Below are 57671 nucleotides of genomic sequence, written 5' to 3'. Positions count from 1 at the left end.
CGCGATCGAGCAATTCGGCAAGTACGAGATTCGTGGCGAAGCCGCGATCATGGGGCCGATGGATGCGCTCTTGGCGTCGTTCGTCGAACAAAGCCGCATGAAGTTGCCGGGCAAGGCTTATACACCTTGCTACACCATCGTGCAGTAACCATAAAAAAAGGCCACCCGAAGATGGCCTTTTTCATGCGGGCGTCAACGCCCTGACACTCAGTCTTCCTTGCGCAGGTGCGGGAACAGCAGCACGTCGCGGATGTTCGGCGAATCGGTAATCAGCATCATCAGGCGGTCAATGCCGATGCCGCAACCACCTGCCGGCGGCATGCCGTATTCGAGCGCGCGGATGTAGTCGGCGTCGTAGAACATCGCCTCTTCATCGCCCGCATCCTTGGCTTCGACCTGCGCCAGGAAGCGCGCTGCCTGGTCTTCAGGGTCGTTCAGCTCCGAGAAGCCGTTGGCGATCTCGCGGCCGACCATGAACAATTCAAAACGCTCGGTCACGCCGGCACGGGTGTCCGATGCGCGCGCCAGTGGCGAGACTTCGGCCGGGTAGTCGACGATGAAGGTCGGTTCCCACAGCTGCGCTTCGGCGGTTTCTTCGAACAGTGCCAGTTGCAGCGCGCCCAGGCCGGCGGTAGCGAATGGCTTGACGCCGAACTTCTTCAGTTCGGTCTTGATGAACTCGGCGTCGTTCAGCTGCTCCGGCGTGTAGCCCGGCGCGTATTTGTCGATCGCTTCGATGATCGTCAGGCGCTGGAACGGCTTGGACAGGTCCAGCTCACGGCCACCGTACGACAGCACGGCGCTGCCATGGGCATCGACCGCCGCCTGACGAATCACCTGTTCGGTGAAGTTCATGATCCACTTGTAGTCGGTGTACGCCGCATAGAATTCCATCATCGTGAATTCAGGGTTGTGACGGACCGAGACGCCTTCGTTGCGGAAGTTGCGGTTCACTTCGAACACGCGGTCGAACCCGCCGACCACCAGGCGCTTGAGGTACAGCTCCGGTGCGATACGCAGGTACATTTCCATGTCCAGCGCGTTGTGGTGCGTGACGAACGGCTTGGCCGCGGCGCCGCCCGGGATCGGATGCAGCATCGGCGTTTCGACTTCCATGAAGCCGTTGTCTTCCATGAAGCGGCGCATCGACGACATGGCGGCGGTGCGCGCCTTGAACGTGCGGCGCGTGTCCTCGTTCATGATCAGGTCGACGTAACGCTGGCGGTACTTGGTTTCCTGGTCGGCCAGGCCGTGGAACTTGTCCGGCAGCGGGCGGATCGCCTTGGTGATCAGGCGCAGCCGGCTGACCTTCACCGTCAGTTCGTCGACCTTGGTCTTGAACAGCGTGCCTTCGACGCCCAGGATATCGCCCAGGTCATAGCTGCGCAATTCGTCCATTGCGGCTTCGCCGGCGCTGTCGAGCGTGATGTAGATCTGGATGCGGCCGCTGGCCGACGGGCCCGAGCTGTCCTGCAGCGTCGCGAACGCCGCTTTCTTGCCCGCTTCGCGGCGCAGCATCATGCGGCCTGCCAGCACCACCGGAACCGGCTCGGCTTCGAGTTCTTCGCGCGTTTTTTCGCCGTACGCCTGGACCAGGTCGGCCGCCTTGTGCTGCGGGACGAAGTCGTTCGGGAACGCGACGCCTTTTTCGCGGATCGCCGCCAGCTTGACGCGGCGCTCGGCCATGATCTTGTTTTCGTCGGCGCCTTGCAACGGTGCCTGTTCTTGGTTCTCGGTGGTCATAGTGGTTGTTGTTGATATTGGTTGAACGTGCCTGCGATGCATTCAGCAGTAGTTAGGACAGCGAGAGCAGCGCTTCAAAGTCCAGCTGCGTGAAGTCGTTGACGATCGCGATGACGTTGTCGAATTCGGCAAAGGCCTCGGCTGGCAGCGTGGTGGTGAGCACCACGGCGCGCATGCCGGCGCGGCGCGCCGCTTCCACGCCCAGCGGCGCGTCTTCGAACACGATGCAGTGCGCCGGCAGTACGCTGCAGCGGTCGGCGGCCTTGAGGAACACGTCGGGATGCGGTTTGCCGCGCGGTACGTCCACGGTGCCGACGACGACCGCGTCGAACTTGCGGTGCAGGTCCATCTCGTCGAGGATGAAACTTGCGCTGCCTGGCGAGGCCGACGTGGCCACTGCCAGGGCCCAGCCATATTCGCGTGCGCGGTCGATGAAGGCGTCGAAGCCGTCGATCGTGCGCCGGTGCGGGCCATACAGCTCGCGGTACAGCACTTCCTTTTCGTGGTTCAGCGTGGCCAGTGCGTCGTCGTCCAGGTCTGCGCCCAGATAGTGACGAAGGATTTCCTTGCCCTGACGGCCGGCCGTGTCGCGAAAGAACGCATCGGGTTCGATGGTCTGACCCCGCCGCGCGAAGAACGTGATCCATGCACGGGTGTGGAAGTCCATATTGTCGACGATGGTGCCATCCATGTCGAAGATCAGTGCGCGGGCGGGTGTCGTCATGAGGGGTAGGCCTTTATACGTTTTGCTTCAGGGACGCCGAAATGAAATCATCGAGGTCACCGTCCAGGACATTCTTGGTGTTGCCGGTCTCGAAGCCGGTACGCAAATCCTTGATGCGCGACTGGTCCAGCACGTACGAGCGGATCTGATGGCCCCAGCCGACGTCGGTCTTGGAGTCTTCGAGCTTCTGCTGCTCGCTCATCCGGTTGCGCAGTTCGAGCTCGTACAGCTTGGCGCGCAGCATGTCCCATGCTTCGGCCTTGTTGCGGTGCTGCGAGCGGTCGTTCTGGCACTGGACCACGATGCCCGACGGGCCGTGCGTCAGGCGCACTGCGGAGTCGGTCTTGTTGATGTGCTGACCGCCAGCGCCGGACGCGCGGTAGGTATCGATGCGCACGTCGGCCGGATTAATCTCGATCTCGATCGAATCGTCGACTTCCGGATACACGAACAGCGACGTGAACGACGTGTGGCGGCCGTTGGCCGAGTCGAACGGCGACTTGCGCACGAGGCGGTGCACGCCGGTTTCGGTGCGCAGGTGGCCGTACGCGTACTCGCCGTCGACCTTGATCGTGGCGGTCTTGATGCCCGCGACTTCACCGTCGGACTGCTCGAGAATTTCGGCCTTGAAGCCTTTGCGTTCGCAGTAGCGCAGGTATTGACGCAGCAGCATCGAGGCCCAGTCCTGCGCCTCGGTGCCGCCGGCGCCGGCCTGGATGTCGATGAAGCAGCTCGCGTGGTCCATCGGATTGGAGAACATCCGGCGGAATTCCATCGCCTCGATGATCTTCTGGATCGCCTCGACGTCGCCCGCGACGGCTTCCATCGTGTCTTCGTCGCCTTCCTCGCGCGCCATCTGGAACAGGTCCAGGGCGTCGGCGAGATCGGCCTTGGCTTTCTCGAGCGTCAGCACGACGCCCTCGAGCGCCTTCTTCTCTTTGCCCATTTCCTGGGCGCGCTTCTGGTCGTTCCAGATGGCCGGGTCTTCCAGCTCCTGGTTGACCTGTTCTAGTTTCTCTGACTTCTTATCGAAGTCAAAGATACCTCCGAAGTTCGGCCTCACGACCCGTCAGGTCGTTCAGCAGGGCGGAAATGGCGTTGATGCGTTCGGCTTCCATGATATCGGCAGTCTCAATGTGGGTTGAATCGAACCGGGGATTATACCCGACGCGTAGCCCAATGTAGCGCTATGGCTTGCCCGGCGGCAGGGCAAGGGGTACCATCGCGCGGTCTCGTTACCCGGATTCCCCATGAACCGCTCCCTGCGTCATCAGATCAGCACCGCGCTCGTCACTACCTTCGCCCCATTGGTCCTTATTGTTCCCGCCCACGCTGCTACCAAGGCGCCGGCCGGCGCCACCGCCGTGCTGGCCGTGCTGGAAACCTCCGACCTGCACGCCAACGTCGTCGGCTACGACTACTACAAGCTGGCCGCCGAGCCGTCGATCGGCGTCGACCGCACCGCCACGCTGATCAAGGCCGCGCGCAAGGAATTCGCCAACACGCTGTTGCTCGACAACGGCGACACGATCCAGGGCACGGCGTTCGCCGACTACCAGGCGCTGGTCAAGCCGCCCGCCTGCAACGAGGTGCTGGGCATTTACAAGATCATGAATGCGCTGGGCTACGAAGGCGGCACGGTCGGCAACCACGAATTCAACTACGGCCTGCCATTCCTGAACCGTGTCACCGGCAGCCAGTTCCAGGTCAAGGGCGTCGACAAGGGCACGCGCTGCGCCGGACCGGCGTTCCCGATCGTGCTGGCCAACGTGAACAGCCTGCAAACAAAAGCGCCGCTGTTCGCGCCGTACCAGATCATCGACAAGAAGATCACGGCGCGCGGCCCCGATGGCAAGCCGGTCGAGACGCTGGTGAAGGTCGGCATCATCGGCTTCACGCCGCCGGACATCATGGCGTGGGACAAGCGCTGGCTGGAAGGCCGCGTGGTCACTGCGGGCGTACGCGAGACGGCCGAAAAATACATCCCGGAGATGCGCAAAAAAGGCGCGCAGCTGATCGTGGCGCTGGCGCACGGTGGCCTGGATGACGCGCCGTATTCTCCGGCCATGGAAAACGCCAACTGGCACCTGGCCAAGGTGCCGGGCATCGACGTCATGCTGATGGGGCACGCGCACCAGCTGTTCCCGAACGCCGACAGCACGGTCTCGCAATTCAACCTGCCGGGCGTGGACAAGGCGCGCGGACTGGTGCACGGCGTGCCGACCGTGATGCCGAGCCAGTGGGGCAAGCATCTGGGCGTCGTCCAGCTGCACCTGGCCTACAACGGCAAGACCTGGTCGGTCGACAAGGACAAGACCGTCGTGGAGGCACGCGCCACGCAGACGGGACCCAAGACCTTCGTCGAACCGGACGCCGAGGTAGTCGCCCTGGTGCGCGCCGAGCACGAAGCGACAATCGCGTACGTGAAAACGCCCGTGGGCCGCTCGGCGTTTCGCATGACGAGTTATTTCGCGGACGTGGGCGATCCGTCGGCGCTCGAAGTCGTCAACCGCGCGCAGGCCGAGTACGTGAGCAACTACGTCAAGACCAACCTGCCGCAGTACGCCGGCGTGCCGGTGCTGTCGGTGTCGGCGCCGTTCAAGGCGGGCTTTCCGAGCGTAGCGGATTACACCGACGTGCCGGCCGGCGACCTGGCGCTGAATAACGCGGCCGACCTGTACCTGTTCCCGAATTCGCTGTATGCGGTGAAAGTCGATGGTGCAGGTCTGAAGGCGTGGCTGGAGACGGCGGCGCAGCGCTTCAACACGATTGACCCGGCGGTAGCCGCGCCGCAGGAGCTGGTCAACACGCGCTTTCCGAGCTTTAACTTCGACACGATCACGTCGAAGGATGTCAGCTACGAGATCGACGTGACCAAAAAGCCGGGCGAGCGCATCGTGAACCTGACGTATCTGGGCAAACCGGTGGCGCCGGCGCAGGCATTCCTGGTGGCGACCAACAACTACCGCGCCAGTGGCGGTGGCGGCTTCCCGGGGCTGGATGGCAGCAATGTCGTCATCGCGTCGCCCGACAACAACCGCGACATCCTGATCGCGCACATCCGCGCGGCCAAAGAGCTGACGCGCGCGTCGCACGGCGCGGCGCGCAGTTGGCGTTTTGCGCGGGTCGAGACGAAGGGACAGGTGGTGTTTCACTCGGCGCCAGGCCTGGAAGGGCTGGCGCGCGAGGCGGGGCTGAACAATGTCAGCCAGGTGAAGGCCGATGATGGCAGCGGCAAGGGGACGGCGCTGTACGCGGTCGATCTGTCGAAGTAAGCCGTTTGACGGCGGTGGATGCCGGCCCGGGGGCCGGCATTTTTTATTGGCTGTCCCGTGCGGCGTTACTGGCTCAACTGGGTCAACTTGCTCACCATGTCAGCCAGGTCGTGCAGCTTGAACGGCTTGGGCAGGATTTGCAGGTCGGGCGCGGAATCAGGCCGTTCCAGCGCGTTTTCGGAGTAACCGGTCGCGGCCAGTGTGGCAACGCCGGGGTAGGTGCGCCGGACAATGTCGATCAGTTGCAGGCCGTTCATCCCGCCCGGCATGATGACGTCTGAAAATACCAGGTCGACCGTGGTCGATTCGAGCATGACCAGTGCCGCTTCACCGCTTTCCGCCTCCATTGTTTCGTAGCCGAGCGAAGAGAGGAACGCCGCCGACATTTCGCGCACATCCGGATTATCGTCGACGACCAGTACGCGCTTGGGTGCAACGCCTGGTGTCTGATCATCAGGCGCAGGCGCAGGGTCGTTTCCGTCTTGCAGATCGTCTTGCACATGGCTGACCACCGGAAAGATCATGCGTACCTGGGTGCCCTTGCCGACTTCGCTGTCGAGCTCCAGCCGGCCATGGGATTGCTCCGCGAAGCCATGCACCATGGCAAGACCCAGACCGGTACCCGGGCCTTTCGTGGTGAAGAACGGCTCGGTGGCGCGCGCCATGACGTCACGCGACATGCCTTCGCCAGTGTCGGAAACACAGATAACGACATACTCATCGCCCAGCAGGCGATGTGCTTCGATTTTTTGCTTGTCACGCAGCACCGACGTACCGATGGTGATGGTGCCGCCCTTTGGCATCGCGTCGCGCGCGTTGATCAAGGTGTTGAGCAGGGCCACTTCGAACTGGTGCGGGTCGATGCAGCACTCCGGCAGCGCAGGGCGCAGATCCAGGCGCAGCTCGATCTGTTCGCCCAGCGTGCCGACCAGTATTTCACTGAATGCAATGACGTGGCTGTTCAGGTTGACCAGACGCGGCTCGAGGCGCTGCTTGCGCGCAAACGCCAGCAACTGCTGCGTGAGCTTGGTCGCCTTTTGCAGCGCCGCCTGGCTTTTCGCCAGCATCTTGCCGGTCAGGTCTGGATTGGACAGACTCTTGAGTGCAATTTCCTGGTTTCCGATCGCCACTTGCAGCAGGTTATTGAAGTCATGTGCCAGCCCGGCAGTGAGCTGGCCGATGGCTTCCATCTTCTGCGCCTGCGTGTAGGACATCTCGGTAATGCGGCGCGAGGTAATGTCGAGCTGTGACGCAAAAAAGTAGAGCAGTTCGCCGTCCTTGTCGAAGACCGGACCGATAAACAGCCCGTTCCAGAACGGGGTGCCATCCTTTTTGTAATTCAGGATATCGACTGCCACCGCCTTGTGCTCTGCCAGCGCGGTGCGCAGTTCGTCGATCACAGCGCGGTCGGTATCGCGCCCTTGCAGAAAACGGCAATTGTTTCCCAGAATCTCGTCAGGCGTGTAGCCAGTCAGGTCGAGAAATGCCCCGTTGACGAACACGATCGGGTTGTCCTTCTGGCGCGGGTCGGTCACGACCATCGGCATGCGCGTCATTTCGACCGCCGCGAAGAAAATATTGTCCTGGTTGGCGAACCCCGACTGGGAAATTGAACTGGACTTCCAGTGCTCCACGCCCGGGTTGCCCATCGGATTGTAGGCACTACCTTCCACGTCGCCGCCAGCCTTGACACCCACGCTGCCGTTTGCCTTCACCAACTCGTCACCGTCGTCGCGAGAAAATGCGCTAACCATGCGAAATCCTATCAAAATAATAACTTAACATAGGCGCCGGATTATTGTAGCCATGCAGTCACGGGTGCCTCCGGCGCTTCAATGCACCGGCTTCTTCTCATCCTGCACCAGCACGAACGGGCTCACCACCGATGCCCACAGCGTCGCATCCGTCGCCAGCCAGGCCTGGGCCTGCGCGTCGCTGACCTTGGCCACCTGGCCGTCGCCCATCCAGCGCGTGATGCTGTCACGGTCATCGTGCGCGATGCGCAGCGCGACATCGATCAGGTCCAGTGCGCCTGACACCCACACCACGCTGCCGCTGGCAAAGTGGCGTTGCAGCTCGCTCCATGCGACGCGGCCGGTTTCTCGGTTGATCTTGTCGTGCAATTCGGTGTCGTTCTCGGGTTTGGTCTTCATGTGCATGTTAAATCTGGTCAAAGAATCTCGACCGCAGGTTGCGGCGAACCCGCCCATGTTAACCGATAGGTGTGCGCCTTGCGCACGTTGCCCACCAGCGCCGGCCGGAAGCACGCCAGGCACGTGCCGCCGGCATGCCGCACGCTGGGGAAGATCACGCCAAGCGAGCCGGCGCCAAGCAACTCGTTGGCCAGCGCCTGTGACGCGACGTAGCTGGCCGGGTCGAGGCAGGCCTCGAAGGCAGCGATGCCGCGCAGGTCATGAAAGGTCGCACTGAAGTCGGCCAGCAGGCACTGGTAGCTGACGCTGTCATCGAAACGGTTGATCTCGGCGTATTCGACGGTCTTGTGGAAAATGACTTCGGCCAGCGACGTGGCCGCGTCGAACCCGCAGTACCAGGCGCCACGCTCGCCGTCGTTGAAACGGCTGCCTTCCGGGCGCGCATAGGTGAACGCGGCATTGATGATCCGAAAGTTCGGCACGCCGAACACCAGTTCGTCCATGCCGATGCCAGGCGCCTGGCCGGATTCGGCGCGCAGGCGTTCATTGGTGGCGTTATCGAGGTCGAACAGGTCGCGCAGCGCATCGTCGCTGTCGGCCAGGGGGGCGAGCACCGAGTCTTCGACATCGGCGAAGCGCGACGGGATCAGGCGGCAGGTGTCGAGCTGGCGCAGCAGCGTCAGCCTTGGCGTGACGTGCGAACTCACAGGCCGCCGCGCCGTGCGTCGAGCAGCTTGCGCACGGTCTGCATCGCCAGCAGGCCGCCGGCCTGCATGAAGGCGAGCGGCGTGCGGCCGGCAAAAATCGGGTTGGTGTTGGGCAGGCGCACCCATTCGTCGGCGAGTTTGTCGCCATACAGGATGTGCAGGCTTTTGTAGATGCCGAGCAGGTACGAGATGCGCGTGATGCGGTCGACTTCGAGTACCCGGTCGGGGTTTTTCTTCCAGTCGTAGAACGACGACGAGGACAGGCCGCCGAGCAGCTCGCGTGCATCGTCGTCGCGCAGGCCCCAGGCGGTGGCGAGCCGGAAAAAGCCGGTCAGGGCCGAGCGCGACAAACGCTCGCGTTCGGCCTTTGAGGTCAGGTCGACCAGCGTCGCCGGCTCGAAGCGGCTCTTGGGGTAGGCATAGGCAAGGCTCATGATTTCTCCGGTTTTGGAGTATTTATACTCCAATTCTGGGTCAATCGCAAGCCATGCATCGGAAATGCGCACCGGGCCGCCCGGGCGCGAGGCGTGAATCAGTCGGCGCCCACGGCGGTGACGATTGCGCCAGCGCCGGCACTGAGCATCCAGCCCGTCATGAGCAGGTAGAACATCAGGAGCGTAAACAGCACTGACACGCGGCGTGCATCGAGGCCGGCAAACAGCGGCTTCTTGTCGTAGGCGACGCCGACGAAGTAGGCGCCGAACACGGTGGCCAGGTAGTGCACGGCGCCGAACGTCTCGCCCAATTCACCCTTGCGCGGATGGTCGATCAGCAGGTGTGACAGGATCACCAGCACCAGGTATGGAATCGAGGCGGCCAGCGGCGGCAGGTACAGGCCGAAGCGCTCGACGAAGGTGCGCACCGCCGGCCGCTTGCGCGCCAGCAGGGGCAGGAACAGGTTGTGGATCAGGCCCGAAATCAGGATGATCTTGAGCAGCACGGCCTTGTGCAGGCTTTCCTCGCCAAAGCCCAGGTTGTGCAGATTGGTTTCAGCCTGGCGGTTGTTCTGCACGAAGAACTCGGGCGACTGGATTTGCAGGATGCGCTGGAACCAGCTGATTTCTTCCAGCGCAGCCACGGCGACCAGGCCAGTCAGACCAAGCAGCACCAGCACTTCGAGCCGCATGCCGCCGTTCTTCCAGCGGTCCACGGCCACGTAGCCGAGCAGGCCCGACGTGAGCGAGAACGCCAGGAACTGCATCCATTCGACGATGCCATCCTCGACCAGCAGGCGCGAGAGTTCGTGCGGATTGCCCGACCATGCCAGCGCCAGCAGCAGCACGAATGCATTGATGATGGTGGCCGACATGATGACCGGATGTTTGTACCAGGGATGATTGACTGCTAACTTATTGACCACCAACTTGCTCCTTCAGAGACGTAAAATGTTCAGCCGCGATTGGCTGCAGCACGGGACCCGGTGCGGGATCGGGATCGCCATGACTTGATGGGCTGCGCTCAGCGGCGCGGCGCCCCGTACGGCGCAGCGCGCCGGCCAGCAGCGCGGCAATGGCCCAGCCAAACAGCAGCGGGTCGAGCAGGGCGTCCCACAGGTTGCCGCTTGGCAGGCGCAGCACCGAGAACAGGACGACGGCGCCCAGCACCGCTGACGCAATCCCGCGCCCATGATTGCGTACGATCGCCAGGGCACAGGCGCAGGCGATGATGACCGCGACGACCGGCGCCAGGACGCCGCCGAAACCGGCGTAATAGTAACCGCTCGTGAGAAAGCCGACTGCGTCGAGGTACAGCAGTGTCCCGGCGACGGCCAGCACGCCCGCCAGCGATGGTGGCATGGCCGCGCTGCGGCGGGCGCCGTTCCAGCGCTCCGTCAGACGCACCAGGCAGCAGCCCACCAGCAAGCCGCTGGGATACTGGAACGCCAGACCCAGGTACCAGGCGGGCGACAGGTTGCCGGGCAGCGCCATCAGGGCCAGTGCGCCAGCCAGGATGGCAGCCACCCCGGTGCGCGCGAGCGGCGCGGCACCGCGCCACAGCGCGCAGGCCACGGCGGCCGTGACAATCGCCCAGCCAATGCGGCTGTACACGATCTGGCTTGCGAGATCCGGCAGTGTCATCTAGGTGGAACCTTCCGGTTGAATACGGTAGCGATGGTGCGCAATCGCCTGGCGCTGCCATGTGTAGGTAATGTGCAGCTCGTTGCCGACCTGCTGCATCGACGGGTACGAAAATTCGTCACCGGCCGGCCCCTTGGCGATATCGGCGATCGTGCGCCAGGTGCGCATGTCGTCCGAGATCGACAGGCGCAGGATGCTGCGCGCCGATGCGCCGCCTTCGACGTGATTATGCAGCATCAGAAACTGACCGCTGGAAAGACGTATCGCGGCGACCGACGTGCTGTAATTGGGCAGGTCGAGTGCAGGCAGATCGCGCCAGGTGGCGCCGCCATCGAGACTCGCTGCATGCTGGACCAGCTGCTGTTCGCTGTCGTCGCGCATCAAGGCGCGCACCTCGTTCTTCGAGATGGCGACGAGGGCCGGCTGCAGTGTCGTGGTGCTGTTGCCGATGCGCGCCAGCGTGGTCGGGTTGCCATCGGCGTCGAACGCCATCAGCATCGGGTACTTGTTGCCGATCTCGAAATACACAGGGAGCCACCAGCCGCCATCGCTCAGCATCAGCGGCGCGGTGCGCACCAGCGCGCTCGTGTTGAACAGGGGCGAGGTCGGCAGGATGCGGCGCACGTGGAAGGTGGCGCCCTGGTCGTTCGACACCAGGTGCGCGATGCGCGCCGCGGCCCAGCCGCCCAGGCCCGTGGCCACTACGTACAGGTGGATCTTGCCGGTGCGGTCGGTCCAGGCGACGGGGTTGCCGATGCGGCGCACGCCGAAACCCAGTTCGGCGCCCAGCGTATCGCGGCTGGCGACCATCCTTGGCGCGCTCCACGCACCATGGCCCCAGGTCGAGGCAAAGACTTTGACATCCGGGCCGCTCTCACGGCTGCCGGCCCACCAGAACGCGAGCATGCGATTGCCTGGCAGGGCGGCGAGCGTGCTGGCGTGGGCCGATGGCATGCCGCGCGGCGCGGGGATGTGGGCGTGCGAGAGTTCGGTGAGCGTCACGCGGCCAGGGCTGGTCGTGTTCAGGGTGGGCACAGTCGGCACGGCAGCTGCCATGGCGGCTGCGCCAGACGTGGCGCGCCAGCGCAGCGCCTCCGCCGCGATCACGAGCACCAGCACGGCAAGCAGCAGGCCGCCGAGAAGGATCGCATGATGTCTAGGCGGCCGGGGGATCGCGGACTTCTCCATTCGCTTCCAGTCGAGGAACCCGGCAAGTGCGTTGCGCACGGGGTTCGGGCAATGAATTTTTCACCGGTAAGGTCATGCCAATGTCGCGGGCGCCAGCGTACGATCGTGACCGGGAAAAGGCGCTATCCTACCGTAAAGCAGCGAGAAAGAACATTGGGCGTTCATAAAAGACGCGTCGTTACGCGCCGAAACGACGCGGCGATTCGCACCCCACGCGCGGTTGGCAACGCGGCCTGAACACCGCCTATACTGGCTTTTTTGACGCCTCTAGCATTGCCGCATGCACACCATACTGACTCCCTTGCTGTCTGCTTCCGTCCTTGCGTGCGCGCTGTTTGCGAGCGGCTGTGCGCACCGCAATCCGTATTACGACGCCGCCAAAACCCATCATCGGGTCGAGGGTTTTGTGAACAACTATCCCTCCAACCCGGCGTATCAACGGCCGCCGCGCGGCTTCTTCGAGGGCTGGGCGGCGCGGATCGCCAACTGGACCGAGGACGCCGCCGTGCGGGCGCCGCTGGCGCCGATTGCGCCGGTGGCGCCCGATCTGGCCTTCATTCATGCCAACCGCAGCGAGCCGGCGCTGACCTGGATCGGCCATGCGACATTCCTGTTCCAGAGCGGGACGGGCGTGAACATCCTGACCGACCCCGTGTTCGACGAGCGTGCCTCGCCGCTGCCGTTCGCGGGACCCAAACGCCATCAGGCGCCGGGTGTGGCACTGGCCGACTTGCCGCGCATCGACGTCGTCCTGCTCAGTCACTCACACTATGACCACCTGTCGAAGGCATCGCTGCGCGCGCTGTACCGCCAGCCGGGCGGGCCGCCGCTGCTGGTGGCGCCGCTGGGCGTGGACGTCTGGCTCGAGAAGAACGTGACGGGTGGCGACCGCTCGCGCACCGTCAAGCTCGACTGGTGGGAAAAGACGGTGTACCGGGGACTGGAACTGCACCTGCTGCCGGTGCATCACTGGTCGGCCCGCTCGCTATGGGACCGCAATGCGACGCTGTGGGGCGGCTTTGCCGTTACGCGTCCGGGGTTTGCATTCTTCTTCTCGGGTGACCTGGGCTATTCGAAGGACATCGGCGACATCGACGCGCGCTTCGGTGGCTTCGACCTGGCGGCCATCGGTATCGGCGCCTACCAGCCGCTGTGGTACCGCAATTCGCATGTGAGTCCCGACGAGGCGGTGCGCATCCACCGCGAGCTGCGCATCAAGCGCAGCGTGGGCATGCATTGGGGGACGTATCCGATGGGACAGGAGCACCTTGACCAGGCGCCGCGCGACCTGGCGCTGGCTCGCGCGGCGCAGGGCGTGGCGGATGATGCGTTCTTCGTGATGCGGCACGGGCAAACGTACAAGCCACCCATCGCGCCGTGAGTGGCGGCGGGGTGGTCGTACGCCCAGGTCAGGGCTGGGCGCGCAGGGTCAGCTTGACGATCTCGCCCGGTTGCCAGAGCCGCATGCGCGGCCCCCAGCCACCGGCGCCGCGGCTGACCACCAGCTGCATGTGGCCGATGCGATACCAGCCCACCAGGTAGGGAAACTCGCGCTGGGCCAGATAGGTGAATGGCCAGACCTGGCCGCCGTGGGTGTGCCCCGAGAGCATCAGGTCGATTTCCTTTTGCGCGGCGCGCTCGATCAGGCCGGGATCCGGGATGTGCGAGAGCAGAATGGTCGCGCCGTCCAGTGGCTTGGGGAGCGTGCGTTCGAGACCGGCATTGACGTCGCGCCCACCGCGTCGGGCACGCCCGATATCGTCCAGGCCCGCCAGGTGCAGGCCCGGTGCGATCTCGACGTGCTGGTCGCGCAGCCATTTGACGCCGCCGGCTGCGAACTCGTGAATCGTGCCGCCGGCGTCGCCATAGTACTCATGGTTGCCGGTAATGGCCCAGACACCCATGGCGGGCCGCAGGCGTTTGAGGACAGGTGCGAGCCGGGCGTCGTTGATCGGCTCGTCTTCGACCTGATCGCCCAGCATCACGACGGCATCCGGATCGACGGCATTGATCTGATCAACCCGCGCGCCAAGCCACTCTGCGCGGCGCTGGGCCCCGAGGTGCGTATCGCTGATCGCCACCAGCACGGTGCCATCGAGCGCCTTGGGCAGGCCGGGCAGGGTGACTTCCTGCTCGACGATCGCTGGTGCACGCATCGCCTGGAAGATCGCGAAACCGCTGACCGAGACGCCCGCGATCGCGCCGAGGGCCAGAATGCGCGGGGCCCAGGTACGCAGCCAGAAGCCGAAGCCCGTGATGATGTCGGCCAGCAGCAGATACTGCGTCATGCAAAACAGCACGCCCAGCCACGTCATCGAAAACTGCCCCGGCCACCAGCGCCAGTCAAGCGCCGCATCGCCGAGCTGCACGCCCCACAAATAAAACGCCCACAGCACCACGGCGCCCACCCACCAGACGCGCGCCGGCACGCGCGCGCGAACCGGCCCCAGCGCGTACAGGCGATGCGCCACATAAAAATGCATCAGCGAGCCAACGAAATTGATAATGATCGAAAACATGCATGCTCCCGCCAGCAGCCAGCCAGCGCACAGGGAATGAAGGGGGAATGGCCAAACCGGCAAACCGGCTCATCATAGCGAACACGCCAGGATCATGTCGCCTGTAAGTATCCCGCCCGCAAATAGTTGTCAAACAATTTGACTCTGACCCTAATTGTTACGTTTGCTGCAGAGCCCGCCTGATAATTAGGGTCAGAGTCGAACTATTGGGCAATTGCCCCAATTCGAGCGACCTGCAATTAGGGTCAGAGTCGAATTGTTTTGCAATTGCTCAGGGGCTTGGCCTGTACTGTCAGGCGGATTCGGCGTGCTCGACCAGGAGCTGGACTTTGGTGACGCCGTTGTACTCGTTGGCGTCGAGGCGGAAGGCGACGCGGGCGCGGTCGCTCAGGCTGTCGGTGTGGCCGAACCAGATGGCGTCGTAGCGGCGGCCGTTCTTTTCCAGTTGCAGCTTCAGGTGGCGTTCTTTCAGGATGCGCTGGCTGACGACGCGGAATTCGTCGCAGAAAACCGGTGGCGCGAAGCCCTGGCCCCAGACCTGGCCGTCCATCAGTTCGATGAACTGGGTCGAGTAGAACTCGTCCTCGAGCGGCCCGTCGGTTTCGATGATGCGTTCGAGCTGCGCTTCGCTGAGCCAGGCCTGGCCAACCGCTTCGAACGCCTGGCAGAAGGTGTCGAAATTGTCGTGGCGCAGCGAGAGTCCGGCGGCCATCGCGTGGCCGCCGAACTTGTCGATCAGCCCCGGCACGCGCTTGGACACCAGGTCCAGCGCGTCGCGCAAGTGGAAGCCCGGAATCGAGCGGCCCGAGCCCTTGATCATGCCGTCGCCCGCTGGTGCGAAGGTGAACGTCGGGCGATAAAATTTTTCTTTGAGGCGCGAGGCGACGATACCGATCACGCCCTGGTGCCAGCCTTCGTCGAACACGGTGATCGTGCTGGCGCCGGTCGGCTCGAACGTGTCCAGGTGCAGTAGCGCGGTGTCCTGCATCTCGGCTTCGATTTCGCGGCGCTTGAGGTTGATCTCGTTGAGTTGCTGTGCGATGGCCCAGGCGCGGCCTTCGTCGTCGGTGGTCAGGCATTCGATACCGAGCGCCATGTCCTGCAGGCGGCCGGCCGCGTTCAGGCGCGGGCCGACGGCAAAGCCCAGGTCGAACGGCGTGGCGCAGCGCGCTTCACGGCCGGCGACCCGGAACAGCGCCGCCACGCCGGCATGCATGCGGCCCGCGCGCATGCGCTTCAAGCCCTGCGCGACGAGGATGCGGTTATTGGCGTCGAGTTTGACGACGTCGGCCACCGTGCCCAGCGCAACCAGGTCGAGCAGGCTGTCGAGCTTGGGCTGCGTCTGCGCGTCGAACACGCCGCGCCGGCGCAGTTCGGCGCGCAGGGCCAGCAGCACGTAGAACACGACGCCCACGCCGGCCAGGTTCTTGCTCGGAAAACCGCACTCGGGCTGGTTCGGATTGACGATCACGCGCGCCGCCGGCAGCACATCGCCCGGCAGGTGGTGGTCGGTGACGACGACGTCGATGCCCAACTGATTTGCCGCGAGCACGCCATCGACGCTGGCGATGCCGTTGTCGACCGTGACGATGATGTCGGGCGCATTTTCGCGCGCGGTGAGCGCCACGATTTCGGGCGTCAGGCCATAGCCGTATTCAAAGCGGTTCGGGACGATGTAGTCGACCTGCGCCCCCATCGCGCGCAAGCCGCGCAGCGCGACGGCGCAGGCGGTGGCGCCGTCGCAATCGTAGTCGGCGACGATCGTCATGCGCTTGCCGGCGCCGATGGCGTCAGCCAGGAACGCGGCGGCGGCGTCGATGTGCTTCAGGCCGGACGGCGGCGACAGGGCCGCCAGTTCGCTCGAAAGCTCACGCGCATCGAGCAGGCCGCGCGATGCGTAGATGCGCGCCAGTACGGGGTGCACGCCATCCTGGCGCAGCAGTTCGGAGGTGCGGAACGGGCAGGGACGGGTGGAAAGTCGGGTCTTCAGTGTCAATGTCTGTCTCGGTCGAGTTGTATCAGTGCGCTTACTTGAGTGCGTCGAGCGTCGGGTTGCGCCAGAATTTGCGCTGCGCCAGCGCGCCCGTCGTCGTCTCGAGCAGGCCTTCGCGGCTGCTCAGCACCAGCGTCAGCTTGCTCACGCGGCCCGCCTTCACGGCAGCCAGCAGCGGCGCGAACAGCGTTTCTTCCAGTTGCCCCATCACCTGCAGCCAGACGCCCCAGTCGGCCGCCTGCGCCGCTTCGGCCAGCGGACCGACGACCAGCGTGCGGTCGGTCGACAGCAGATCGGCCAGCCGGTCGAGCGTGTCGAGCCGTTGCTCGCCGAGCGCGCCCAGCCAGCCCGGCACCGCGACACTGGCCAGCGGCTGCTTGAGTGCCGGCGCCGTCCGGCCCGCGCCCCAAACCCAGAACGCGTTCACGATCGGCAGCCGCCGCGTTTCGCGCGCGGCGTTCACCGGATGCGCATGCCACGCCATCTGCACTTCGTTCTGCAGGCGCCGGTAGGCCAGCGCCTGCTGGCCTTTCGGCATGAAATCCGTCAGGTCCATGTTGACGACCGTGTCGGGCGTGGCGGTCTCGAAACCGGTCCAGTCGTCGGCGCGCAAAAACCACGTCTGCGCATCGCCATAGCGCAGCGCATGGCCAATGCTTTCGCAGAGTTCGGCCGCCGTGGCGAACAGCGCGCGGCTGTCGTCATCGGCCAGCGGAACCTGGCGCGTATCGGCCATCGTCAGGTGCGTGCGGGCGATCTGGATGTGACCGGGGGACACGATGTACCAGTTGCCGCCCTCGGGTTCCAGCCCGAACCCGCGCATGGCGGCAACGGCCACGTCGACCCGGCCCGCGGCGCCCAGGCCGAGCGCGCGCGCCAGCCAGGTTTCGTGGGGCAGGGCGTGGGTATGTTCGGCTGTGCGGGCGCGGGTGGCACTCGACGTACGCGAGAGCAGCAGCGCCAGCGCCGGCGTGTTCATCGCGCGGATCAGGTCGGGAGCAAATTCAGGAAGCGGCAGAGCGAACGGCAGGACGAGCGTAATATGAGCCATCCCGCTATTCTAGGGCAAATCGTCGCCGCCAGCGGATCGCCAGCCTGATTCTCCACCCGCATGCCCGCTGGAATGCCCTAGTGAGTTTTTGATAATTGCGCCACAATCCCGGTTTGTCTGGCAAACTGCCGGGCTGATGCAGCCCGGCGCTGCGCCACAATACAAAAATACAGCGGAATACAGCGGATCGGTCGACACGGACAGCATGAGCATCACCCACAAACTCCCCTACGAATGGCAGATCGGCCTGCGCTACACGCGCGCCGGCAAGCGCAGCGGCCGCAACAGCTTCATCTCCTTCATTTCGATGGCCTCGGTGGCCGGCATCGCGCTCGGCGTGGCCGCACTGATCGTCGTGCTGTCCGTGATGAACGGCTTCCAGAAGGAAGTCACCAACCGCATGCTGTCGATGCTGGCGCACGTCGAGATTTTCGACAGCCGCGGCGCGCTGCCCGACTGGCGCGCCACCAGCCTGCAGGCGCTGCGCAACCCGGAGGTCAAGGCCGCCGCGCCGTTCATCGACGCGCAATCGATGCTGCTGGTCGATGGTGTCATGAAGCCCGCGCTGCTGCGCGGCGTGGCGCCCGTCGAAGAAGCGCAGGTATCGGACATCACGCGCCAGATGAAGGCCGGTAATTTCGCATCGCTGCGCGTCGGCTCATTCAATGTGGTGCTGGGCCGCGCGCTGGCCAAGTCACTTGGCGTCGATGTGGGCGACCGCGTCACGCTGCTCGTGGCCAGCAGCGGTATCCTGGGCGGCGCCAGCACGCCAGGCGAGAACCCGCTGCCGCGCACGCGCGCGCTGACCGTGTCCGGCATTTTCGAGGCCGGCCATTTCGAGTTCGATTCCACGCTTGCCCTGATCAATATCGACGACGCCCAGGTGGCCACGGGCGCCACGGCGCCGGCCGGCATTCGCCTGCGCCTGCAAGACCTGCACCAGGCGCCACGCGTGGCGTACGAACTGCAAACGTCAATGCCGGGCGAATTGATCATGCGCGACTGGACCAAGGTCAATACCGTCTGGTTCGCCGCCGTGCAATCGCAAAAGAACATGATGTTCATTATCCTGACGATGATCGTGGCGGTGGCCGCGTTCAACCTGGTCTCGACGCTCGTCATGACCGTCAAGGACAAGCAGTCCGACATCGCCATCCTGCGCACGCTGGGCGCCTCGCCGCGAGCGATCATGAAAATTTTCATGGTGCAGGGCACGTTGGTCGGCCTGCTGGGCGGCCTGCTCGGCGTTGGCTTGGGCGTGCTGGTGGCGCTCAATGTCGACGTCATCGTGCCGGCCATCGAGCGCATCTCGGGCGTGCATTTTCTGTCGCAAGAGGTCTACCTGATCAGCGAGATGCCGTCCGAACTGCTGTGGGCCGACGTCGGCTGGATCGGCGGCGTGGCCGTGCTGCTGTCGTTCCTGGCCACGATCTACCCAAGCTGGGCCGCCTCGCGCGTGAAACCGGCAGAGGCACTGCGCTATGAGTAACCGCGCCTTTGTCGTTTGCCCCGATTCCAATCTGACGCACGAGAATTCATGAGCATCATCCACAAACTGCCGTACGAGTGGCAGGTCGGCCTGCGCTACACGCGCGCCGGCAAAAGCAGCGGTCGTAGCAGCTTCATTTCGTTCATCTCGCTCATTTCCGTGGCCGGCATCGCGCTGGGCGTGGCCGCCCTGATCATCGTGCTGTCGGTGATGAACGGCTTCCAGAAACAGGTCACCGACCGCATGCTGTCGGTGCTGGCCCACATCGAGGTGTTCGATGCATCGGGCAGCATGCCGGATTGGCAGGCCAAGGCAAAGGAAGCGGCGCAGAATCCGGCCGTGCTGGGTTCGGCGCCATTCGTCGAGACCCAGGGCCTCTTGGTGCGCGACGGGATCATGCGCCCGTCGATCGTGCGCGGCGTTCTGCCGGGCGTCGAAGACAATGTATCGACGGTGGCAAAGCAGATCCGCGCCGGCAGCTTCGATGCCTTGAAGCCCGGCAGCTTCAACATCGTGCTCGGTTATGCGCTGGCGCGCGCGCTGGGCGTGGGCATGGGCGACAAGGTCACCATGGTGCTGGCCCAGGGCCAGGTGACGCCAGCCGGCATGGTGCCGCGCACGCGCAGCTTCACGGTGGCCGGCATCTTCGAGGCCGGGCACTTCGATTTCGATGCGGCGCTGTCGTTCGTGCACATCGAAGATGCGCAGCGCCTTGAACGGCAGGGGGCGCCATCGGGTTTGCGCCTGCGCATCGCCAACATGCGCGAAGCGCCGCAAGTTGCGGCCGAGTTGAAGGCCTCGATGAAGGGCGACCTGGTCATGCGCGACTGGCCCAAGCTCAATGCCAACTGGTACGCTGCGGTGCAGACCGAAAAAAAGATGATGTTCATCATTCTGACTTTGATCATCGCGGTGGCCGCCTTCAACCTGGTCTCGAGCCTGGTGATGACGGTAACCGAGAAGCAGGCCGACATCGCGATTCTGCGCACGCTGGGCGCCTCGCCCGGCTCGATCATGAAAATCTTCATGGTGCAGGGCGCGGTCGTCGGTGTGCTCGGGACGCTCGCGGGCGTGGCCATGGGTGTGGGCGTGAGCAAGAACATCGGTGTCATCGTCCCGTTCATCGAGCGCTTGCTGGGCGTGGAGTTCTTGTCGAAGGATATCTATTTGATCAGTACCGTGCCGTCCGAGCTGTACACGCCGGACGTCGTCACCATCGGCATCGTGTCGGTGGTGCTGGCCTTTGCGGCCACGATCTACCCAAGCTGGGCCGCCTCGCGCGTGAAACCGGCGGAGGCGCTGCGCTATGAATAATGTGAAGAACAATGCGATGAACGACGTGAACAAAACGGACGACGTACCCGTGCTGGCCTGCCGTGGCCTGGGCAAGACCTTCAACCAGGGCGATGCCATCGTGCGCGTCATCGACGGCATCGACTTTGCCGTGTACCGCGGCGAGCGTGTGGCGATTGTGGGCGCGTCCGGTTCGGGCAAGTCGACGCTGCTGCATCTGCTGGGCGGCCTGGATACGCCGAGCAGCGGCACGGTGAGCCTGCGCGGCGAGGATTTTGCGAGCCTGTCCGAATCCCGGCGCGGCGAACTGCGCAATACGGCGCTCGGCTTCGTGTACCAGTTCCACCACCTGCTGCCCGAATTCACGGCGCTCGACAACGTCATGATGCCGCTCCTGATTCGCCGCATGCCGCGCGCCGAAGCGCTGACGCTGGCGCAGGCGATCCTCGAGCGCGTGGGGCTCGGCAAACGCGTCATGCACCGCCCGGGTGAATTGTCCGGCGGCGAGCGCCAGCGGGTCGCGCTGGCGCGCGCACTGGTCACGCAACCGGCCTGCGTGCTGGCCGATGAACCGACCGGCAACCTCGATCACACGACCGCGCAGATCATCTTCGACCTGATGCTCGAACTCTCGCGCACCCTCGGCACCGCGTTCGTGATCGTCACGCACGACATGGAACTGGCGCGCCGCTGCGACCGTGTGTTGCGCATGACCGAGCACGGGCTGCAGGCAGCGGAGGGCTGACGCCATGTGGATCGATACGCACGTTCATCTCGACGCCCGCGAATACGGTGGCGATGGCGCTGGCGTCGCGCGCCGGGCCGAAGCTGCCGGTGTCTCGATGATCGTCATGATGGCGGTCGAGCGGGGCAATTTCGATACGGTCGCGGCCCTGGCTGCAGGCAGCCCGAACGCCTGCTACGCGCTGGGCATTCACCCGATGTGCGTGCCGCAGGCAAGCGACGACGACCTGGCGTACCTGCGCACGCGCGTCGAAGCGGCCATGGGCGATCGGCGTTTTGTGGGCATCGGTGAAATCGGCCTGGATTTCTTCATCCCCGAACTCACCACGCCCGAGATGCGCGAGAAGCAGGCGCGGTTCTTCCGCGAACAGCTGCGCATCGCGCGCGACTTTGGCTTGCCAGTGATGACGCATGTGCGCCGCTCGCAGGACCAGGTGCTCAAGCACTTGCGCCAGATTCGCCCGCCGAGCGGCATCGCGCATGCGTTCAATGGCAGCTTCCAGCAGGCGCAGAATTTCATCGACCTCGGGCTGCACCTGGGCTTCGGCGGTAACCTGACTTTTACGCGCGCGCTGCAGATCCGGCGCCTGGCCACCGAGTTGCCGCTCGACTGGATCGTGCTGGAAACCGACTCACCCGACATCGCCCCCAGCTGGATTCATCCGGGCCGCAACAGCCCCGAGAACCTGCCAGGCATTGGCGCGGCGTTGGCCGAATTGCGCGGCGTGGACACGGATGTCGTGCGCATCGCTGCCCATCGCGCCTCGCTGGCCGCCATTCCGCGCCTGGCCGGCTTGTGCGCCGCCGTCTAGCCAGGCGGCCCGGCGAAGTTCCCGAAACGGCGTCTGGCATTTCTGACACCTGACAAAACGCCATCAGTACGGCGTGCCAAGATGTGCTTCCCCGAGAAGCGCATTGCATGGACAGGAGATTCACGTGGACAGCGCCAGCGAATTCCTGCGCATGCTGCAGAACGACCGTTCGCTATCGGGGACGCACCGACCCATCCGGCTGCGTCTTGGCCATGCTGATCATCCACTTGCTGCTGTGCTGTTGCCGCAGCGTGTTACGGGCAGCGAAGCCATTTGCGGCGGCCTCGAGTACACCGTCACCTGCGTCGCGTCCACACCACGCCTGCCGCTCAAGGAACTGATCGCGCTGCCGGCCGAGGTCGGGCTCGTCACCGATCGTGGCGGCTTGCGCAGTGTGTGCGGCATCGTGGCCGAAGCACGCGCGGGCGATTTCGACGGCGGTTTGGGCGTGTACCAGCTGGTGATCCGCGACGCGCTGGCGATCATGGAAAAGCGCATCAACAGCCGCGTGTTTCGCTATCAGAACGAACTCGAGATCGTGCAGGTGCTGTTCGATGAATGGCGCCTGTCGAACAGCGTGCTGGCCAGCGCCTTCGACTACGAACTCGATCCGCTGTTCGACCCGCGCCAGTTTCCGCCGCGCGAGCAGACCATGCAATACAACGAGTCCGACGCCGCGTTCGTGCGCCGCCTGCTGCGCCGGCGTGGCGTGGCCTGGACCTTCCGCCCCGGCCACGCGCGTAGCAGGGCGCCGGGCAGCGAACGTGACGCGTCGCCCGCCCACACGCTGGTGCTGTTCAACGATCCCAGCACGCTGCCCCGCAACAGCGCCGGCGCCGTGCGCTACCACCAGGGCGGCGCCAGCGAAGAGCGCGACACGATCGTCTCGTGGTGCGCCGCGCGCCGCCTGCAGGCCGGCAGCACGACGCGGCACAGCTGGGATTATCGCAATCCACTGGGCACCAGCTTCATGACGGCCACTGCGCGCGGCATGGCCGACCAGGGACCCAGCGGCAACGGGCTGGCGGCCAGTCTGGACGACTATCAGGTCGAGATGCCCCATGCCGGCAACGACGTCGAAGACCACTGGCGCCTGGGGCAGCTGCGCATGAACCGGCACGAGCTCGACACCAAGTGCTTTCATGGCGCGGGCACCGTGCGCGACCTGCGCGCCGGCGAGTGGTTCACGCTCAGCGGCCATCCCGAGATCGACACGCATCCGGCCGCCGAACGCGACTTCGTCATCACCGCGCTGCACGTTGAGGCCGAGAACAACCTGCCGGCTGACGTTGCGCAGCGCGTGCGGCGGCTGATGGGAACGGCGCTGTCTGGCGCCGACAGCGGGTTTGCGGCGTCGGCGCTTGGGCCCGCGCCGGCGCACGCGCCCGCATCTTCGCTTGCATCCGGCGCCATGCGGGTGCGGGTCACCTTCGACGCGGTGCGGCGCGGCATCCCGCTCGCCCCGGGTTTCGATCCGCGCACCGATCTGCCGCATCCGCAATTGCAAAGCGCCATCGTGACCGGTCCGCCCGGCGAAGAAGTCCATTGCGATGCACTGGGCCGGGTCAAGATCCGCTTCCCTGGCATGCGTACCGACGACCACCGGCATGCGCATGGTGCAGGGGCGTCGGGTACGCCGGCCGACTCGGCCTGGGTGCGCGTTGCGTCCAACTGGGCCGGGGCTGGCGCCGGCAGCCAGCAGCAATCGGGCACGCTCGGGATGCCGCGCGTGGGCACCGAAGTCCTGGTGGCGTTCATGGGGGGCGATCCTGATCGGCCCGTGATCCTGTCGCAGTTGTACAACGAGCGTTCACAGCCGCCGGCGCTGAGCCGCGCGGGTGGTTTGCCGGGCAACCGCTACCTGGCCGGCATGCGCAGCCGTGAAATTGGCGGTGCGCGTGGCGGGCAGTTACTGTTCGACGACACGCCCGGTCAGATCGGCGTGCAGCTGGCCAGCGACCACGCTGCTGCCGAACTCAATCTGGGCTGGCTGTCCGACCCGCGCTCGAATGGCACGGCCGGTGCACGCGGTGAGGGCGCCGAACTGCGCAGCAGCAAGGCCGTTGCCGTGCGCGGCGGTGAAGGCATCCTGCTCAGTGCCGGGGGCAGCGACGCCGATGGTGGCGCCCAGCTCGAGCGCGGCGCGCTGGTCGGCATCGCTGAGGTGATGCACGGCGTACTCGACGAACTGGGGCGGCTGGCGGGCGCGCATGGCGAAGAGCATGCGGCCAGCCCCCGCCTGGCCGAGCTCACCGAGCGTTTGCGTCACTGGCACGACGGTTCGAATGTGGCCCCAGGCCTGGCGCAGGGCGGCGCGCCGATGGTGGCGGTGAGCGCGCCGGCCGGGGTGGTGCTGGCCAGCGACGACGCCATCGCGCTGGGCGCGCGGACCAAGATCGACATCGTCTCGACCGGCGATACGGAACTGGCGGCCGGGCGCAGCTTGTTTTTGCGGGCGTCGCGCGCGCTCAGCCTGTTCGCGTATGACCTCGGCATGAAGCTGATCACGGCGCGCGGCGACATCGTCGTCGAAACGCACAAGGGCGATATCGAGATCAAGTCGTCCAACCGGATTCGCCTGATCGCCGCCACTGGCATCGAGCTCGAAGCGCCGTCGGTCAAGGTGGTGTCGCAGGGTACGCAAACCGACTGGCACGGCGGCGCGATCACGCACCAGAGCAGCGGCAACCACGTCATCAAAGCCGCCAGCGTCGACTACCTGACGGGCGGCGGTGGCATGCCGGCTGGCCTGCAGCTGCCGGCCACCATCCTCGAAACCGATGAGCGTGTGGTGGTCATCGATCGCCAGACCAATCTGCCGGCCAGGGGACAGCGCTATATCGCACAGCACGAGGACGGCACCAGCATCGAAGGCATCACCGACGATGAAGGCCGCACGGGCATCCTGCACAGCTACGCGATGGGCGACATCGAAATCCGCCTGCTGGCTGATGACCAGTCCAGCAATCCGACGCCCGCCGGCACGGACAGAGCATGAGCGAACCAACCCGGCCCATCCACCAGCCCACCGTCGAGCGCGACGGCAGCCTGGTAGCCCACACAGTCGCCACGCCGGTTGCATTCAAGGTGCGCGCCCGCGTGACGATCGGATCGCGCAAGGTCATTCCCGTCATTTTCGTTCCCGGCAGCATGGGCTCGAACCTGCGGGCGCGTGCCAATTTGAACAAGCGTGACGACGACGCGCTGCGCGCGGGCGAGCCGGCATGGCGGCCACCCAATCACCTCGCCGGCAAATACCGCGAGGCCGACGTATGGGAAACGCGCGCGCCTGCACTGCGCCAGCGCATCCTCGATCCCGCCATCCTCGAGGTGGACCCTGACGGCGAACTCGACTTCCCGCTCTGCGGCCTGGAGCCCGACGTCATGCGGGAGCGGGGCTGGGGGGAAATCCACGCCGACTCGTACGGCGCGCTGCTGGTCGACCTGCAACGCAACCTGGACAAGACGTTCCAGCTCTCGCCCCAGGGTGCACGCCTGGTGCGCCTGCACTGGAAGCGGGTCATGCAATGCGACCCCGAACGCTGGGGCGTGCGGCAGATCGAGCATGTCACCGAAGCCGAACTTGAAAAATACGCCGGCTACCAGTATCCCGTCTATGCCTTCGGCTACAACTGGCTGGCATCGTGCGACGTGGCGGCAAAAAGCCTGCGCGCACGGATTGACGGGATACGGGCCTTCTGGACCGACCGCAAGCATGCATGCCGCCACGTGATCCTGGTGACGCACTCGATGGGCGGGCTGGTCGCGCGTGCCTGCGCGCGCCTGAGCGAGGGCGCAGGCGGCGCCTCGGACATCGCCGGCATCGTGCACGCCGTGATGCCGGCGCTGGGCGCGCCCGTGGCATACCGGCGCATGGCCTGCGGTACCGAGGCAGGCAATTTCAGCAACGGGCCACTGGTGAATTTTGCGGCGTCCGGATTCGCCGACATCGCGGGCGACACGAGCGCCAAGACGATGCCGGTGATGGCGGTATCGCCCGGCCTGCTGCAACTGCTGCCGAATCATCTTTATCCGGCGCCGTGGCTGGTGATCAAAACGTTGCGCGGCGTGAGCGCGCACGAGGATATGCGCGACATGGTGTCGCTACCGGATGGCAATCCCTATGATATGTATCGGGACATGACGTCGTGGCACCGGATGATCGACCCGGCGTTGGCGGACCCGGCGCAGCGCTACGCCAAGCTACATGGCGGGCCTGTCAAGAAAATTCTCGACGCAATCAACGAGGCGGAACGCTTTCATCGCAAGGTTCTGGGCGTCGAAGGCAAGGGCGGCAAGAGCACGCCGTACTATCACCGCCACTCCTACGCCTTTTACGGCGCGGACAAAACGCTGAAAGCCTACGGCAAGATTCGCTGGGTGGCGCGCATGCCCTCGACGTCGCCGGCAGTGCTCACGACCGCAAACGTGCGGGCGGCAAAGCTGGTCGCCGATGGTGGAAAAGGCAGTGCTGACACGCGCGAGGTAGAAACCGCGAACGGTGTCCGGCTGCGCTTTGTCTTGTGGCCGCAGGACGAACAAGGCGATGAAACCGTGCCGCTGCAATCTGGCGCAGGGGCGGCATCGCACGTGCGCGGCGCGTTCGCACCAACGGGTTTCCGGCACCAGGACAGTTTCCAGCACGAAGACATGCTGCTGCTGACGCGCCATCTCATCGTCAAGATCGTTCAGGAAGTCCGATGAAGCGGCTGAAGAGCCGCCGTGTGCGTTGGGTCGGTATAGCGATGGCGTCAGCCCTGACGCTGGTGTCCTTTCTCGCGAACTCGTTCCAGACCGACGAGGATAGGCAAAAGGTGGCAAAGATGACCGGCACGATGAAGACCGTCTGCGTGGGCCGTTTCCTGATCGACCTTCCCGCCGAGGCGACGGTGCGTCTGCGACGTGGCTTCGTCGGCGGTTACGATGTCGCCAGCACCGACCGTGAAACGGATGACGATTTCGCGGAACGTCTCGGTGCATTTGAGAACACCCTACTCGACGGGAAAGACGAGTATGGCAAGCTCGAGTCGGCGAAGGACTTGCTATCTGCGACGGGGCAGGGCAAGGTGTTCGTGCACAACCGGCGCCCGGCCCAGACCATCGAAAACGGCCACATCTTGGCGATCGAAGACGTGGACGTGCATGGCCTGCTGAGACTCCCCCACGTCAGCATTGACGCGCAGGCGCAGGGCATGGCGCCGGGCAGCGAGGCCGGGCTGGTACGCGTGCTGCGGCGGTTTCGCGCCATGCGGCCCGGTGAGATACCGCGCGAGCCGGGATTCTGCCTTGGGCACGCCATCGTACTCGACCCGTATGACGACGCCGACACGGAAAGCGTCGTGCTGTTCGCCGGCCTGCCGGGCCATCCTGACGTCAGTATCGTGCTCTCGTCGATGGCAGGGGTGACGCCCGCCCCGCGCCTGCTCGAACGGCATGCGATCACGGCCGACCGCCGGCCGCTGTTCATGCAGCTTGCGTTCTCGCATCTGCGCGAAGCGGCGCGCGCCATCAATGGCCTTGACGGCGATGAACTGGTCATGCGGGTGCGCGAGCCCAATTTCACAACCGGCTATTCGTTTCAATGGGAAATGCCCGGACGCCAATCCGATCTCAACATGCCGTTCATGACACTGGAACTGGCCGCCGGCACCAATCCGACGGGTGGCGGCAAGCCGGTGCAGTCGACGTTGTCCGAGCAGGCGCTGATCGATTTGTGGGACCGGATCGCCGGCAGCCTGCGGCTGCGGCCAACTGCACTCCAGGCGCCAGCGGCTGTTGAAGCGCCGGCCACTGCGCTCGGCGCCATCGCGCTTGCCGGTGACAGTTGTCCGCACACGGGCTGGTGGCAATGCACCGAGGTCAACGCCCGCGTGCGCGTCTACAACGGGCAACGCCAGTTCATCGCCGAAGGCAAGCGCATGCCGCAAGCGCTGCTGCTGCCGCAACCAACCGTCTGGCAGCGGGTCAGGGGTTTGCAGCCCAGCTATGAAAGCCGGAGCCCGACCCGCTGGCGCCTGGCGGACAAGCGCCACCGTCCGCGCGTACCGGTTCAGGCCGCACCAGCGCCTGCCGTGACCGGGTTAGCCGAGCCCGATCTCGTGCCCAATCTCGCGCCCCTTGATGCGTCTGACCTTGGGCCCGGTCTTGCGACCGGTCTGGAGCCTGATTTTACGTCCGGCGTGACGCCCGAAACGGACCTGATGCCACATCGCGACACCCTGATCGGCAGCGTCGCGCAAAGCAGTGCACCTTGTCCGGCCAGCGGATGGTGGCGCTGTGACGACAGCGATGCGCTCGATGGCACGCGCTGGTTTGCCGCGGGCAGCCTGCTGCCACGTGCATCGTTCGCACAACGCGTTCGCCGGCACAGCAGCTGGACACTGGTGCGGCTTGCCAGCGAGCCTTGAGTGCATCGATCCGATCCGGACAGCCGCTTGATGCGAAAACACGAAGGAGATGTCATGGACGGAGCGGTGACGCGCCAGAAAGACTGGATGGTCCGCCCGACCGCAGCGGCAACGGATAGGTTCGTCGTCGCTGCAATGCCTATCTTGCACAAATTGGGCGTCAGCCGCCCGGCCACCTGACCGTCGCTCGTCCGCCAACCCATGCGCAGCGCCATTCTTGCCTTCACCGCAGGCGCTGCCTGGCTCCAGACCAGGCCCGCATTGCCGGAACCAACCAGCCTCGCAGGCTGCGTGGCCACGGCCATCGTCGTTTGCGTGATCCTGCGCGGGTTGCCCCGCATGGTGATTGCCGGTGTCCTGCTCGGCGCCTGCTGGGCAGCGCTCCTTGCCCACACTGCGCTGAACGACGCGTTGCCGCTTGCGGACGAAGGCCGCGAGATCGCCGTGACTGGCGCCGTCGCCAGCCTGCCGCACCGCTTTGACGGCGGCGTGCGCTTCCAGTTCGACGTCGCGCATGTCGACACGCCTGGCGCTACCGTGCCGGCCAAGATCATCCTGTCCTGGTACAGCGTCAGCGCCGCCGATCCGGCGTTCGTGCAGCCGGGCGAACGCTGGCGCCTTGTCGTACGCCTGCAGCGCCCGCACGGCAACGCCAACCCGCACGGCTTCGATTACGAGGCGTGGTTGCTGGAGCAGGGCGTGCGCGCGACGGGCTACGTCCGCCCGGCCGGCGCGCGCAATGCCCGCCTGGCGGCATGGACGCCGGACCCCGGCTATGCCGTGGAGCGGGCGCGCGGCTGGCTGCGCAGCCGCATCCTGGCGGTCCTGGACGTCAAGCCGTATGCGGGCGTGATCGTCGCGCTGGTGATCGGTGACCAGCGCGGCATCGACCAGGGGTCGTGGGACGTGTTCAACCGGACCGGCATCAGCCATCTCGTTTCGATCTCCGGCCTGCACATCACGATGCTGGCGGGCCTGGCCGCATGGGCGATGTCGTGGCTGTGGCGCCGCTCATTCTTCACCGGTGCGAACCTGCCATTGCACGTGCCGGCCCAGAAGGCGGCAGCACTGGCGGGCGCTCTGGTGGCGCTGCTGTACGTGCTGCTGGCCGGCTTCGGCGTGCCGGCCCAGCGTACTTTCTACATGCTGGCGGTGGTTGCGCTGGCGCTGTGGTGCGGGCGCATCACCTCGATGTCGCACGTGCTGTGCCTGGCGCTGGGCGTGGCCGTGCTGCGCGATCCCTGGGCGATGCTGTGGCCCGGCTTCTGGCTGTCGTTCGGGGCGGTGGCGGCAATCCTGTATGCGTGCAGTGGCCGCCTGGGCGTGCCCACGCGTGGCTGGCGCGCCGGTCTGTTGGTGGCGGCGCGCACCCAGTGGGCTGTCACGCTGGGCCTGGCGCCGCTTACGCTGCTGCTGTTCGGGCAGGTGTCGCTGGTCAGCCCTCTTGCCAATGCGGTGGCCATTCCCGTCATCAGCCTGTTCGTGACGCCGCTGGCACTGGCTGGCAGCGTACTGCCATCGCCGCTGGCCGATCTGGTGCTGGGCAGCGCGCACCTGGGGATCGTCGTCCTCGTGTGGCCGCTGACGTGGTTGTCCGCGCCCGCACTGGCCGTGTGGACTGCGCCCGCGCCAACGCCGTGGATCCTCGTGCTGGCCCTGGCTGGCACCGCATGGATGCTGGCGCCGCGCGGCTGGCCGCAGCGCTGGGCGGGCCTGGCCGCGTGGACGCCGCTGCTGACCAACATGCCGGCCGCGCCGGCGGCAGGGCGGTTCGACATCACGGCTTTTGATGTCGGCCAGGGCATGGCGCTGCTGGTCGAAACGCAGCACCACCGGTTGCTGTACGACACCGGCCCGCTGTACGCGCCCGGCGCAAGCGGCGCCACACGCGTGATCCTGCCATACCTGCGCGGCCGGGGCATCGGCCGGCTCGATGCGCTGGTGATTTCGCACAGCGACCTCGATCACGTTGGCGGCGCCGAGGCAGTGCTGCAGACGGTGCGGGTAGGGCAGTTGATCTCGTCACTGCCCGATGGCCACCGCGTGCTGGGCAAGGCCACGCGCCCGGCCCGCTGCAGCGCCGGCCAGGCCTGGCACTGGGACGGCGTGCGCTTCGAGATGCTCGCGCCCGATAACGCCAGTTACGCCAACCCGCGCCTGAAAAGCAATGCGCGCAGCTGCGTGCTGCGCATCAGCGCGGGCGGCAAGGCGCTCCTGCTGGCTGGCGACATCGAAGCGGCGCAGGAAGCTGCGCTGCTGCACCTTGATGCCGACCGTCTGCGCGCCGACGTGCTGCTGGCACCGCACCACGGCAGCGGCACCTCGTCGAGCGCAGCGTTCCTGCAGGCGGTTGCGCCGACAGTCGGGATCTTCCAGGTAGGCCACCGCAATCGCTATCGCCACCCGCAAAAGCTGGTCTACGCACGCTACGGCGCCATGGGCATCGAGCGCATTCGCACCGATGAACGGGGCGCCGTCACGCTGGCGTTCGGGGCCACTCTCGACGTGACGACGTACCGCGCGACCCACGCCCGCTATTGGTACGGGCGCTGAGCCGCAGGCTTCATCGTCCGGTCGCAGGCAGTGTGATCGTCACCCGCAGTCCCCCACCATCGCGATTGGCCACCACGATCTCGCCGTCATGCGCCTGCACCACACGTTGCGCAATGGCCAGTCCAAGCCCGTGCCCGTCGACACCAGTGCGCGACGCGCCGGAGCGGAAGAACGGCTGGAAAATCGCCGGAAGATCCTCGGGCGCAATGCCCGGCCCCCGGTCGCACACCTCAACCCGTGCCACGTCACCCACGGCGCGCACGGACACCGCCACGACGCCGCCCGGGGCGCCATGTCTGGCCGCATTGCGCACGACGTTCTCGAGTGCGCTCCAGAGCAGGTCCGGGTCGCCGCTGACGTTGACGCTGTCGTCGGCGTCGAACTCGACGCGCAGTGGCACGCCGTGATCGTCCGCGGCCTGGGCCTGGCCGGCTTCAAAGCGTGCATCGGCGACAAGCCCGTCGACCAGCTCCACCAGATCCACCGGCTCGCGCCGCAGCACGTCGGGCGACGCTTCCAGGCGCGACAACGTCAAGAGTTCGCCGATCAGCTTGTCCATGCGGTTGCTTTCGCGCTCGATGCGTTCGAGCGTGATGCCGATCTTGTCCGGCTGCTGGTGCGCCAGACCCAGCGCCGCCTGCATGCGCGCAAGCGGCGAGCGCAGTTCGTGCGAGACGTCGTGCAGCAGGCGGCGCTGGCCATCCATCAGCGCGCGCAGGCGTGCGCTCATGCGGTCGAAGTCGCGGCCAAGGTCGACCAGTTCGTCGCCGCCTTTGGCGCCGGGACCGAAGCGCGGCGCCAGGTCGCCGGCGGCGGCGGCCTCGAAGGCGCTGCGCAGCGCGCGGATGGGGCGCGAGAAATACCAGGCCAGCAGCGCCGCGAACAGCAGGCTGGCCAGCACGGTGGCGCCGATCACGACGCTCTGGCCGATACGGCGGCGCGGGCCGGGGCCGGGGCCAAGGCCCGGCGTCAGCGTATCCGGGCCGGCGCCGTCGCGCAGCCCGTCCTGGCGGCCGGCTTCACGACCGACACGGCCGATCTGGCGCCCAAAGTCGCGCGACACGAACGCGATGTACTGCTCGCCGTCCGGACCGACCAGGCGCCGCGCGCCACGCCACACGGCGCTGTCGCCACCCTGGGCGCCGTCGCGCAGCTCGCGTTCGACTGCATGCATCAGTTCGGCCGGCACCGCGCGGCCCAGCAGTTCGTGGCGCGCTGCGTCGAGCACGAACAGTTGGGGGCGCCGCATGTCGGGCAGCAGGCTGCGCAGGGCAGGCAAGCCGCCGTGGCGCAGCGTGGCGGCGGCCGCGTCCAGCGCGATCGCTGCCGGCGGGCCGCTGTCGAGTGCGGGCGTGGCGCGCTGGCGCGCCTGGTCGCGCAGCCAGAACACGCCACCCACGCCGATGGTCGCGGCCACCTGCGCCAGCAGGATGCACAGGAAGAACTTCCAGAACAACCGGCCCATGCTACTCCTTGATCAACTGGTAGCCCTGGCGGTAAATCGTCTGCAGGCACGAGCGGCCGTCGGCCAATGGCCCCAGCTTGTGCCGCAGGCTGCTCAGGTGGACGTCGATATTGCGATCGAACCGCGCCAGTGGCCGGCCCAGGCCCTGTTCGGACAAATCATTCTTGCTGACCGGGCGGCCGGCATTGCGGGCCAGGACTTCGAGCAGATTGAATTCGGTACTGGTCAGGTCAAGATGCTGGCCGTCCCAAGTGGCGCGGCGCTGTTCGGGCAGCATCGTCAGCTTGCCGACGCTGAGCACGCCCCCCGGGCCGCTTTCGGGCACGGCCTGGGTGCGGCGCAGGATGGCGCGCACGCGCGCCGTCAGTTCGCGCGGCGTGCAGGGCTTGGCCACGTAATCGTCTGCACCCAGTTCAAGGCCGAGGATGCGGTCGGCGTCGTCACCGCGCGCCGTGAGCATCAGCACCGGCATGCGGCTGCCGGCGCGGATCTGGCGCAGCGCTTCGATGCCGCCCGCGCCAGGCATCATGACATCCAGGACCGCGATGGCATAGCCGCCGGTCAGCGCGGCGCGCGCCCCGTCCTCGCCATTGTGCATGCAGGTGACGGAAAAGCCTTCCTGTTCGAGGTATTCGGCAAACATGCCGACCAGTTCGACGTCGTCGTCGATGAGCAAAACGTGGTTCATGGCGACAGGATAGCGCAGCAGGTCGGCGTCGTCTGCGGTGCTTTACGCGGATTTACCTGGCTTAGACGCGCTTTACACGCCACCGCCACACAATGCCCGCTCTGACAACACGAGAGGTCTTCGATGACACGAGCAGCTGCACCGACGAGCGAATTAAGCGGCCTGCGCGCCGCGACCGCGTTTTCCATCTGCCTCCTGGCGGCGCCCGCCGTCCTGGCCCAGCCGATGCCACTGCCGCATGGTCCGATGCACGGCGGCCCGCCGTTCGGCCAGATGCACGAACCCGATGGCGAGCCGGGTCCGTTCGGCACGCCGCCATTTCTGCGTGACCTGGGCTTGAGCGATGCGCAGAACTACCGGATCTTCACGATTCTGCACAGCGAAGCACCCCGACGCCGCGCGCTCGATATCGCCGAGCGCAAGGCCGATGAGGCGTTGCGCGCGTTGGCGGCGGCGCCAGCACTTGACCAGTCCGCCGCGTCCGCCGCAGCGCAGGCGCTGGGTCAGGCCATCGCCGGCCAGGAACTGCTGCGCCTGCAAACGCGTGCGCAGCTCAAGGCAGTGCTGACTTCGGAACAGCGCGCACAGCTCGACGCGCTGCAGAACAGGGGCCGCAAGGCGCACGACGAACGAAACAACGTCCCGCAGGGAGGGCCATCGAAATGAATGCAGCACGCCACGGCCAGTCCGCCCACGATGCGGACCATCACGACGAGACCGATCAAGGCCCCGACCACGACGTTGACCACCACCGTGGCCTGGCTGCCGACCTCGCGCGCCTGCTGACCCGGGCGGCCACCCGGCGCCAGTCGCTGCGCTGGCTGTTTGTCGGCGCGGGTAGCTCGGTCTTGCCGCTGGCCGGGTGTGGCGGCGGCGTCAGTGCCGATGACGGCTTCGGTCTCTCCAGTTCCACGACGACCACCGGCGCGGCCAGCACAAGCAGCGGCAGCGCTGTCTGTTCGGTGATTCCCGAAGAAACGGGCGGTCCGTATCCGGGCGACGGCACCAATCGCAATGCCAATGGCGTGGCCAATGCGCTGGTCCTGTCCGGCATCGTGCGCAGCGATATCCGGAGCAGCGTGGCCGGCGCCAGCGGCGTGGCGGCCGGTGTGCCGCTGACGATCCGCCTGAAGATCGAGCACGTGGCGCAGGGTTGCGCGGCCGCCGCCGGCGCCACAGTCTATCTGTGGCACTGCACGCGCGAAGGGGGTTACTCGATGTACAGCAGCGGCATCGTCGGCGAAAACTACCTGCGCGGCGTGCAGGAAGCCGACAGCGAAGGCTACGTCACGTTCACTACCATCTTCCCGGGCTGCTATGACGGGCGCATGCCGCACGTGCATTTCGAGGTGTATCCGTCGCTGGCCAGGGCGACGAGCGCCGCGAACCGCGTCAAGACATCGCAGTTCACGTTCCCGCTGGCGATCGCCAACGAGGCCTACACCAGCAGCGGCTATGCGAGCAGCATCGGCAATTTGGCGCGCGTGAGCTTCGCGACGGACAACGTGTTCAGCGACGGGACGGCGCTGCATATGGCGAGCGTCACGGGCACGGCCAGCCAGGGCTACAGCGCCACGCTGACAGTCGGCGTAAATTGGTGAATACGCTCTAAACGCGGCCCGAAGATCGGCGCCGGGGCAGGAGACGCCATTACAATGGGCCGCACAATTTGACCACCATCGCTGACCATGCCCAAACCGCTGCTGCACTTCGCCCACGGGAACAGCTACCCGGCTGGCACCTACAATCGCCTGCTGGCGCAGCTCGCCGAACACTACGACGTGCGTACGCTGGACATGCACGGCCACGATCCGCGCTACCCGGTGGGCGATGGCTGGAACACGCTGACCGACGAACTGATCGCGCACCTCGAGGGCTATGGCCAGCCCGCGATCCTCGTTGGCCATTCGCTGGGCGGCGCGCTGTCGACGATGGCGGCGCGGCGCCGGCCCGATCTGGTGCGCTGCGTCGTGATGCTCGATTCTCCGGTGGTGGCCGGGTGGCGCGCGCTGGTCTGGCGCCTGGCCAAGCTGGCGGGGTGGGGCGCACGGCTGTCGCCGGCGCGCTTTTCGTACAAGCGGCGCGAGCACTGGCCGGACCGCGACGCCGCCTACCGCCACTTCCACGCCAAGTCGATCTTCCAGGCCTGGGCGCCGGGCGCGCTCGACGACTACATGGAGCACGGCCTGGCGCCGCATCCCGATGGTGTCACGCTGCGCTTCCGGCGCGACGTCGAATCCGCCATTTACCAGACGCTGCCGCACCACATGGGCGCCGTGATCCGCGCGCCGTTCCCGGTGCCCGTTGGCTTCATCGCCGGCACCGAGTCGGAAGAGATGCGGCAGGCAGGGCTCGCGTTCACGCGCAAGCTGGTGGGCGAGCACCTGGCCATGATCGAAGGCGGCCATCTGTATCCACTCGAAAAACCGGCGGAGACGGCGCAGCTGGTCCACGCGATGGTGGGGCGTCTGCTCGGCGGCGCCAAAGCAAACGGGTAGGAAATCAATCATCATCGGGCCTCACGGCCAGCGCCTTTTCGCGTAAAATCGCGTGATTTTCTCCCTGCTGGAAACCCACAAATGACTATCAAGAGCGACAACTGGATCCGCCGCATGGCGCACAGCACTGGCATGATCGAACCCTTCGAGCCGCAGCAGGTGCGCGAGCAGGATGGCCGCCGGATCATCTCGTTCGGCACCTCGTCCTACGGCTACGACATCCGCTGCGCCGATGAATTCAAGGTCTTCACCAACATCAACAGCACGATTGTAGACCCGAAAAATTTCGACTCGAACTCGTTCGTCGACATCAAGAGCGACGTCTGCATCATCCCGCCGAACTCGTTCGCGCTGGCACGCACGATCGAATACTTCCGCATCCCGCGCAATGTGCTGACGATTTGCCTGGGCAAATCGACCTATGCGCGCTGCGGCATCATCGTCAACGTCACGCCGTTCGAACCCGAATGGGAAGGCTACGTGACGCTCGAGTTCTCGAACACGACGCCGCTGCCGGCCAAGATCTACGCGGGCGAAGGCTGCGCGCAGGTGCTGTTCTTCGAAAGCGATGAAGTCTGCGAAACGTCGTACAAGGACCGTGACGGCAAGTACCAGGGCCAGGTCGGCGTGACGTTGCCGAAAGCCTGAGCAACTGCACCACCACCATTCTGCATTCAGTCGGGGCAGTGTGACCGCCGCAGGGCGGCCAGACCTGCCCCGCACACCACGGGCCTGACGCCCTGTCAGGCCTGCATCCCCGCTCCCTTACCTCCAAGACGCATTCCCCCCATCTGCCTGTAACACCGCGCGCGACCTGGCACGCCTGCGCACACCGTTTCGATCTACAATAAATCACACAGTGATTTTTGGTTTCGCTGTGCAAAACTAAAATCATGGAGACAGTGTTGATGAAAACGCAGCTTGCACCCTGCACGTCCCGCCGCATCGCGGCGCGGGTAGTACCGTCACTCATCGCCGTCCTGGCGTTGTCCGCCTGTGGCGGAGACGACGACGATGTCGGCGCGCCGCCGCTGGCGACCACGCCGCCGGTTGCCATCCAGCCCGAACCCCTGCGTCCGCAAGACGGGCGCACCTACGCGGTCATCGAAAGCAACCTGCCATTTGCCGCAATGGCGAATGCGCCGGCGACCGACCGCTGGTGGGGCGTGCTGAACAAGGCGGGTTACCAGATCGAAGTGCCGAAGAACTGGAACGGCATGCTGGTCATGTACGCCCACGGCTACGGCGGCACGGGCCCGGCGCTGGAGGTGGCGCCGCCAGCGATCCGTCGCCACCTGATCAGTCAGGGCTATGCGTGGGCCGCATCGAGCTACAGCACCAATTACTATGACGTGCGCGCCGGTGTCGAAGACACGAACGCGCTGGCGCTGGCCTTCCGTGACATCGCCGGCAAGAACGGCCGCACCCTGGCAGCACCGAGCAAGACCTACATCATTGGCAATTCGATGGGTGGCCATGTCACGGCAGCCGCTGTGGACGAGGAAAACATCGAGACGGCCGTCAACAAGATCCGCTATCAAGGTGCGGTGCCGATGTGCGGCGTGCTGGGCGACACGGAGCTGTACGATTATTTCGCCGCTTACCAGACCGCCGCCATGGTGGAGGCCGGCATGCCGGCCACGCGCTGGCCGCCGGCCGACTGGGCGAGCATTGGCCCGCAGGTGAGGGCGAAGATGTTCTCGAGCTTCCCGGGTGGCAGCACCCCCACCGCGCCGGCAGTGCCGACCGCGCAAGGCCTGCGGTTGAAGCAGATCGTTGCCAACCTCAGCGGCGGCACCCGTCCGCTGTTCGACTACGCCTATGCCAGCGCGTACCAGGCCACGGTCTGGGGCACGTTCGGGCGCGACGGCAAGATGCAGGGCATCCTTCTCGATGACGTCGTGACGACCAATGACATCTTCTTCCAGCTCGATGCTGACCCGGCCATCAGCGCCGACGAGGTCGCCTACAACGCGAGCATCTTCCGCGTGCCTGCCACGCCGGGCGCCAACCGGCTGCGCCGCGACGGCCTGCGCTGGGTGCCGAAGACCAACGCCCGGATCACCGTGCCGGTGGTGACCATCCATACGCTGGGCGACCTGTACGTGCCGTTCAAGATGGAGCAGATCTACAAGCGCCGCGCCGATGCACTCGGCACGTCGAACCTGCTGGTCCAGCGCGCCATCCGCGGGATCGCGCACTGCGACTTCACGATTGCTGAACAGGCGTCAGCGTTCGACGCGATGGTCAAGTGGGAGCAGCAGGGCGTCAAGCCCGAAGGTGACGACGTGCTGACGCCGTCCATCGTGGCCGATCCGCAGTACGGCTGCAGATTCACCGACAACACGCCGTCAGTGGACGACAGCCGTGCGTTGCTGGCCACGCGGGCCGCCTTGCCGCAGTGCGCGCCGCGCTGAGCATGCACGCTTGATGCAACAACGCCAGCCGGTTGGCTGGCGTTGTCTTGACTAGCTGGCTGGCCTGACGGCGCAGCCTGCGGGATCAGTCGTCCTGCTGCACGCAGTCGACGAAGTAGCCGCGCTTGCCATCGACTTCGCGCTTGACCAGGCCGTGCACGTCGGTCTCGAAGCCCGGGAAGCGCTCGTTGAAGTCACGTGCAAAGCGCAGGTAATCGACGATCGTGCGGTTGAAGCGCTCGCCCGGGATCAGGAGCGGGATGCCCGGTGGGTAGGGCGTGAGCAGGATCGCGGTGATGCGGCCTTCGAGTTCGTCGATCGCCACGCGCTCGATCTTGCGGTGCGCCATGTGCGCGAATGCGTCCGACGGCTTCATCGCCGGGATCATGTCCGACAGGTACATCTCGGTCGTCAGGCGCGCCACGTCGTGCGACTTGTAGAACGTGTGGATCTCGGTGCACAGGTCGCGCAGGCCGTGCATTTCGTAGCGCGGATTGGCCGCGGCGAACTGCGGCATTGCGCGCCACATCTGCGCGTTGCGGTCGTAATCGTCCTTGAACTGCTGCAGCGCCGTGACCAGCGTGTTCCAGCGGCCCTTGGTGATCCCGATCGTAAACATGATGAAGAACGAGTACAGCCCGCACTTCTCGATGATGACGCCGTGTTCGGCCAGGTACTTGGTGACGATCGAGGCCGGAATACCGGTTTCGCCGAACTGACCCGACAGGTTCAGGCCTGGCGTCACGATGGTCGCCTTGATCGGGTCGAGCATATTGAAGCCCGGGGCGAGGTCGCCGAATCCATGCCACGATTCTTCGGCGCGGATCATCCAGTCGTCCTGCGTGCCGATGCCTTCTTCCGAGAATTTGTCCGGGCCCCAGACCTGGAACCACCAGTCGGTGCCGAAGTCCTGATCGACCTTCTTCATCGCGCGGCGGAAGTCCAGCGCTTCCAGGATCGACTCTTCGACCAGCGCGGTGCCGCCTGGCGCTTCCATCATCGCGGCAGCGACGTCGCACGAAGCGATGATCGAGTACTGCGGCGAGGTCGACGTGTGCATCAGGTAGGCTTCGTTGAAGGCATCCTGGTCGAGCTTGACCGACTGCGATTCGCGCACCAGCACTTGCGAGGCCTGCGACAGGCCAGCCAGCAGCTTGTGTGTCGACTGCGTCGAGAAGATCATCGACTCTTTCGCGCGCGGGCGGTTCTGGCCGATCGCGTGCATATTCTTGTAGAAGTCGTGGAACGTCGCGTGCGGCAGCCACGCTTCATCGAAGTGCAGCGTGTCGATTTTACCGTCCAGCATTTCGCGCAGCGTCTCGACGTTGTAGACCACGCCGTCGTAGGTCGACTGGGTGATGGTCAGGATGCGCGGCTTCTTGTTGACGGCTTCGCGGGCGAACGGATTGGCTTCGATCTTGCGTGCGATCGATTCGGGCGTGAATTCGGACAGCGGAATTGGGCCGATAATGCCCAGGTTGTTCCGGGTCGGCATCAGGAACACGGGAATCGCGCCGCACATGATGATCGAGTGCAGGATCGACTTGTGGCAGTTGCGGTCGACGACGACGATGTCGCCCGGCGCGACGGTCGAGTGCCAGACCATCTTGTTCGAGGTCGAGGTGCCGTTGGTCACGAAGTAGCAATGGTCGGCGCCATAGATGCGCGCAGCGTTGCGTTCGGATTTGGCGATCGGGCCCGTGTGGTCCAGCAGCTGGCCGAGTTCTTCGACCGCGTTGCAGACGTCGGCGCGCAGCATGTTTTCACCGAAGAACTGGTGGAACATCTGGCCGATCGGCGACTTCAAAAAGGCGACGCCGCCCGAGTGGCCAGGGCAGTGCCACGAGTATGAACCGTCGTAGGCGTAGTTCACCAGCGCGCGGAAGAATGGCGGCGCCAGGCTGTCCAGATACGCTTTGGCTTCGCGGATGATGTGACGCGCGACGAATTCGGGCGTGTCTTCGAACATGTGGATGAAGCCGTGCAGCTCTTTGAGCACATCGTTCGGGATGTGGCGGCTGGTGCGGGTTTCGCCATAGATGTAGATCGGGATGTCCGCGTTCTTGTGGCGGATTTCCTTGACGAAGGCGCGCAGGCCGACCAGCGCCGAGTCGGTGTCTTCCAGCGAGCCGCTGCCGAATTCCTCGTCATCGATCGACAGCACGAATGCCGATGCGCGCGACTGCTGCTGGGCGAACTGGGACAGGTCGCCATAGCTGGTCACGCCAACGACCTCCATGCCTTCTTGTTCCATCGCCGCCGCGAGGGCGCGAATGCCAAGGCCGGAGGTGTTCTCCGAGCGGAAGTCCTCGTCGATGATGACGATGGGGAAACGAAATTTCATGGACAGCTCCAAAGCGAAGCGCCGTGGGGAGCAGCCGCGCCAGCCCGGATCATTCCGAAGTGGCAGAAGGCCGCCGCGCACGGCACCGTAGAAAATGAGTAGCGGATTTTCGCAGAAATTGCGGGCTCCGGTGCAGGTTTTTTTGCCGGCCTGTGTGCCAGCTTGTTTGCTACATTAACCACTCGTGCAGTTCAGTGTCGCACCCTAGCTGTCCAGGTGACGCCCGGCGCGCCGGACCCCCTCGGTCAGCAGCGCGGCAGCCAGCGCCGCGCCTAGCGGCACTGGCGACAATGCCGTCGTGTTGCCTTCCAAAAACGCGAACAGCCCCAGCGTGATGCCGAAGGTGGCAACGGCGCCGGTCAGCGTCAGCAGCCACGTGCGGCGCGCCAGCAGTGTGACCGCAGCCAGTGAAATCGCGATCTGCTGCGCGACTGACGCGGCGGCCCACTGGCGCTGGCGGTGCAGCGCTTCTTCGGAGCGCCGGTTCCAGTCGCGCGATGAGGCTTCCCAGCGCTCGGCTTCCTTGCGGATGATGTCTTTCTCGACGCGATAGCGCTCCACCTCCTGGGTGTAGCGGCCGGCATCGACGCCGGGCAGCGTGGCGGCCAGTTCGGCCAGGTTCTGGCGGCTGGACTTGGCCTGGTAATGGGCCCAGGCGTTGGCCGCGCTGGTCTTTTCCATCGCTGCCGTCGTCTTGAACAGGCTCGCGTCGTTGTGCGACGAGGTGCCAAGAAAGGCAAACAGCGTGCCGATCGTGGCCAGCACGGCGATCAGGACGGCGACGCGGCTTGCAAAGCCGTCGCCGCCGCGTGAACCAGGGGGCCGGAGCGGCCTGCTCATGATGCGCCCTTGCCGGCGCTGCGCTGGTAAGTGACGTAGGCGTAGTCGAATCCGGGCTGGTCGTCACGCTGCGGCTGATGGTGCGTGTCGCGCGCGGTTTCGGTCCACACGGCAGGGTCGATCGGCGGAAAGAACGTGTCGCAGGTGAAGCGGTGATCGATATGCGTGACGATCATGGCGTCGGCCAGGTCGATCGCGGCATTGAAGATCTGCGCGCCACCGATGATGCTGGCCGGCGCGCCGTCCAGCAACGCGATGGCGGCGTCCAGCGAAGTGGCGCGTGCGGCGCCGTCATGCGCCCAGTCGGCGTTGCGGGTAATGACAATATTGCGCCTGCCCGGCAGCGGGCGGCCGATCGAGTCGAAGGTCTTGCGGCCCATGATCACCGGCTTGCCGAGCGTGACGCGCTTGAAGTGCGCCAGGTCGTGGGGCAGATGCCATGGCATGCGGTTGTCAACGCCAATTCCGTTGTCACGGTCAATGGCTACCACCAGGGTCAGCTGCGCAGTCATGGCAGGGGGCGCGTGACGGTCGCGGCGTAGGGAGCTGGCATCGGAGGTTCCTGTGATGTCTGGGGAATCGAGACCTTGCATGATACCAACATTCAGACGGTTTATCGACGCTCAACGCACCAAACTGCAAGGTGTGCGCCGTACTGACAACATAAGAGTACGCTGCAATGCATTCGACCCATGGTTCGCTCCATGGTGTCAGTGGACGCACATCGCGGGAGCAGCACGGCGATCGGGGAACAGTAATAAAAAGTAAGCAGTATGTACCGTACCCGTTTGTCGCGGTAAGGTCGTCGCCGGGTTGGGGTTACCGGCGAATGCGCGCTTCATGCGCATTTCCTGACCGTGAGGCGGCGTGGAATGCAGACGCACGTGCTGCCGTCACCCCGTGTCATTCCGGGGCAATGTGCGAAAGAGGGCGGCTTGCAAAAAGGTAAATTCCGTTGCTAGTTGTCATTTATATATTTTGCTGCGTCGCGTCAAAAACTAATGACTTTGAAGCTGAATTAGCATATAGTCTAGTTATGTTATTGATGTGCATCAAATGATGCAAAGTTTTTGTTGCCATATTCTTTGATGAAGTCGGTTTCATTTTTTTCTTTTTGAGTAGTACGCGTTGCGCGACGCTGCAGCAACAATTGGATAGGGCGGGCAAATCCAGCTTTCATGGCATGCGTGGAAGCGGTTTCCGGCAGCAGCGGGGCTGGCTGCGCAAAATGGCCATTTGGCCTTTGTCGTGGTCGCAAGCGTTTGCGGTGGTGCTCGCAACACGGTGCGCCTGCCGGAAATATTTGCGCACCTTATTCCATTCATGATGATTGGATCTGTCACGATGAATAACTTCGACCCTGCTGCCACTGTCGGCAAACACGATAAGCATCGATCGCGCGATGCCTCCGGCGAACTCGGTTCACTGCTGAAGAAGAGCAGTGCGCAGTCATCGGCCAGATACTGGCTGCCGTTCTTCATCAATCTCCTCAAAGTCTCCGATGTCGTCGTCCTGCTGCTGGCCGGCTTCGGCGGATTCTTCGTGCGCTTCGGCCTCGACGCCAAACTGACGACGGCCGGCCATCTTTTCATCTATTTGAGCACGCTCGTCATCATCGTGTCGCTGCACTGCGCTCAGGCCTACCGCGAGCGCGAGATCCTGTCGCTCAATTCTCTGCTGGGCAAGCTGGGTCTGGGCTTCTTCAGCGGTCTTTCGCTGATCATGATTGTGGGCTACCTGTCCGGCACCTTGTCGGAGTATTCACGCGTCTGGGTGGCAACCAGTGCCTGCGCCTGGTTTGTGCTGTTGCTGGCCAATCGCCTGATCCTCACGCGGCTCATTTACCGCGCACGCATGGCAAACCTGCTCGACGAGTCGATCATCATCGTCGGCGCCAATGAGCGCGCCGAGCTGATCGTCAATGCGATCAGGCGCAGCGGCCACGCGAATATCCGGGTGTTGGGTGTGTTCGACGACCGCGTCGAGCGTGGCATTCCGTCGAGCCTGCGTCCCCACATGCTGGGTTCGACGTGCACGATGCTCGACTATATCCGCACGAACCCTGTCGACCGTGTCGTGGTAGCGCTACCTTGGCTCGCAACGGAGCGGGTCGAGGCCTTGCTCAAAAAGCTGCGCACCGTGCCGGTCAGGATCGATCTGGTCCCCAACAACGTGGTCTGGCAATTCCCGTCCATTAATATGGAGCGTCTTGCGGGTGTTCCCGTTCTGACGATCGCCAACAGCCGGATCGGCGAGCAGATGGGGCGTCTCAAGCGTGCGGAAGATCTCGTGATTTCCAGCATCCTGCTTGCCCTGGTCAGTCCGGTGCTGGCAATCATTGCGCTTGCGGTCAAGCTCGACAGCCCGGGCCCGGTGATCTTCAAGCAACGGCGCCATGGTTTCAATAACCATGAATTCGAAGTCTGGAAGTTCCGTTCGATGAAGTTCGACGATTGTGCCAGCGCGGACGTAAAACAGGCGACGCGCTTTGACAGCCGGGTCACGCGTGTTGGTGGCTTCCTGCGCCGCAGCAGTCTGGACGAGTTACCGCAGCTCTTCAATGTATTCTTTGGTCACATGTCGATCGTCGGCCCGCGGCCGCATGCGATCAAGCACAACCTCGAATTCGGTGCCATCATTTCAGAATACTACGCTCGCCACAACGTCAAACCGGGCATTACCGGCTGGGCGCAAGTGAACGGATTCCGGGGCGAGACAGACACGCTGGACAAGATGCAGCGCCGCGTGGAGCATGACCTGCACTACATCGAGCACTGGTCACTGACGCTGGATTTGAAGATTCTCGTCATGACAGCATTTTCGGTCTGGTTCCACAAGACGGCATATTGACACCCCAGCAGTGCGCTGCCTGGTCGTTACAGGGTGCGCTGGTTGGAGCACGCGTATCGAACGCGTGTTTCTGAGGTCATGTAGTAGAATTGCAACTTATCCTGATTAAAAGACATGTTTGCCCGCTGGGTCCATGCAGTCTTTATTGCGCTGATGAAAAAGTGTATGGCGTGCATGTGTTGCAAGCAAGCGGGAAGAAGCGTGAAAAAATATTATTTGGGATGGGATTCTTCTTGTACTTACTGCGAACCAGCGAACGTCGTGATGGCTCCAGCGCTGCGCGGTCGGCAAGCCGGCTGCCGGCCAGTCGTCTTTGCCTGAGGTTGACGGCGGCAGCTTGCGTCGTGCTCGCTGGTTCCTCCTCCGGCACGACCGCGCTGGCCGGCACGCTGCAGCCGTTTGTCAGTGCTGGCGTTGAACATGACGACAACTTGTTCCGCTCATCAAGCGACGAAGCAACCCGTTCGGCCGCGCGCGGCGATACCTATCGCAGTGCAGGTGGCGGTGTGCGCTTTGAGCGTCCAGTCAGTCGTCAGATCATCACCGCGTTTGCCGACTTTTCGTCGGTGAAATTTGACCGCAACAGCCAGCTGGATTATCTGCGCAAGGACATTCGCGGGGACTGGCACTGGTTTGTCGCGTCGCGTTTTGACGGGCACATCGGCGGCTACTACCGCCAGGAACTGGCCTCGTTCGCCGATTTCGACGTGGTCCAGCGCAACCTGCGGGTAAGCAAAAAGCAGTATGCAGACGGCCGGTGGCGGTTTCACCCCAGCTGGCAACTGCGCGGCGAAGTGTCGAAAGAAGAATACGCCTACGAGCTGGCGTCGCAGCGCGCCAGCGATCGCACCGAGGATTCGTGGGTGGCGGGCTTCGACTACCTGGCGCGCAGCGGCAGCACGGCCGGTTTCCAGCTGCGCCGGCTGGAAGGCAAGTACCCGAACTGGCTCACAGTCGGCAACACGAGCACCGTGCTCAACGGCTATGACCAGGACGAAGCGAAGCTCAACGTTTTATGGCTGGCAACGGGGAGCACGCAAGTGCTGTTTCTTGGCGGCTGGGTACAACGCAAGCAGATGGGCCAGTCGACGCGCGACGACAGCGGCACCAATGCACGGCTGATCGTCAACTACATGCCGGCAGGGAAGGTGAAGGTCACCGGCCAGGCCTGGCGCGAATTTGCCGCCATCGACGGCGCGCTGATCGGCAGTGCATTGGCCAATGGCGCCAGCGCCCAGGTGACCTGGGAAGTTTCGGCAAAAATCCTGGCCGAGGTGGATGTGCGGCACGAACAGCGTGAATTCAAGCCGTTCGGTGGGGCAGCCCAGCCAGTTGTCGCTGCCGATCTGGCCAGCGATAGCCGCGATACACGGTCGGTGGGACTCGTGTACAAGCCGCTGCGCAATATCACCATCAAGGCGCGGGCATTCCAGGAGCAGCGCTCGGGAAGCCTCGCCGCAGGAACGAATAGCTACAAGGCAAATGGCGGATCCATCAACGCCACGCTGCAATTTAACTGACTGATGGCGTAGAACTGTAACGAACTGGCGAACAGCGGGCTGTATCGACGTTCAGCCATCGCCGGCGCCAATGATCGATCTGATGCGCACTATTGACACTTTGTGAATGGAATGAACTTAACATGAAACAAATCTTGCTTGGTATCTTCGCCGTCTTGCTGGCATGGAGCATGGGGAGTGCGCACGCCGAAGAGCTGGTGCTCGGCGGCGGGGACGTCGTCAAGATCTCCGTGTTCGGCAACCCCGATCTGGCCGTGGAAACGCGCGTCAGTGAATCTGGCTTCATCACCATGCCGCTGGTCGGCCAGGTCGCTGTCGCCGGTTTGTCGAGCGCTGCGGCAGAAGCGAAGATTGCCAGCATGCTCGAGCGCGGCAATTTCGTGAAAAAGCCGCAGGTGAACCTGTTGATCACGGCGCTGACGAGTCAGCAGGTGTCGGTGCTGGGCCAGGTCAAGAAGGCAGGGCGCTATGCGATCGACGGTCGCCGCAGCGTGCTGGACATGCTGGCGCTGGCCGGCGGCATCGACACCAACGGTGGCGACATCGTCACGGTCGTGCGTACCCGTAACGGCAAGGTCATGAAGGACGCGCTGGATACGGCCGAGGTGATGCGTACTGCCGACATGGCGGGCAACTTCGATCTGCAGGGTGGCGACGTCATCTTCGTCGAGCGCGCGCCCCGTTTCTACATCTACGGCGAAGTGCAGCGGCCGGGCATGCTGCGTCTCGAGCGTCAGATGACGGTGCTGCAGGGCCTGTCGGCCGGTGGCGGCCTGACGGCGCGCGGTACCGAGCGCGGCCTGCGCGTCAAGCGCCGCGACGCAAGCGGCAAGATGCAGATCATCAGTGTCAAGGGCGACGATCTGCTCCAGCCCGACGACGTCGTGTACGTCAAGGAAAGCCTGTTCTGACCATGCGCCGTTGCCCAGACCAGAAAGCGGCGCACGTGCGCGCGCCATTGCACCTTATAGAAAGCCAACCATGAACCCAAGCCTGTTGTTACTCGCCCTGCGCGCGCGCTACAAGATCGTGCTGCTCGCGCTCGGCGTGACCGTGCTCGCCGCCGTCGTCTTCAGCATGATGCAGCCCAAGAAGTATGAAGCCACCGTGGCGATGGTCGTCAATTACAAGGGCGTCGATCCGGTCACCGGCCTGAGCGCACCCGCGCAGCTGATGCCCGGCTACATTGCGACCCAGGTCGATATCATCAAGAGCAAGAGCGTGGCGCTGAAGGTCGTCGACGATCTGGGGCTGGCCAATGCGCCGGACGCGCAGGCGCGCTTCCAGAATGCCACCGGCGGCAATGGCGGCACGCTGCGCGAGTGGCTGGCCGATTCGCTGCGCGGCAATGTGGACGTGGTGCCGGCACGCGAAAGCAGCGTGCTGACGATTAATTTCCGCGGCACCGACCCGCAGTTCGTGTCGAAGGCGGCCAATGCGTTCGCCAATGCCTATCTGGACGTCAGCGTCCAGCTCAAGACCGATCCGGTACAGCGCGCCAGCACTTACATCACGGATCAGATCAAGACGCTGCGCAACCGCTACGAGCTGGCGCAATCGCGCCTGTCGAAGTACCAGAAGGACAACAACATCTACAGTGCGGACAACCGCCTGGACGTCGAGACCGCGCGCCTGAACGAGTTGTCGAGCCAGCTGGTGGTCGTGCAGAGCCAGAGCATGGACGCCGCCTCGCGCCGCAGCCAGGCTCAGGGCAACAGCAGCAGCTCGCCCGACGTGATGAACAACCCGGTCGTGCAGAACCTGCAGACGAGCCTGTCGCTGGCCGAAGCCAGGTTTGCCGACATTTCGCAGCGCCTGGCGTCCAACCATCCCCAGTACATGGCGGCCGCGTCCGAAGTGGCCAAGCTGCGCTCGAACCTGGAACAGCAGAAGCGCAATTCGTCCAGCAGCGTGGTGGCTTCGGCCGACATCAGCGAGCGCCGCGAAGGCGAGCTGCGCGCAGCCGTGGCAGCGCAAAAGGACCGCGTGCAGTCGCTGAACGGCGCCCGTGACGAATTCAACCTGCTGACCAACGAAGCAGAAAACGCCCGCCGCGCCTACGAGTCGGCCAGCCAGCGCCTGAACACGATTAGTCTGGAAGGCGAATCCAAGCAGGCCGACATCGCCGTGCTGAGCGCGGCTACGCCACCGCTGCAGCCATCCGGTCCGCGCGTCTCGCTCAACATCGTGCTGGCCATCATTGCCGGGACGATTCTGGGTCTGGGCGCGGTGCTGGTGCTCGAATTGCTGGACCAGCGGATCCGTTCGGCCTCGCATCTGGTTGACGCATTCGGTCTGCCGATGCTGGGCGTGATTCAGCAGCCCCGCGTGTCGTCCAAGGGCAAAAAGCCGTTTTCGAAGCCGCCTGGCGCCAAGGGCACGGGCAACATGACGCTGCCAACGTAATGGCGCATCAGCATAATGATCAGCATGGAGCGTCCACGATGAATTCCACTACCCCAGCCGTCGCAGTGACGGGCCAATCCGCACGTGGCGAGCGCGCCGCCAGTCACCAGTCGCACGACTCGATCGGCGCCATCCTGATCCGCAACGGGCGCCTGTCGGTGGCCGACGCCGACAAGGTGATGCGTGCCTCGATCGAACGCAATCTGCGCTTTGGCGACGCCGCTGTCGAAATGGGTCTGTTGACCGCTGCCGACATCGAGCTGGCCTTGTCGCGCCAGTACGATTATCCGTATCTGCTGGCCGGCCAGAGTGCCATCAGCGACGAAGTCGTTGCCGCGTACGAGCCGTTCACCGCGCGCGTCGAATCGCTGCGCGCGCTGCGCAACCAGTTGCTGTGGCGCTGGTTCGAAACGGGCGACGAGCGCCGCGCACTGGCGATCACCAGTGCCGAATCAGGCGATGGCCGCAGCTTCCTGGCCGCCAACCTGGCCGTGGTGTTTTCGCAGCAGCACCAGCGCACCTTGCTGATCGATGCCGACCTGCGCGCGCCGCGTCAGCACGCGCTGTTCGGGCTGGAAAACCGCGCCGGCCTGTCGGCCGTGCTGGCTGGCCGCAGCGGGCACGAGGCGATCCAGCGCGTGCCGGCGCTGGTCGACCTGTCGGTGTTGACCGCCGGCGCGCTGCCGCCGAACCCGTCCGAACTGCTGGGCTCACCGGCCTTCGGCCGCCTGCTGCGCGAACTGGGCGCCGATTACGACGTGATCCTGATCGACACGCCGGCCGGCGCCGAGTACGCCGACGCCCAGGTGGTCGCCAGCCGCGCCGGCGCCGCCGTGATGGTGGCGCACAAGAACCATAGCCACTACAAGAAGATGCGCGATCTGGTCGACCTGTTGACCGACGCGCGTGTGCATCTGGTGGGAACGGTGCTCAACGAGTACTGATCGATGATGACGATGCCCCGCTTCACTAGCCGCCGCGTGCGCCCCCGAGTGCCGATGTTGCCCCTGTTGCGTTGTGCCTGCCTGGGCATGGTGCAGGCTTGACTGTGCGAATCGCGTACCTGATCCTCGCGCACGACCAGCCGGCGCATCTGCAGCGGCTGGTCGCGCGCTTGAGCGCGCCCGGTGCCGCGTTCTTCGTGCACATCGACGCGAAGTCGGACCTGGCCGCATTTGCCGCACTGGCCCCGGCGGTCACGTTCTGCAAGCGCCGCGTCAACGGCGCCTGGGGCGATATCTCCCTGGTCAAGGCGACGCTTGAATTGATGGCGTGCGCAGCAGCCGCGCCAGGCGGCTTCGATCGCTATGTGTTGCTGAGCGGCGCCTGCTATCCGCTGTACACGCCCGCGGATATCGAGGCGTTTTTCGAGCGCCATCGCAGCACCGAGTTCATCGAGACGTTCGCGCTGCCTGACACCAGGTATGGCAAGCCGCTCGAGCGCATTACCCAGGTGTCGATCCGCAAGAGCAAGCCACTCAGGCGCTTTCGCTGGCCGCTGCAGAATTTTCTGAACAGGGTGCTGCCGCTGCGCGACTATCGCAAGGTATTGAAAGGCGAGCTGGTCACCGGTTCACAGTGGTGGTGCTTGAGCGGCGACGCCGTGAAGTATGTGCTGGACGTGACGGCGCGCGCGCCGCAGGTGTACCGGTTCTGCAAGCTGGTCGATTGTCCCGATGAATTCTATTTTCAGTACATCCTGTGGAATTCGCCGTTCAGGCAGAACATCAGCCACAGCCTGACGTTCACCCGCTGGTCGCCTGGCAAGACGGGCCCGGATGTGCTCGATGCGGGTTATTTGCCCCGGTTCGCGGGGCCGGTGATCCACGCATCGGAGTTCAAGAACAGCCCTGGCGAACGGCGCCAAGTGCTGTTTGCGCGCAAGTTTTCCGCAGCATCTGCGCCCGTGCTCGACGCGATCGATGCGATGGCGGCAGGGCGCCAGCCGGCCATGCGCGGCGAAGAAGAAATCAGCTCTAAAAAATCAGCTTTAACTAAGGTAAAGAATGGCACGAATTGATATTTTACTGCCAGTGAAAAACGGCAAGGACTACCTGGCGGAAGCGATCGACAGTGTCATCGCCCAGACCTACACCGACTGGCGCCTGCTGGTCCTTGATCACGGTTCGACCGATGGCAGCGTCGAGATGGCCCAGGCGTATCATGCGCGCGACCCGCGTATCGAAGTCCATTCGTTCCCGCAGGCAAAGGGCTTGTCCGGCCTGTTAAATTGCGGCATCGACATTGCCGACTGCGAATTCATCATGCGGCATGACGCCGATGATATTTGCCTGCCGGACCGCATGGCGCTGACGCTGGCCGCGTTCGAGGCGCAGCCCGAATGCATCGTCGTCAGTGGCCAGGCCGACGTCATCGACGCTGCTGGTAACAAGCTCGACGATTTGCGCCTGCCGGTGGGCACGGCCCGCATCGGCGCGGCCAGCCTGTTCCGTAATCCGGTGTCGCATCCGGCCTCGACATTGCGCTTTGACCCGGTCCAGAAGATGGGTGTGCGCTACGGCATCGACATCCTGAAAATCCTGCCCGAGGACCAGCGCATCGATGTGCCGTCGCTGGCGGAAGACTATTTCCTCTTCGGTCAGCTCGCGATCCTGGGCAAGGTCACCAATCTGCCGCAGAAACTGCTGAAGTACCGCTGGCACGGCAAGAACGTCAGCATCACCAGTTTCACCGAACAGATGGAAGTCTCGCTGGCGATTTCGCGCTCGCTGACGCGCTCGTTCTGCACGATGCACAACTTGCCGTGGTTCGATCCGGCGCCGTTCTGCAACCACGGCGGCATCCTGATGGACGTCGGTGGCAAGCGCAACTTCGACGCGGAATTCGAGAACATGGCGCGCAGCGTGCGCAAGGTGTTCGGCGCGTCGCCCGAGATCGAACGCGAACTGCGCTACCGCAAGGCGATTTCCACCCGCAACTGGGCGTCGCTGCTGTGGCGCTTCAACCGCTTCCGTTCCGGCGATATCACGGAAACGGGCGAGTGGCACGCGGTGCGTGGCTGGCTCGTGCGCCGTTATCCGGGCAAGCGCCGCATCCGCGTCGCGCCGCAACTGGTCTAGTGGCAGCAGGGAATGGTGAACAGATCAGTGCAACTGCTTAACTGGCTGAGGGAACCCTTCGGCGTTCCGACCTGGACCATCATGGCCCTGGTCGTCCTGAGCCTGTCCGTCGGCGCCGTGATCCCCATGTTTGGCGACAGCATGGGGTATCAGTTCGGCCGCCTGGCGGCGCTGCCTGCCTTGCTGTTGCTGGGTGTGCTGCTGATCTACGACTATAAAAAACTGGTGATGCTGATCCTGTTGTTCCGGTCGGTCGGCGACATGGTGCTGGAATCGACGCAGTTCGGTATCGGCAGCGTGCGCATGGGCATTGGCGGCCTGATCAACCTGTTCGTGATCATCATCGCGTGCATGATGGTGATGGAAAAGCCGAAGGCGTTTCCTGGCCGGCTGGCGCGTTTCTGGTTGCCATTTGTCCTGATGATGAGCGTGGGCCTGGTGTTGTCGTACGAAAAGACCAATGCGCTGAAAATGTATCTGGGCATCGTGTCCAACTTCGCGATCTTCATGATTGCGATTTACATCGTCCGCTCGAACGAGGACTTCAACAAAGCCATCCGCCTGGTGATGTATTCGTCGCTGCTGCCCACGCTGTATGCCGTCGTCGATATCGCGCTGCATATGCGCGGCGGGGATTTTCGCCTGCAGTCGACGTTCTCGCATCCGAACGTGCTGGCCTTCTACCTGACGCTGGTGCTGGTACTGGGGCTGTATATGCTCAAGAGCCCGCTGTACAACATCACGCCGCGTGGGCGCATCGCTATCTGCATTTATATGCCCATGCTGATGCTGCAGCTGTTGCTGACCCAGACCCGCAGCGCCTGGCTCGCGACTTTCCTCGTATTCGTGCTGTATGCGCTGATTTTCAAGCGCAGCTATTTGTTGTACCTGCTGTTGCTGCCGCTGCTGCTGTTCGTGCCGTCGGTAAACGAACGCCTGATGGACCTGGGGCAGGGCAACGAAGTCGTGCGCAACGCGCAGCTCAACTCGTTCGCGTGGCGCGTGATGCTGTGGGAATCGGCCATCGGCTGGATGGAAACGAAGCGCATGCTCCTCGGCTATGGACTTGACGGCTTTGGTTACCACGTGGGGACATTCTTCCCGATGGACCGCACGATCCGGTGGGATGCCCACAATGTCTATGTGCAGTTCTTCTTCGAGATGGGCGCCGTTGGCTTGCTGTGCTACCTGTGGCTGTACGCCCGCGTGCTGGGCACGCTGCGCGCACTGGCCCGCATCGATCCCGTGTCCGGGTTCCTGATGCTGGCCATCGTGATCCAGTATCTGATCGTGTCGTTCTCGGACAATATGTTCCGTTACCTGGTATTCAACTGGTACCTCTGGTTCATCGTCGGCGGCGCATGCGCGCTGGTGAACCTGCATCCAGGCAGCAAGACGCGCACGGCCAGGGCCGGCGCAGCGCGCCACGGGGCCGGTCTGTCTGGCCTGCCGGGCAATCATGAAGGAAAAGTATGAACATCGCGTACCTGGTGAACCAGTACCCCAAAATCAGCCACAGTTTCATCCGACGCGAAATCCTGGCGCTCGAGCGCCAGGGCTACAAGGTGCAGCGCCTCGCCATGCGTGGCTGGAAAGACGAATTGCGCGACGAGGAAGACGTCCGTGAGCGCGCCCTGACGCGCTATGTACTCCAGGACGGCGCCGTGGCGATGGCCATGGACGTCGTGCGCATGGCCGTCAAGCGGCCAGTCCGGTTTGCGAGGGCGCTGGCGCTGGCCTGCAAGATCGGCATGCGGGCCGATCGCCCGTTGCCGCTGCACCTGATCTACCTGGCAGAAGCCTGCCGGATCGTGCCGTGGATGGCGGCGCATGGCGCACGCCATCTGCACGCGCACTTCGGTACCAATTCAACCGAAGTAGCGATGCTGGCGAGCATGCTTGGTGGCCCGGCCTACAGCTTCACCGTGCACGGGCCGGAAGAATTCGACAAGCCCGAACTGCTGTGGCTGGGCGAAAAGATCCGCCGTTCGGCGTTCGTGGTTGCCGTCAGCTCGTTCGGGCGCAGCCAGCTGTTCCGCTGGGCTGCATATGCCGACTGGGCCAAGGTGCAGGTGGTTCACTGCGGCATCGACCCGGGTTTTCACGCGGTGCCGCCGCGCCCGAGTCCGGCTGCCCCGCGGCTGGTGTGCGTCGGCCGCCTGTGCGAGCAAAAGGGCCAGATGCTGCTGGTGCGCGCGGTCCAGGCCGTGGTGGCAAAAGGGATTCCGATCCATCTCGTGCTGGCCGGTGACGGCGAAATGCGCGGCGAGATCGAGGCGCTGATCGCCGCCAGCAATCTGGGCAGCCACATCAGCATCACTGGGTGGATCAACGGCGACCAGGTGCGCGAAGAAATGCTGTCAGCGCGCGCCATGGTTTTGCCGAGCTTTGCCGAGGGGCTGCCGGTTGTGGTGATGGAAGCGATGGCGCTGCGTCGCCCGGTATTGACTACCTACATCGCCGGCATTCCCGAGCTGGTGCGCCATGGCGAGACGGGCTGGCTGTTCCCGGCTGGCGACGTGGAGGCGCTCGCTGCCGCGCTGGAAGCGTGCCTGGCGGCGACGCCGGCGCAGCTCGAGGCGATGGGCGAGGCCGGTCATCAGCGCGTGCTGGCGCGCCACGCTGTCGACACCGAAGCGGCGAAACTGGCGCAGTTGATGCGCCAGACCGGGGCTTGATGCACATGCTGGCGGGCCCGTTGGCCCGCTGGCGCCGCTCGCTCACGACCGCAATTTTTTGGCACTCCGAGAACACGATTCATGATTAGCTGGACAAGAGATATCTACCTCAAGCTGCGCTGGCGTTTGAAAATGCTGGCGCTGCACACCAGGCGCGAACTGGACTGGCTGACACAAGGCCGGCGCTATGCGCGCCGCCAGCGTGCCGGCACCGGCGTGATCGTCTCGCTGACGTCGTATCCGCCACGTTTTGGCACGCTGCACCTGACACTGAAATCGTTGCTGTCGCAGTCCCATGTGGCCGATCGCACCATTTTGTGGATCGCGCGCGGGGATATGGCAGCGCTGCCACCGGCAGTGACGAAGCTGCGCGCCGCCGGACTGGAAATCATTCCCTGCGACGACCTGAAGTCGTACAAGAAAATGATCCCGTTATTGCAGCAGGGCTGCAACGCGCCGATCGTGATTGCCGACGACGACGTCCATTACTGGCCGGACTGGCTGGCGCAACTGATGGCGGCGCGCGATCCGGCCCGGCTCGAGGTGATCTGCCACCGGATGCACCGCGTGAAGCTGGGCGCCGACGGGCTGCCTGTCGCTTACAACGAATGGGAGTTCGAAACGGCCAATCGCGAATCGAGCACATTGAATTTCCCGACCGGGATCGGCGGCGTGCTGTATCCGCCGAATGTCTTCGGTCCTGAAGTACTGAATGTCGACGCCTTCACGGCCCATTGCCCGCGTGGTGACGACATCTGGTTCTGGTGGATGGCGCGTGCCAATGGCGCCACCTTCAAGCGCGTGCCGCATCAACAAGACATCCATACCTGGGAAGGTACCCAGGAGGTCGCACTATGGAAAGACAATCTGGGCGCCATGATGAACGATAACCAGATCCGGGCGATGATCGGTGCCTACGGCTTTGATACAGAAAGAAAAACAACATAATGTCTGCAATGTCCAATGCGCGATGGCTGACGCTGTCGCAGGCTTCAAGAATCGTCTTGCAGCTCATCTCGCTGACCATTCTCTCGCGGCTGCTGCCGCCTTCCGAATACGGGTTGCTGGCAATGGCAACCGTCGCCACCAATTTCGCCTTTCTGCTGCGCGACATGGGCACTGGCGCGGCCGTCGTGCAAAAGGAGAACCTGACCGAGCAAACCACGAGCACCGTGTTCTGGCTGAACATGGCGATGGGATTGTTCCTGACGCTGGCCCTGGTCCTCGCATCGCCATTCCTGGCGGCTTACTTCCGTATCGACCGGCTCGCACCGGTTCTGTGCCTGTTGTCGATCGTGTTTCCGATCACCAGCGCCAGTGCCGTGCACCAGTCGCTGGTGGAGCGCCGGTCCGGCTTCAAGACGCTGGCGCGCATCGAGATCGTGTCATCGGTCGTCGGTCTCACGGTCGCGATCACGCTGGCCTATCTGGGCTATGGCGTGTACAGCCTGGTGTGGAATTCACTGGTCTCGGCGGCGCTCTCGTCCACGCAATTGTGGCTGGCGAGTCCCTGGCGGCCCAAGAAAATCTGGAGCGCGCCTGAACTGCGGTCCTTGTGGGGCTTCAGTGGCAATCTGACCGGTTTTAATTTCATCAACTTTTTCGCCCGCAATGCCGACAGCCTGGTGATCGGCCGCGTCCTGGGTTCGGTGCAGCTGGGCATCTATGGCCAGGCCTACAAAGTGATGATGTTCCCTTTGCAAAGCATGAGCTATGTCGCTGGCCGGGCATTGTTCCCGGTAATGAGCCGACAGCAGGCCGAGCGGGACAAAATGGCGCACCTGTATTTCCGCGCCCTGGCCATGATCGCCACCTTGACGGCGCCCATGATGGCGGGTCTGTGGGTTTTGCGTGAGCCGTTCGTTGCCATTGCACTGGGCAAGCAGTGGGCGCAGGTCCCGATCATTCTCGCCTGGCTGGCGCCGGTCGGCTTTCTGCAATCCTTGATTTCCACGACGGGTTCGGTGTTCATGTCGACCGGCCGCACCGATCTGATGATGCGGCTGGGCTTGCTTGGCTCGGTCCTGCAGGTCGGCAGCTTTTTCATCGGTGTCAATTGGGGCATCGAGGGCGTTGCTGCCTGCTATCTGGTCGCCAATATCCTGAATGGTGTTCCGCACTTCTATTACGCGACGCGCGAATTGCACACCAGCCTGGCCGGCTTGTTGCGCGTGATCTGGCAGCCGGTGATGTTCTCGATGGTGATGGTCGCGGTGATTTATCCGCTGTTCAACATGCTGTCGAACGGCGGCCATGCGCCACAGACGATCCTGATCGCGGTCACCATAACGGGCGCCGTGATCTACGGGGCATTGACCATGCTGTTTTCGAAAGCAGTGGTACAGAGCTGCAAACAAATGATTGGCATGAAGGCCGGGTGATCGTGCCCGGCATGCTGCCCATCCCGCGCTGCTACACCTTATCGAGATCGACGACGTGCATATGGAAAACCTGATTACCGTTTATATACCCACCAAGAACCGCCTCGATCTGTTGAAGCGCGCCGTCAATTCGGTGTTGTCGCAGACGCATCGGCCGATCGAACTCATCATCGTGTCGGATGGGTCGACCGATGGCACGTGCGACTATGTGAACGGGCTGGACGAAAACATCGCGATCACGCTGATTCACAACGACACGTCGGTGGGCGCCTGCGCGGCGCGCAATCTGGCCATTCAGGTGGCGCGAGGGGAGTTCATCACCGGTCTGGACGACGATGATATTTTTCTCCCGCACCGACTGGCGACCTTTCTGGCAGCCTGGCGACGCCAGCAGGAAAGCGGCCTGCGCTTCTCGTGCCTGTTCGACCGGCGCATCGTCAACGACGGCGACAGCGTGGCGCTGTGGGACACGCAGGCGTCGGTCTCGGCCGAAGAGATCGTCCAGTCGAACGCTGTCGGCAACCAGGTGTTTACCACGCCGCAGCGCATGAAGGACGCCGGCGCCTTCGATCCGGCGATGCCCGCGTGGCAGGACTGGGATATGTGGGTGCGGCTGATCAAGACCGGTGGCCCGGCGTACAGCATTCAGGCCAATACCTACATCATGGATATCTCGCACGAATTCGAGCGGATCACCAAGAAGTCGTCCGAGAAAATCGTTCGCGCTGCTCACCTGTTTTATGAAAAGCATTGCCAGCCCGGTGACCGGGCCGGCTTGCTGTATTCATTGGCAGGGTACGACCAGATACGGCTGACGCTCAGCGATCTGGGTGTCATGCTGCGTTCAAAACATGCCAAATTCGCGCTGAAGAAAATCAGGGCCGGCAAGTTCAAGATGTCGCTCGCCAATTCGATCCGCTAAGCTAAGTCGGTCGACCGATCAGTTTCTTCAGCTGGCGCTTGATCAGCGCCTTGGTTTGTACTTTGAAGTGGCGCAGCTTGCCGACGACGGTCCAGAACGTATTGAGCCTGACGATCGATTCCGTCAGCCGGTAATAGTGGGATGTGAACAGCTTGGCGTGGCTGCGCTGATTCAGGATCGAATACACGAGGCCACTCTCGCGGCTATCGATCAGCCGGTACGGCTCGGTCGCGGTCAATGGATGAATCGCCAGTGTATAGGCGACCGGCCCGGTCAGCCTGAACGTGCCATGCGCACCGGTGTCGTTGCGCCACGGCAGATAGCGATCGATATTGGCCAGCACCGACAGGATCACGGCGCGCAAGAAGGGGTGGCCCGGCGCGCAGATGATGTGCCATTGCTGGTATTCGCCGCGGTCGATATGGGCGAGTTCGCGGTGGATGCCCCAGCCAAGGCGGTCCAGGTTATCCGGATCGTCCCATTGCCCCAGCAGATAGCGATCCGACGGCTTGATGAAGTCGTCGAATGGGCGCGTCATCGTGCTCTTGATGTCCAGGTAGGCGCCGCCGACTTTATACAGCAGCAGATAACGGAACAGGTCAGCGCGCGCTGCACCGTAGTTTGGATTGATGCGTTCGTAATAGCGCAGGATCTTTGCGCCGTAGTGCTCCAGAATGAATTGCTTCATCATGGGCTCGTCGTACCGGGTGTGTGTCCAGTCCGGATTAAGCCGCTTGATGAAGTCGACGTTGTTCGCCAGCTCTTCGGTAAAGGTCCGTGCACCAAAAAAGCATTGGTGGATCTGCTTGGGAATGGCGTCCCCCATCGCGAAGACAGGGATGTCGTATTTCTC

The 57671-nt window shown here is 64.3% G+C and carries 48 protein-coding genes (2 of these 48 cut by a window edge); 28 read left to right on the top strand and 20 right to left on the bottom strand.

Annotated elements, in window-relative coordinates; all coding sequences use genetic code 11:
• Nucleotides 1-148, top strand: partial view of a nucleotide 5'-monophosphate nucleosidase PpnN gene (gene ppnN, locus NX775_RS22390; protein ID WP_258837987.1) — the 3' portion only. The gene continues 1274 nt to the left of window position 1, outside the view; the window shows 148 of its 1422 coding nt (coding positions 1275-1422); its start codon lies beyond the left edge, outside the window; its stop codon occupies nucleotides 146-148.
• A gap of 59 nt (nucleotides 149-207) precedes the next feature.
• On the opposite strand, the gene lysS is transcribed toward ppnN, so the two are convergent.
• From lysS to prfB, 3 genes are all read right to left on the bottom strand, one after another.
• A complete protein-coding gene (gene lysS / locus NX775_RS22385; protein ID WP_258837986.1) occupies nucleotides 208-1743 on the bottom strand; it encodes a lysine--tRNA ligase in 1536 nt (511 codons plus the stop codon).
• A 52-nt stretch (nucleotides 1744-1795) separates the two neighbouring features.
• Nucleotides 1796-2467: an HAD family hydrolase gene (locus NX775_RS22380; RefSeq protein ID WP_258837985.1), complete on the bottom strand. Its 672-nt coding sequence runs from the start codon at nucleotides 2465-2467 to the stop codon at nucleotides 1796-1798.
• Between the two features lie 13 nt (nucleotides 2468-2480).
• A protein-coding gene (gene prfB / locus NX775_RS22375; protein WP_258837984.1) for a peptide chain release factor 2 occupies nucleotides 2481-3585 on the bottom strand; the annotation gives its coding sequence in 2 pieces (ribosomal slippage) (nucleotides 2481-3503 and nucleotides 3505-3585; 1104 coding nt in all).
• A gap of 132 nt (nucleotides 3586-3717) precedes the next feature.
• Here prfB and NX775_RS22370 point away from each other — a divergent pair.
• Nucleotides 3718-5742, top strand: a complete 2025-nt coding sequence (locus tag NX775_RS22370) for a bifunctional 2',3'-cyclic-nucleotide 2'-phosphodiesterase/3'-nucleotidase (protein WP_258837983.1) — start codon at nucleotides 3718-3720, stop codon at nucleotides 5740-5742.
• A gap of 65 nt (nucleotides 5743-5807) precedes the next feature.
• Here the strand turns inward: NX775_RS22370 and NX775_RS22365 are convergent, their stop codons facing one another.
• From NX775_RS22365 to NX775_RS22335, 7 genes are all read right to left on the bottom strand, one after another.
• Complete coding sequence (locus tag NX775_RS22365) at nucleotides 5808-7496, bottom strand: PAS domain-containing protein (RefSeq protein WP_258837982.1); 1689 nt, start codon at nucleotides 7494-7496, stop codon at nucleotides 5808-5810.
• Between the two features lie 78 nt (nucleotides 7497-7574).
• Entirely contained in the window at nucleotides 7575-7895 is a 321-nt protein-coding gene (locus tag NX775_RS22360; protein WP_258837994.1) for a DUF2288 domain-containing protein, read from the bottom strand.
• A gap of 17 nt (nucleotides 7896-7912) precedes the next feature.
• Entirely contained in the window at nucleotides 7913-8602 is a 690-nt protein-coding gene (locus NX775_RS22355; RefSeq protein WP_258837981.1) for an RES family NAD+ phosphorylase, read from the bottom strand.
• Nucleotides 8599-9036 (bottom strand): MbcA/ParS/Xre antitoxin family protein, encoded by a 438-nt coding sequence (locus tag NX775_RS22350; protein ID WP_258837980.1) that lies wholly within the window; start codon nucleotides 9034-9036, stop codon nucleotides 8599-8601. Before NX775_RS22350 ends, NX775_RS22355 begins: the two co-directional genes overlap by 4 nt.
• 98 nt (nucleotides 9037-9134) lie before the next feature.
• The gene (locus NX775_RS22345; protein WP_258837979.1) at nucleotides 9135-9962 is read right to left on the bottom strand and encodes a hypothetical protein; all 828 of its coding nucleotides are present in this window, start codon (nucleotides 9960-9962) and stop codon (nucleotides 9135-9137) included.
• Nucleotides 9952-10680: a hypothetical protein gene (locus NX775_RS22340; protein ID WP_258837978.1), complete on the bottom strand. Its 729-nt coding sequence runs from the start codon at nucleotides 10678-10680 to the stop codon at nucleotides 9952-9954. The genes NX775_RS22345 and NX775_RS22340 overlap by 11 nt, the downstream gene beginning before the upstream one ends.
• Complete coding sequence (locus tag NX775_RS22335; protein WP_258837977.1) at nucleotides 10681-11907, bottom strand: sialidase family protein; 1227 nt, start codon at nucleotides 11905-11907, stop codon at nucleotides 10681-10683. It lies immediately after the preceding gene.
• Nucleotides 11908-12148: 241 nt separating this feature from the next.
• Here NX775_RS22335 and NX775_RS22330 point away from each other — a divergent pair, with 241 nt between their 5' ends.
• A complete protein-coding gene (locus NX775_RS22330) occupies nucleotides 12149-13249 on the top strand; it encodes an MBL fold metallo-hydrolase (RefSeq protein ID WP_258837976.1) in 1101 nt (366 codons plus the stop codon).
• Between the two features lie 28 nt (nucleotides 13250-13277).
• Here the strand turns inward: NX775_RS22330 and NX775_RS22325 are convergent, their stop codons facing one another.
• From NX775_RS22325 to NX775_RS22315, 3 genes are all read right to left on the bottom strand, one after another.
• The gene (locus tag NX775_RS22325) at nucleotides 13278-14387 is read right to left on the bottom strand and encodes a metallophosphoesterase (protein WP_258837975.1); all 1110 of its coding nucleotides are present in this window, start codon (nucleotides 14385-14387) and stop codon (nucleotides 13278-13280) included.
• A 292-nt stretch (nucleotides 14388-14679) separates the two neighbouring features.
• The gene (gene recJ, locus NX775_RS22320; RefSeq protein WP_258837974.1) at nucleotides 14680-16383 is read right to left on the bottom strand and encodes a single-stranded-DNA-specific exonuclease RecJ; all 1704 of its coding nucleotides are present in this window, start codon (nucleotides 16381-16383) and stop codon (nucleotides 14680-14682) included.
• A 31-nt stretch (nucleotides 16384-16414) separates the two neighbouring features.
• Nucleotides 16415-17431 carry a hypothetical protein gene (locus tag NX775_RS22315; RefSeq protein ID WP_258837973.1) on the bottom strand — a complete coding sequence of 339 codons (1017 nt, stop codon included), beginning with the start codon at nucleotides 17429-17431 and terminating at the stop codon, nucleotides 16415-16417.
• Between the two features lie 205 nt (nucleotides 17432-17636).
• On the opposite strand from NX775_RS22315, the gene NX775_RS22310 reads away from it, so the two are divergent.
• The 8 genes from NX775_RS22310 to NX775_RS22275 all read left to right on the top strand — a co-directional run bounded on the left by NX775_RS22310 (nucleotide 17637) and on the right by NX775_RS22275 (nucleotide 30729).
• Nucleotides 17637-18920, top strand: a complete 1284-nt coding sequence (locus NX775_RS22310; RefSeq protein ID WP_258837972.1) for a lipoprotein-releasing ABC transporter permease subunit — start codon at nucleotides 17637-17639, stop codon at nucleotides 18918-18920.
• A gap of 48 nt (nucleotides 18921-18968) precedes the next feature.
• Nucleotides 18969-20234, top strand: a complete 1266-nt coding sequence (locus tag NX775_RS22305) for a lipoprotein-releasing ABC transporter permease subunit (protein WP_258837971.1) — start codon at nucleotides 18969-18971, stop codon at nucleotides 20232-20234.
• A gap of 16 nt (nucleotides 20235-20250) precedes the next feature.
• On the top strand, nucleotides 20251-20958 hold the full coding sequence (lolD, locus tag NX775_RS22300) for a lipoprotein-releasing ABC transporter ATP-binding protein LolD (protein ID WP_258837993.1): 708 nt from the start codon (nucleotides 20251-20253) through the stop codon (nucleotides 20956-20958).
• Nucleotides 20959-20962: 4 nt separating this feature from the next.
• Entirely contained in the window at nucleotides 20963-21769 is an 807-nt protein-coding gene (locus tag NX775_RS22295) for a TatD family hydrolase (protein WP_258837970.1), read from the top strand.
• 124 nt (nucleotides 21770-21893) lie between these two features.
• Nucleotides 21894-24767, top strand: a complete 2874-nt coding sequence (locus tag NX775_RS22290) for a type VI secretion system Vgr family protein (protein WP_258837969.1) — start codon at nucleotides 21894-21896, stop codon at nucleotides 24765-24767.
• Nucleotides 24764-26473 (top strand): esterase/lipase family protein, encoded by a 1710-nt coding sequence (locus tag NX775_RS22285; RefSeq protein ID WP_258837968.1) that lies wholly within the window; start codon nucleotides 24764-24766, stop codon nucleotides 26471-26473. The genes NX775_RS22290 and NX775_RS22285 overlap by 4 nt, the downstream gene beginning before the upstream one ends.
• Nucleotides 26470-28176, top strand: a complete 1707-nt coding sequence (locus tag NX775_RS22280) for a T6SS immunity protein Tli4 family protein (protein WP_258837967.1) — start codon at nucleotides 26470-26472, stop codon at nucleotides 28174-28176. The genes NX775_RS22285 and NX775_RS22280 overlap by 4 nt, the downstream gene beginning before the upstream one ends.
• A 201-nt stretch (nucleotides 28177-28377) precedes the next feature.
• On the top strand, nucleotides 28378-30729 hold the full coding sequence (locus NX775_RS22275; RefSeq protein ID WP_258837966.1) for a DNA internalization-related competence protein ComEC/Rec2: 2352 nt from the start codon (nucleotides 28378-28380) through the stop codon (nucleotides 30727-30729).
• A gap of 10 nt (nucleotides 30730-30739) precedes the next feature.
• Here NX775_RS22275 and NX775_RS22270 read toward each other — a convergent pair whose 3' ends face one another.
• Nucleotides 30740-32194, bottom strand: coding sequence for a sensor histidine kinase (locus NX775_RS22270; RefSeq protein WP_258837965.1), 1455 nt, complete (start codon nucleotides 32192-32194; stop codon nucleotides 30740-30742).
• A gap of 1 nt (nucleotide 32195) precedes the next feature.
• On the bottom strand, nucleotides 32196-32882 hold the full coding sequence (locus tag NX775_RS22265) for a response regulator transcription factor (protein WP_258837964.1): 687 nt from the start codon (nucleotides 32880-32882) through the stop codon (nucleotides 32196-32198).
• Nucleotides 32883-33005: 123 nt separating this feature from the next.
• Between NX775_RS22265 and NX775_RS22260 the strand changes: the two genes are divergently transcribed.
• From NX775_RS22260 to NX775_RS22240, 5 genes are all read left to right on the top strand, one after another.
• A complete protein-coding gene (locus NX775_RS22260) occupies nucleotides 33006-33548 on the top strand; it encodes a periplasmic heavy metal sensor (protein ID WP_258837963.1) in 543 nt (180 codons plus the stop codon).
• Nucleotides 33545-34483, top strand: coding sequence for a dioxygenase family protein (locus NX775_RS22255; protein WP_258837962.1), 939 nt, complete (start codon nucleotides 33545-33547; stop codon nucleotides 34481-34483). The genes NX775_RS22260 and NX775_RS22255 overlap by 4 nt, the downstream gene beginning before the upstream one ends.
• An 87-nt stretch (nucleotides 34484-34570) precedes the next feature.
• A complete protein-coding gene (locus NX775_RS22250) occupies nucleotides 34571-35380 on the top strand; it encodes an alpha/beta fold hydrolase (protein ID WP_258837961.1) in 810 nt (269 codons plus the stop codon).
• An 81-nt stretch (nucleotides 35381-35461) separates the two neighbouring features.
• Entirely contained in the window at nucleotides 35462-36028 is a 567-nt protein-coding gene (gene dcd, locus NX775_RS22245) for a dCTP deaminase (RefSeq protein WP_183551915.1), read from the top strand.
• Nucleotides 36029-36288: 260 nt separating this feature from the next.
• Nucleotides 36289-37797 (top strand): alpha/beta hydrolase family protein, encoded by a 1509-nt coding sequence (locus NX775_RS22240; protein ID WP_258837960.1) that lies wholly within the window; start codon nucleotides 36289-36291, stop codon nucleotides 37795-37797.
• An 85-nt stretch (nucleotides 37798-37882) separates the two neighbouring features.
• Here NX775_RS22240 and NX775_RS22235 read toward each other — a convergent pair whose 3' ends face one another.
• From NX775_RS22235 to NX775_RS22220, 4 genes are all read right to left on the bottom strand, one after another.
• The gene (locus tag NX775_RS22235) at nucleotides 37883-40141 is read right to left on the bottom strand and encodes an arginine/lysine/ornithine decarboxylase (RefSeq protein WP_183551936.1); all 2259 of its coding nucleotides are present in this window, start codon (nucleotides 40139-40141) and stop codon (nucleotides 37883-37885) included.
• A gap of 204 nt (nucleotides 40142-40345) precedes the next feature.
• Nucleotides 40346-40981: a DUF4337 domain-containing protein gene (locus NX775_RS22230; protein ID WP_183551939.1), complete on the bottom strand. Its 636-nt coding sequence runs from the start codon at nucleotides 40979-40981 to the stop codon at nucleotides 40346-40348.
• Entirely contained in the window at nucleotides 40978-41493 is a 516-nt protein-coding gene (locus NX775_RS22225) for a dihydrofolate reductase (RefSeq protein ID WP_258837959.1), read from the bottom strand. Before NX775_RS22225 ends, NX775_RS22230 begins: the two co-directional genes overlap by 4 nt.
• Before the next feature lie 527 nt (nucleotides 41494-42020).
• Nucleotides 42021-42239 carry a hypothetical protein gene (locus tag NX775_RS22220; RefSeq protein ID WP_258837958.1) on the bottom strand — a complete coding sequence of 73 codons (219 nt, stop codon included), beginning with the start codon at nucleotides 42237-42239 and terminating at the stop codon, nucleotides 42021-42023.
• An 86-nt stretch (nucleotides 42240-42325) separates the two neighbouring features.
• Here NX775_RS22220 and NX775_RS22215 point away from each other — a divergent pair, with 86 nt between their 5' ends.
• From NX775_RS22215 to NX775_RS22160, 12 genes are all read left to right on the top strand, one after another.
• The gene (locus NX775_RS22215) at nucleotides 42326-43831 is read left to right on the top strand and encodes an undecaprenyl-phosphate glucose phosphotransferase (protein WP_258837957.1); all 1506 of its coding nucleotides are present in this window, start codon (nucleotides 42326-42328) and stop codon (nucleotides 43829-43831) included.
• Between the two features lie 89 nt (nucleotides 43832-43920).
• Entirely contained in the window at nucleotides 43921-45351 is a 1431-nt protein-coding gene (epsL, locus tag NX775_RS22210; protein WP_258837956.1) for an XrtB/PEP-CTERM-associated polysaccharide biosynthesis outer membrane protein EpsL, read from the top strand.
• 122 nt (nucleotides 45352-45473) lie between these two features.
• Complete coding sequence (epsE, locus tag NX775_RS22205) at nucleotides 45474-46262, top strand: polysaccharide export protein EpsE (RefSeq protein ID WP_258837955.1); 789 nt, start codon at nucleotides 45474-45476, stop codon at nucleotides 46260-46262.
• Nucleotides 46263-46332: 70 nt separating this feature from the next.
• A complete protein-coding gene (gene epsF, locus NX775_RS22200) occupies nucleotides 46333-47757 on the top strand; it encodes a chain length determinant protein EpsF (protein WP_258837954.1) in 1425 nt (474 codons plus the stop codon).
• 38 nt (nucleotides 47758-47795) lie between these two features.
• Complete coding sequence (gene epsG, locus NX775_RS22195) at nucleotides 47796-48701, top strand: chain length determinant protein tyrosine kinase EpsG (protein ID WP_258837953.1); 906 nt, start codon at nucleotides 47796-47798, stop codon at nucleotides 48699-48701.
• Between the two features lie 104 nt (nucleotides 48702-48805).
• Nucleotides 48806-49777 (top strand): beta-1,6-N-acetylglucosaminyltransferase, encoded by a 972-nt coding sequence (locus tag NX775_RS22190; RefSeq protein WP_258837992.1) that lies wholly within the window; start codon nucleotides 48806-48808, stop codon nucleotides 49775-49777.
• Nucleotides 49764-50837: a glycosyltransferase family 2 protein gene (locus NX775_RS22185; RefSeq protein ID WP_258837952.1), complete on the top strand. Its 1074-nt coding sequence runs from the start codon at nucleotides 49764-49766 to the stop codon at nucleotides 50835-50837. Before NX775_RS22190 ends, NX775_RS22185 begins: the two co-directional genes overlap by 14 nt.
• An 81-nt stretch (nucleotides 50838-50918) precedes the next feature.
• Complete coding sequence (locus NX775_RS22180) at nucleotides 50919-52313, top strand: O-antigen ligase family protein (protein ID WP_258837951.1); 1395 nt, start codon at nucleotides 50919-50921, stop codon at nucleotides 52311-52313.
• Complete coding sequence (locus tag NX775_RS22175) at nucleotides 52310-53515, top strand: glycosyltransferase family 4 protein (protein WP_258837950.1); 1206 nt, start codon at nucleotides 52310-52312, stop codon at nucleotides 53513-53515. Before NX775_RS22180 ends, NX775_RS22175 begins: the two co-directional genes overlap by 4 nt.
• An 81-nt stretch (nucleotides 53516-53596) precedes the next feature.
• Nucleotides 53597-54463, top strand: a complete 867-nt coding sequence (locus tag NX775_RS22170) for a hypothetical protein (protein ID WP_258837949.1) — start codon at nucleotides 53597-53599, stop codon at nucleotides 54461-54463.
• A complete protein-coding gene (locus NX775_RS22165) occupies nucleotides 54463-55896 on the top strand; it encodes an MOP flippase family protein (RefSeq protein ID WP_258837948.1) in 1434 nt (477 codons plus the stop codon). The genes NX775_RS22170 and NX775_RS22165 overlap by 1 nt, the downstream gene beginning before the upstream one ends.
• A gap of 61 nt (nucleotides 55897-55957) precedes the next feature.
• Complete coding sequence (locus NX775_RS22160; RefSeq protein ID WP_258837947.1) at nucleotides 55958-56818, top strand: glycosyltransferase; 861 nt, start codon at nucleotides 55958-55960, stop codon at nucleotides 56816-56818.
• Nucleotide 56819: 1 nt separating this feature from the next.
• Here the strand turns inward: NX775_RS22160 and NX775_RS22155 are convergent, their stop codons facing one another.
• A protein-coding gene (locus tag NX775_RS22155; protein WP_258837946.1) for a glycosyltransferase family 32 protein crosses the window boundary here: on the bottom strand, nucleotides 56820-57671 show its 3' portion. Its footprint extends 15 nt past the window's final position; only the last 852 of its 867 coding nucleotides appear in the window; its start codon lies beyond the right edge, outside the window — the gene reads right to left on this strand; it ends in the stop codon at nucleotides 56820-56822.

It is taken from the genome of Massilia aurea (assembly GCF_024753205.1).
In the GTDB taxonomy this organism is placed as follows: Bacteria; Pseudomonadota; Gammaproteobacteria; order Burkholderiales; family Burkholderiaceae_D; genus Telluria; species Telluria aurea.
This window is presented reverse-complemented; position numbering and strand designations above follow the sequence as displayed.

Coding starts and splice junctions, on each gene's coding strand:
- lysS (WP_258837986.1), bottom strand. CDS start 1,743: ATGACCACCGAGAACCAAGAACAGGCACCGTTGCAAGGCGCCGACGAA.
- NX775_RS22380 (WP_258837985.1), bottom strand. CDS start 2,467: ATGACGACACCCGCCCGCGCACTGATCTTCGACATGGATGGCACCATC.
- NX775_RS22370 (WP_258837983.1), top strand. CDS start 3,718: ATGAACCGCTCCCTGCGTCATCAGATCAGCACCGCGCTCGTCACTACC.
- NX775_RS22365 (WP_258837982.1), bottom strand. CDS start 7,496: ATGGTTAGCGCATTTTCTCGCGACGACGGTGACGAGTTGGTGAAGGCA.
- NX775_RS22360 (WP_258837994.1), bottom strand. CDS start 7,895: ATGAAGACCAAACCCGAGAACGACACCGAATTGCACGACAAGATCAAC.
- NX775_RS22350 (WP_258837980.1), bottom strand. CDS start 9,036: ATGAGCCTTGCCTATGCCTACCCCAAGAGCCGCTTCGAGCCGGCGACG.
- NX775_RS22340 (WP_258837978.1), bottom strand. CDS start 10,680: ATGACACTGCCGGATCTCGCAAGCCAGATCGTGTACAGCCGCATTGGC.
- NX775_RS22330 (WP_258837976.1), top strand. CDS start 12,149: ATGCACACCATACTGACTCCCTTGCTGTCTGCTTCCGTCCTTGCGTGC.
- NX775_RS22325 (WP_258837975.1), bottom strand. CDS start 14,387: ATGTTTTCGATCATTATCAATTTCGTTGGCTCGCTGATGCATTTTTAT.
- NX775_RS22315 (WP_258837973.1), bottom strand. CDS start 17,431: ATGGCTCATATTACGCTCGTCCTGCCGTTCGCTCTGCCGCTTCCTGAA.
- NX775_RS22310 (WP_258837972.1), top strand. CDS start 17,637: ATGAGCATCACCCACAAACTCCCCTACGAATGGCAGATCGGCCTGCGC.
- NX775_RS22305 (WP_258837971.1), top strand. CDS start 18,969: ATGAGCATCATCCACAAACTGCCGTACGAGTGGCAGGTCGGCCTGCGC.
- lolD (WP_258837993.1), top strand. CDS start 20,251: ATGAACGACGTGAACAAAACGGACGACGTACCCGTGCTGGCCTGCCGT.
- NX775_RS22295 (WP_258837970.1), top strand. CDS start 20,963: ATGTGGATCGATACGCACGTTCATCTCGACGCCCGCGAATACGGTGGC.
- NX775_RS22285 (WP_258837968.1), top strand. CDS start 24,764: ATGAGCGAACCAACCCGGCCCATCCACCAGCCCACCGTCGAGCGCGAC.
- NX775_RS22280 (WP_258837967.1), top strand. CDS start 26,470: ATGAAGCGGCTGAAGAGCCGCCGTGTGCGTTGGGTCGGTATAGCGATG.
- NX775_RS22275 (WP_258837966.1), top strand. CDS start 28,378: ATGCGCAGCGCCATTCTTGCCTTCACCGCAGGCGCTGCCTGGCTCCAG.
- NX775_RS22270 (WP_258837965.1), bottom strand. CDS start 32,194: ATGGGCCGGTTGTTCTGGAAGTTCTTCCTGTGCATCCTGCTGGCGCAG.
- NX775_RS22265 (WP_258837964.1), bottom strand. CDS start 32,882: ATGAACCACGTTTTGCTCATCGACGACGACGTCGAACTGGTCGGCATG.
- NX775_RS22260 (WP_258837963.1), top strand. CDS start 33,006: ATGACACGAGCAGCTGCACCGACGAGCGAATTAAGCGGCCTGCGCGCC.
- NX775_RS22255 (WP_258837962.1), top strand. CDS start 33,545: ATGAATGCAGCACGCCACGGCCAGTCCGCCCACGATGCGGACCATCAC.
- NX775_RS22250 (WP_258837961.1), top strand. CDS start 34,571: ATGCCCAAACCGCTGCTGCACTTCGCCCACGGGAACAGCTACCCGGCT.
- dcd (WP_183551915.1), top strand. CDS start 35,462: ATGACTATCAAGAGCGACAACTGGATCCGCCGCATGGCGCACAGCACT.
- NX775_RS22240 (WP_258837960.1), top strand. CDS start 36,289: ATGAAAACGCAGCTTGCACCCTGCACGTCCCGCCGCATCGCGGCGCGG.
- NX775_RS22235 (WP_183551936.1), bottom strand. CDS start 40,141: ATGAAATTTCGTTTCCCCATCGTCATCATCGACGAGGACTTCCGCTCG.
- NX775_RS22230 (WP_183551939.1), bottom strand. CDS start 40,981: ATGAGCAGGCCGCTCCGGCCCCCTGGTTCACGCGGCGGCGACGGCTTT.
- NX775_RS22225 (WP_258837959.1), bottom strand. CDS start 41,493: ATGACTGCGCAGCTGACCCTGGTGGTAGCCATTGACCGTGACAACGGA.
- NX775_RS22215 (WP_258837957.1), top strand. CDS start 42,326: ATGAATAACTTCGACCCTGCTGCCACTGTCGGCAAACACGATAAGCAT.
- epsE (WP_258837955.1), top strand. CDS start 45,474: ATGAAACAAATCTTGCTTGGTATCTTCGCCGTCTTGCTGGCATGGAGC.
- epsF (WP_258837954.1), top strand. CDS start 46,333: ATGAACCCAAGCCTGTTGTTACTCGCCCTGCGCGCGCGCTACAAGATC.
- epsG (WP_258837953.1), top strand. CDS start 47,796: ATGAATTCCACTACCCCAGCCGTCGCAGTGACGGGCCAATCCGCACGT.
- NX775_RS22185 (WP_258837952.1), top strand. CDS start 49,764: ATGGCACGAATTGATATTTTACTGCCAGTGAAAAACGGCAAGGACTAC.
- NX775_RS22180 (WP_258837951.1), top strand. CDS start 50,919: ATGGCCCTGGTCGTCCTGAGCCTGTCCGTCGGCGCCGTGATCCCCATG.
- NX775_RS22175 (WP_258837950.1), top strand. CDS start 52,310: ATGAACATCGCGTACCTGGTGAACCAGTACCCCAAAATCAGCCACAGT.
- NX775_RS22170 (WP_258837949.1), top strand. CDS start 53,597: ATGATTAGCTGGACAAGAGATATCTACCTCAAGCTGCGCTGGCGTTTG.
- NX775_RS22165 (WP_258837948.1), top strand. CDS start 54,463: ATGTCTGCAATGTCCAATGCGCGATGGCTGACGCTGTCGCAGGCTTCA.
- NX775_RS22160 (WP_258837947.1), top strand. CDS start 55,958: ATGGAAAACCTGATTACCGTTTATATACCCACCAAGAACCGCCTCGAT.